Genomic DNA, 56,262 nt, shown 5'->3' with positions numbered 1-56,262 from the left:
TGTGCATCGGCGTGTTGGTGAACGGATCGCCCTCGGCATCGCCGCTGGTGATCTCGCTGTCGGCGTAGGTGTAGTTGCCGGACAGGTCGAAATCGCCGAACGGCATGTCGAAGGTCAGCTCGACGCCGCTCAGCCGCGCGTTTTCGCGGTTCACGTACTCGCTGGTGAAGACGTAGTTGTCGACGCCACCGTAAGAGCAGGTGCCCGACGTCTGGCCGCCGAGCTGGAACCGGTCCTCCTCGGGCGTGTCGCACAGGCTTTCGCGATCGATCTTGTTGCGGAAAGTCGTGTGGTAGATCGTCCCGCCGAGCTGCAGCCCCGAGGGTGCGTCCCAGACTGCGCCGATCTCGTAATTCGTGCTTTCCTCGGGCTCGAGGTCGGTGTTGCCGATGTCGAGCGCGTTGTTGCGCGGCCCGCCGGACGGTTCGGCGATGAGGTCGTCCGCCTGCTTGAGCTCGGGCACCTTGTAGCCGCCGCTGATGCCCCCCTTGATGGTGAGGTTCGGCGTCGCCTTGTAGACCCCGTAGACACGAGGCGTGATCTGGCTGCCGTAATTCTCGTTCTCGTCGTAGCGCAGCCCCAGCGTCAGCGCGAAATCGTCGGTCATCTGGAACTCGTCCTCAGCAAAGAGCGCGTAGTGCCAGCGCTCCAGCCCGGTCGCGACCGAGGGGCTGAACCGCGCCTCGTCGTGCTCGGTCGTCTCCTCGGTATAGTCCGCGCCGAAGGTCAGCGTGTGCCGGCCGAGAGTCACGTTCGTCTTGGTGTTGAACTCGGTCTTGCCATAGCTCGACTCGAGATCGCCGTTGCTGATGTCGACATTCTCGTCGATGAGGAACGTCGTGGTTTCGAACCCGGCGCCCCAGCGCAGCGTATGGGTCAGCCCGTAGCTCAGGAATTCGTTCTGCACGTCGCCGGTGCGCGTCGCGTTGTCCTCGGTGGCCTCGAAATCCTGCCGCGTGCGGCGCACCTCGAAATCGAGATCGTTGTTCTCGTTCAGCGACCAGCTGAGCTTGCCGCCGAGCGTGCGGCGCTGCCCCTCCGGCATACCGGGCACGAAGCTGTCCGCCTCGCGGTCATGTGCCTGACCGTAGAGCGTGAGGCCAAGCTTGTCCTCGACGATCGGACCGCTGAGGTAGAAGCGTCCCTCGCGCGAATGGCCCGTGTCCTCGTCCTGCGGGACCGTGGTGCCGAGCGTCAGGCTGCCTTCCCAGGTGCTCGGCACCGGTTTGGTGATGATGTTGATGACGCCCCCGGCCGCGTCCGTGCCATAAAGCGAGGACATCGGCCCCCGGATCACCTCGACCCTGTCGATCGCCGAGGCGGGCGGCAGGTAGCCGGTCTTCTGCCCCGAGCCCCAGCCGTTGTAGAACGCCTCCTCGGTGGAGCCGACGGGCTTTCCATCGACGAGGAACAGCACGTAGTCCTCGGGCAGCCCGCGGATGCTGACCGTCGCACCGCTGAGCTTGCCCCCCTGCTCGATCGTCACGCCCGCGACGTCCTTGACGATGTCCACGACCGTCTCGTTCGCGCGTCCCTCGAACTCCTCCGAACCGATCACCGTGATCGACGCGGGCGCATCCGCGATCCGTTGTTCGAAACCAGACGCCGTGATGACCAGCGTCTCAAGATCGTAGGCGGCCTCGTCCGCTGTCTGGGCTTGGGCCAGCGGCGCGGCAAGGCTCGTGGCCACCGCGCCGGGAAGTGCGAATTGACGATAGGGGACGGACATGGACATAGAACGGGAACCTCCCAGCCCGCCGCGCATGCGTGCTGCGGGCAAAAGACAGCGGATCGGGCGCCGGTAGACCGGCGCGGCGGATATCGCTGGGAGGAACCTGGCTGGATGCGGTCGGCGAAATATCGCCGTATGCGGGCCTCTTAGCCACTCGACGCGATGTTCGCAATCGAAATTCATTGTATTTTTGTCAGGTATTGACGTGGGATTCGCATGCTCCTTTCACCTCGGAATGCGCGACCGATTCTGCGTATCCGCAAGGCTCCGACCTCGAACCGTCACCTGGCGGCGGCCCTTCCCTTCGTCCGGCGGCGGGTGGCCGCCCCGAGGTGGTCGCGCGCGTCCGCCGCGACCTCGGGGCCCTGCCCCTCGAGGGCGAATCAAGATCGCCGTGCCGCTGAACCGCCACCCGGTCCGGTTTCCAAAGCCCTCCGGCCGCCACCTGTTCCGGCGTTCGGTCATTGATCGCCCACTGGCCCAGGGCTGTGATGCCTGCTAAGCGACCGCTGCGCCGGACGCCTTTACGCGTCTGTGAGACCGCCACCCGACTGACACATCAACGGCATAGGCCCGAGAGGCCGGGCTATCGGCAACGGCTTGGGGCCCAACCTGGACAGGAGAGTGCAGTGACCGACGCATCCGCGCCCGCCATGGGCCGCTTCGAACGCTGGCTGAGCGTCTGGGTGGGGCTCGCCATGATGGTGGGGATCACCGTCGGGCAGATCGCCCCCGGCCTCGTGGAGGCGATCGCCGCGGCCGAAGTCGCGCAGATCAACCTCGTGGTCGCCGTGCTCATCTGGGCGATGGTCTACCCGATGATGGTCGGCGTCGATTTCGGCGCAGTCTCGGGCGTCGCGCGACAGCCGAAAGGTCTGCTCGTGACGCTGGCGGTGAACTGGCTGATCAAGCCGTTCACCATGGCCGGGCTTGCCGTGCTGTTCTTCGAGGTCGTGTTCGCGCCGTTCATCGCGCCCGAGGATGCGGCGCAATACGTCGCGGGGCTTATCCTGCTCGGCGCCGCGCCCTGCACCGCGATGGTCTTCGTGTGGTCGCAGCTGACGCGCGGGGACGAGACCTATACGCTCGTCCAGGTCTCGGTGAACGACCTCATCATGATCGTCGCCTTCGCGCCCATCGTGGCGCTCCTCCTCGGCGTGACCGAGATCAAGGTGCCGTGGCAGACGCTGGTTCTCGCCACCGTCCTCTACGTGGTGCTGCCGCTGGCCGCCGGACTCGTCACGCGCCGCGCGCTGGGGTCGGCGGCACGGATCGACGCGTTCACCGCCCGCGTGAAGCCCGCGTCCATCATCGGCCTCGTGGTGACGGTGGCGATCCTGTTCGGGCTGCAGGGCAGCGTGATCCTGGACCGGCCGCTGACCATCGTACTCATCGCCGTGCCGATCCTGATCCAGAGCTACGGCATCTTCGCGCTCGCATACGGCGCGGCCTGGTGGCTGAAAGTGCCGCACCGGATCGCCGCGCCCTGCGCGATGATCGGCACGTCGAATTTCTTCGAGCTTGCCGTCGCCGTGGCCATCAGCCTTTTCGGGCTCAATTCCGGCGCCGCGCTCGCCACCGTGGTCGGTGTCCTTGTCGAGGTGCCGGTGATGCTGTCGCTCGTCGCCTTTGCCAACCGCACCCGACAGCGTTTCCCACAGACTTGAGCCGGGCGCTCGGGACGCCACGCCCGGCGCCGCGCAATTCACATGTCGTCGAAGAGGCGCGATGCCACGGACTTGAGGTGCGCGCGCATCGCCTGGAAGGCCGCCTCCTGGTCGTGGGCCTCGATGGCCTCGGCAATAGCATCGTGTTCGGCAAAGCTGGAATGATCGCTCGAAGGCCGGGCCGAGCTACGTGTGACCGAGCCCCAGGCGACCTCGCGCCGCACCCGGTTGAGGCTGTCGAAAAGCGCAAGCAGGAGGGCGTTGTCCGCCGCCTCGGCGATGGCGCGGTGAAGCTGGTCGTCCTGCCGTTCGTATTCGGTCCAACTCGCCGCCGCCCGCTGACGTGCCAGCGCGCCGTGGATCCGGGCCAGCGCCTCGCGCGAGCAGTTCGCGGCGGCTTCGCGGGCGATGGCCGGTTCGATGGTGATCCGCGCGCGCATCATGCGAAACGGCGTCAGCTGCGCGCCGATGCCGGAAAAGGCGTCGGGCCGCGACGTCTCGGCGGCAACGCGCGAGACGAACGTGCCCTTGCCCACATGACGCCAGATCGCCCCGTCCCGCTCCAGCTGATCGAGCGCCTTGCGCAGCGCCGACCGCCCGACCCCGAGAATCTCGATCAGGTGGCGCTCCGCCGGCAGGCGGTCGCCTGGCGCGAGATCCTGCGCGGCGATGAAGGCCAGCAGCCGTTCGGTCGGATCTTCGGTCTGCGTCTGATCTGGGCGCGTAAGCACGTTGATACCCTGTAATTCCGATTGACGGCGAGACTACCGGATTGATCCAGGCCTGTCACCATTTTTTACATTGGTTCAGATTGATCTTGTCGCCCAGCTGAAGTAGCACGTACTGGAGCGAAACGTCGAGGAGAACGCAATGCCAGATTTCGTCACGAACGCGCCGCCCGTCACCGCCCTTGAGGTCGTGGGAAGCGATGGCCGCTTTCCGGTGCGCCGGGTCTACTGCATCGGCCGCAACTACGCCGCACACGCGGTCGAGATGGGCCACGACCCGGACCGTGAGCCGCCTTTCTTCTTCCAGAAAAACCCAGACAATCTAGACCCTTCCGGCGAATTTCCCTATCCGGCGCACACCTCCGACGTGCACTACGAGGTCGAACTGGCCGTGTTCCTGAAATCGGGCGGCAGCAACATCGCCGTCGACGATGCGCTGTCCCACGTCTACGGCTACGGCCTGTCGCTCGACATGACGCGCCGCGATCTCCAGGGCGAGATGAAGAAGATGGGTCGCCCCTGGGAAATCGGCAAGGCGTTCGAACGCTCCGCGCCGGTTGGGCCGGTACACCCGGCGTCCGAGGTCGGCCACCTGTCCGAAGGCCGAATCGAGCTGAAGGTGAACGGCGAGGTAAAGCAGGAGGGCGACCTCAACCAGATGATCTGGAAGGTGCCCGAGATGATTTCCTACCTTTCCGAGATGTTCGAACTCGCCTCTGGCGACGTCATACTGTCGGGAACGCCAGCCGGCGTCGGTCCGATCACGCGCGGCGACACCATGGAGATGTCCGTGAAAGGGCTGGGCTCCATGACCGTCAAGGTCGCCTGATACCTTTAAAAAACAGGGCATTGCACCCCTCACGGCGCGGCCGCCAGAATCTTGCCGGCCGCGCCGGCACTTCGCCGTCTCGGAAAATCGCCCCCCCTCCCACAGAAGCACGCCAGGCTCGGCCGCGCCCCCTCTCTCCGGCCCTCGCGCCGCTGCAAGCCTGCGCGGCTGGCCGCGCGAGCGCGCGCCGGCCCTCCGGACTGCCAGATGCCTGAATCTTTGAACCAATCCAGATCAATTTGGATTAGCGCGTGACTCGGGCAGATTGATCGGTTATTGGTTTCGGCAGTCCCGCAATGCGGGCGCCGGAAAGGGGAGCCGGCAGCAGACGCCGCCACGGCGGTGCAAGGCGGGAAGTCACGGGATCGTGGCACGATCCGGCGGGTGCGCCGCATCCGCGTACCAGAGGGAGGAACGACAATGACCATGGAAAGACGCAGTTTCATGCGCGCCGCGGCCGGCGCGCTGACCACGACGGTCGCGCTCTCGGGCGCGCCTGCGCTCGCGCAGGACGAGCCGCTGCAGGTCGCACTGGGCGACATCGCCAGCGTCGAGAGCCTCAACCTTCTCATCGCGATGGAGCGCGCGGGCGAACGCGGCGTGCCGATGGAGATGACCTTCTTCAATTCCGAGGACGTCGCCGTGCAGGCGGTCCTGTCCGGCGAGGTGGATATCGGTGTCGGTGCCCCCTACGCGTTCATCCAGAACTCCGACGCGCCGATCCGCATGTTCTACCGCATGTCGACGCTGATGTTCTTCCCGGTGGTGAACTCCGATGTCTATTCCGGCTGGGAGGATCTCGACGGCGAAGAGGTCACCGTGCATTCGCGCGGGTCGGGCACCGAAGCGCTGATGCGGCTGATGGAGCAGAAGCACGGCATCGAGTATTCGCAGATCTCCTACGTCCCCGGCTCCGAGGTGCGCGCGGGCGCGATGCTGCAGGGCACGGTCAACGCAACGATCGTGGACGCCGCGAATTTCCGGCTGCTCCAGCAGGAAGGCGGCGACAAGTTCCAGCGCCTGCCGCTCGAAGGCGTGAACGCCACCGACGAGGCGCTCTATGCCACCACCGACGTGATGGAAGCGCGGGCCGAGGACATGCAGATCTTCGTCGAGGAACTGCTCGGCACCTGGGCCGACATCGCCGAGAACCCCGAGATCGTGGGTGAGCTGCGCGCGGAATACGGCCTGCTGCAGGACCTGCCCGACAACGTCGCCTCGGAGGCCGTGCCCTACTACGCCGAAGCGGTCGAGAACGGCGTCTACCCGACCGATGGCGGCGAGCCGTCGGACGTGGCCGACGACATCGCGTTCCTCGCGGCCGCGGGCCAGGTGAGCGGCGATCCCGAAGAGATCGACCCGGAGCGGTTCTGGAACTTCGATCTGCTCGAAGCCGCGAAAGCCGCGAACTGATCGACCCGGCACATTCTCCGCGCGGCGCTTCAGCCGCGCGGACACCAAATCAGGAGCGGAGTGCCCAATGGCATCCATGTCCCGGACCGACAACGCGGGCGGGCCCGCGCACGGCCTGACCACCCGATGGGCCTCGGCGCTGTCCGATACGCCGGCCTTCTGGAAGATCGTCTCGCTCGCCATTCTCTTCGGCGCATGGGAATTCGCGGGGCGGATCGACTTCAACTACGCCTTCCCCGGTTTCCTCGAAACCATGGCCGCACTCTTCGAGATGCTGACCGACGGGTCGATGGCCAAGGCCTATCTGCGCACCTTCGAGCCCCTCGCGATCGGCCTCGTGATCTCGCTTACCGTGGGGATCAGCGCGGGTGTCGGCATGGGGCTTCGCCGCGACGTCGAATGGCTCTCGCTGCCGATCTTCATCACCATGCAGGCCGCGCCGATGGCCGCGCTCATCCCGCTGGTGACCTTCGTCTACGGTATCGGGCTGGCGTCCAAGGTGCTCGCCGTGGTGATGCTGTCGCTGCCGGTCATCGCGATCAACAGCTACAAGGCGGTGCGCAACGTGCCGCCGTCGCTGGTGGACATGTCGCGCTCCTTCATGGGCTCGCGGCGCCAGCAGATCCTCGGGATCATCCTTCCGGCGGCAAGCCCGATGATGTTCGCGGGGATTCGCCTCGGCGTCGCCGAAGGCTTTTCCGGCGCGGTCCTCGCGGAACTGCTGATCACCCCGACGGGCATCGGCGATTTGATCACCTTCAATCGCTCCGTCGCCAAGTTCGCCCACATGTATGCGGCCATCTTCTCGATCGTCGCCCTGGCGGTCATCGCCGTGTCGCTTCTGCACCGGCTCGAGATGACCCTGTTCCGTCCCGAAAAGAGAGGCGTCTGATGAACATGACCAGCGCAACCGAACATGCCGGCGCGCCCGTGGCACCGGCCGACGCGCCGGACGCGATCATCGAGGTGGAGGGCATCCACAAGGTCTACAGCGGCAACGTCACCGCACTCGAGAACATCAATCTCGACTTCCGGCGCGGCGAGATGACGAGCCTTCTCGGCCCGTCGGGATGCGGCAAGACCACGCTCCTGAAGATCGTCGCGGGCCTCTTGAAGCCCACCGACGGTGAGGTCCGCGTGAACGGCGCCCCGGTGAAGGGTCCGGGGCCGGAACGCGCCTTCGTCTTCCAGGACTTCGCGCTGATGCCATGGGCCACCGTGCTGCGGAACGCCGGCTACGGGCTCGAGGTCCGCGGCGTGGCCAAACGGGAGCGTGAGGAGCGCGCGCGCCACTACATCAACGAGGTCGGCCTTGCCGGGTTCGAAGAAAAGTACCCGCACGAGCTGTCGGGGGGCATGCGCCAGCGCGTCGGCCTCGCCAGGGCACTGGCCGTCGACGCCGACGTCCTGCTGATGGACGAGCCGTTCTCGGCGGTCGACGAGCAGACCCGCCGCAAGTTCCAGGAAGACCTGATCCGCCTGCGCGAGATCGAGAAGAAGACCTTCATCCTCGTGACCCACTCGATCGAGGAGGCGGTCTACCTGTCGGACCGCATCGTGCTGCTGTCGCCGCGGCCCGGCCGGGTGGCGCAGATCGTCACGCCCGAGATCGACCGCTCCGGCGATCCCGAGGCGATCCGCCGCACGACCGAGTATCTCGACCTCATCGACGATATCTGGGCCGGCCTGCGCACCTACGTGGAGTAAGAGCATGGAAATCTACGGATACCGCGTTCCCGCCGCCGCGGCGCTGCTCGTCTGGGTCGTGATCTGGGAGATCGTCGGCCAGTTCGACCTTCTGCTGATGTTCCCGCCCTTCTCGGAGGTGCTGGCGTCGCTGCCGGAGGTCATCGGCACGGCAAGCTTCGCCGAGGCCGCGCGCATCACCGTGGTCAGCTACCTGTCGGGCCTCGCGCTCGCCATCGTGGTCGGGGTCGGGCTGGGCCTCCTGATGGGCATGGTCAAGCGCGCCGACCAGATCCTGAACATGTGGGTGAACATCTTCCTGTCGGCGCCGCTCTCGGCGCTGGTGCCGGTGATCATGATCCTCTTCGGCATGGGCTCGCCTACCGTGGTCGCGACGGTGTTCATGTTCGCGGTCTGGATCATCGCGCTCGACACCCGGGCCGGCGTCCTGCACGCCTCGCCCTCGCTGATCGACATGAGCCGGTCCTTCGGCGCCTCGCGCGGCCAGAGGATGAAGCTGATCCTGCTGTCGGCCCTGCCCGAGATCCTCGCCGGGATCCGGCTCGGCGTGGTGCGCGGGGTGAAGGGGGTCGTGATCGGCCAGCTCCTGGTGTCGATCATCGGTGTCGGGGCGCTTTTCTCGCTCTATTCCCAGAACTTCCTGATGGCCCATTTCTGGGCGCTGATCCTGATCCTGTTCGCCTTCGCGCTGTCGCTGGCCGAACTGATCAACCGCCTCGAAGCCAGGGTCGAATACTACGCCGGCAACCGCTCCTGACGGAACGGGCGCTGCCGGCATACGGAAAGAACGGCTTGACCGGGGATGCAGCCACGCCCGCCGACGAAACCGGCAGCGGGAATGCCGCGACCGGTCAGCCGACAAGACGCCAGGAAATGGCGCGATCTCAAATCCACGACATCTCTCGGGAGGAGACATGACCAAGCACGCCAAATCCATCACGCGCCGTTCGTTCCTGAACAGCTCGGCCGCCGTTGCGGGCGCCGGAGCACTGGGGCTTGGCACTGCCTCGCCGGCCTTCGCGCAGGAATTTCCGTCGCGCGACTTCAGCGTCGTGATCCCCACCGGCGAAGGCGGCGGCGTCGACCGGGCCGCGCGGGCCTTCACACGCGTCTGGTCCGACATCATCGGTGCCAACTTCGAGTTCGGCTACTACCCCGGCGCCTCCGGCCAGGTGGGCTACGAGCTTTACCTCAACCGGCGCGACGCGGACGTCTACAACCTGCTGTTCGGCAATATCGCGCCCGAAATGATCATGTACGCGACGCAGAACCCGGACTTCCAGTATCCTGAGGATTTCCTCTACCTCGCGGGCATCGACGTCGACGACTCCGTGATCTGGGTGGCGCAGAACAGCAAGTTCGAGACGATCCAGGACCTGATCGAGGAAGGCCAGTCGCGCACCATCACGCTATCCACCAGCCGCCTGCCCCACCCGTCGACCATCGGCGCGCTGCTGCTGGCCGAGGAAACCGGCATGGACGTGCGGATGATCCCGTATGGCGGCGGCAGCGCCGCGCGGTCGGCCGCGGTGACCGGTGAGGTCGACGGCTGCGCGACCTTCATGAGCTCCTCGCTGAGCCTGTCCGACCAGATCCGTTTCCTCGGAGTCTTTACCGGCCGCAACCGGGTGCCGGGAATGACCAACGAGGCCCCGCCGCTGAACGAGGCGCTCGGTCTCGACATGCCCGCGCTTCAGGGACAGCGCACCTGGGCGCTCCAGCGCGCGGCCTACGAGGAATATCCCGAACGGGTCGATACGCTGCTCACCACCCTGCAGGAGGTGTTCGACGCCCCTGAATACAAAGACGCGGTGAAGCAGGCCGGCACGCCGTGGGAGTTCATCGAGTACACCGACGCCGAGGCCTGTCAGGAAAGCGCCCAGACGATCATCGACCTCGCGCGCCGCTACCAGGACGTGCTGAGCGGCTGATCTGACCCGACCGGCTTCGCAGAAGTCCCCGCGCGCCCTCGCGGCGCGCGGGCATAAACCGTGCGCCGCAAAGGAAACCCCATGGCCGACCAACGACACGGAACCGAGCGTCCGGCGCCGGAACAGACCGGTCCGGATTGGATCATTCCGGCAATCGCCGCGGCGTTCGCCGTCTACTACGTGATCTCGATCAGCGCGTTGAGATGGGAGGCCATGATAAGCGGCCTCTTCGTCGCCATCGTGCTCGGTGTCTTGCTGGCGTTGTTCGGGCTGCGTACCGTCCTGCGACTGCGCGACGGTCGGGCAAGGGTGTCTTTCGAAGGCACCTTCACGGGACGCGACGGGCTCGTGCGTCAGGCGCTGTTGCTGGTCTACATCGTGGCCTTCATCAACATGGTGTCCGTGCTGGGCTTCACGCTCGGCGTGTTCAGCTTCCTCTTCGCGAGCCTGCTGACGATCGCGCGGCTGCCCTGGACGCGGGCGGCGCTGATTTCCGGGATCGCCGCGCTCACCGGGTACGTGCTGTTCATCGTGGCGCTGCGCACGCAGTTCCCCAGCGGTCCTTTCGAGACATTGTTGAAACCCGCCGTCGACGCCTTCCGCGTCGCCGTCGGCCTGGCCTGAGCGGGGACCCATGGAGATCACCCTTCCCTTCCTGGGCGACCTTGTCGCCACCGCCTTCTCGTACTGGTGGCTGATCCTCATCGCCACCACGATCGGGATCACCATCGGCGCGATTCCGGGCTTCGGCGCGCAGAACACCATTATCATGCTGCTGCCATTCACGCTGGCGGTGGAGATCGACATGGCGCTGACCTTCATGGTGGCGCTCTACGTCGCATCGCACATGGGCAGCGGCATCCCGGCGGTCCTTCTGAACATACCCGGCACCGGCGGGGCCGCGGCGACGACGATCGACGGATACCCGATGGCCAAGAAGGGCAAGGCGCAACAGGCGCTGGTGCTGACCTTCGTGGCCTCCACCGTGGGCGGCACCATCACCGCGACGCTCGCGCTGTTCCTGCTGCCGTACCTGTCGCGCGTCGCCTATTACCTGCACAGCGTCGAAATGGTCGTGATCATGCTGTTCGGCATCATCCTGATCGCGCTGATCGCGGCGAAGGACACCCTCAAGGGGCTGATCGCGGGGTTCTTCGGCCTGCTGATCGGCGCCATCGGCACCGACCACATCTATTCCACGCCGCGCGGCACCTTCGGCTTTCTGGAACTCTACGACGGGATGCCGCTGATCCCCGCGCTGATCGGGCTTTTCGCCATTTCCGAGGCGCTGGTTATGCTCGAGAAGACCTCCGTCCTCAGCGAGGGCGGGCGCGCGCGGATGCTGAATTCCGGCTGGTCCGAGAGCCTCGAGGGCATCCGCATGGCGCTGGCGCGCTGGTGGCATATCGTCTGGACCAGCATCATCGGTCTGGTGATCGGCGCCGTGCCGGGGGCCGGCGCCTCCATCGCGGCCTTCGTGGCCTACCAGCAATCGCGCCTGTTCTCGAAGACGCCGGAAGCCTACGGCACCGGCCATCCCGAAGCCGTCATGGCGCCCGAGGCAGCCAATAACGGCGTGGGGTCCGGCAGCCTGATCCCGCTTCTGGTGATCGGCGTGCCGGGCGGCAGCACCGCCGCGGTGATGCTGGTGGTGCTGACCTATCACGGCGTGCAGCTTGGCCCGCAGCTGTTCACCACCCGGCCGGAACTGGCCTACGGCGTCTTCGCGACGATGCTGGTGAGCTACCTGCTGATGCTCTTCACCATCCTGCCGCTGACCCGCTACCTGTCGCGGATCGTGCTGATCTCGACGACCGTTCTGGCGCCGGTGATCGTGGTGTTCACGCTCGTCGGGGCCTTCGCGCCGCGCGCCTACGTCTTCGACATGGGACTCGCCCTGGTGATGGGCATCATCGGCTTCGTGGCGCGAAAGACGGGCTACCACGTTGTCGCGATCCTGATCGGCATCATCCTCGGCCCGATTCTTGAGGCCAACTTCATGCGCGCCATGCGCATCAGCGGCAACGACGCGACCGTGTTCTTTTCGAGCCCCGTGGCGATCGGGCTCTGGGCGATGCTGGCCTTCTCGCTGGTGGCACCTTTCATCATGTCCCGGCTGCGGCGGGGCAACGGCCAAGACGAAGAAGGAAGACAGGCATGACATCCGCAACGATGAACCCCGATGTGCTGCGCGAGCCGAAAAGCGCCTCCCGCGCCGGGGTGCGCGGGCTGGCCCGGCTGGACATCCAGGGCGGCGGCCAGGTCGTCGTGCAGGACGGTTATGCCTATGTCGGCCACATGCGCCCGCCGGACGGCACCAGCATCATCGACGTGCGCGACCCCGCCGCGCCGCGGATCGTGGCACAGATTCCGCCGCCGAGCCCACGATCGCACACCCACAAGGTGCGGGTGGTCGGCAACCTTCTGTTCGCCAATGTGGAGCAGGACCGCCGGCACTTCCTGCGCAAGGCAGAAGGGATCGCGCCCGCCGAGACGCAGCTTCGGGACGATCTCGGGCGTGCGCCGAGCGAGGCGGAGATCGCCGGGAAGCTGGGCGTGGACACCGACCAGCTTGCGGACCTGCGCAGGGAGCTGGACGACCCCTACGACGAGGGCGGCTTCCGGATCTTCGACATCTCCGACCGCGCGCAGCCGCGCCTTCTGGTGCATCGGCGCACCGGCGGCGTCGGCGTGCACCGCTTCGATGTCGACGACCGCTATGCCTACATTTCCACGGAGATGCCCGGCTACCTTGGCAATATCCTGGTGATCTACGACATCGCCGACCCCACCGCCCCGCAGGAGGTGAGCCGCTGGCACATGCCGGGCCAGCATGTCGGTGCAGGAGAGACCCCGGACTGGGAGGGGCGCCGGACCCGTCTGCACCACGCCCTGCGGGAAGGCGACACGCTCTGGGCCGCCTACTGGCACGGCGGGGCGGTGGCGCTCGACATCTCCGACATCCGCGCGCCGAGGGAAATCGGACGCTACAACTACCACCCGCCCTTCCCCGAGCCCACGCATACCTTCCTCAAACTGCCCGAGCGCATCGGCGGTCGCGACATCGCGGTCATGTGCGACGAGGAACACGACCACATCCCCGGCCAACCGCATGCCTTCCTGTGGGTGATGGACGTCGGCGACCCCGCCGCGATCAAGCCGATTTCGACCTTTCACCTGAGTACGCACGAAAGCCCGTACGCGCGGGCCGAGGGCCGCTTCGGCCTGCACCAGGTCGAGGAGGTCGTGCGGGGCACCGAGCTCCATGCCGCGTGGTTTTCCGGCGGGCTTCGTATCATCGACCTGGCGGAGCCGGAGCGCCCGACCGAGATCGGCCATTACGTTCCGGAACCTCTCGGCGACCACCCGGCCCCGCAGAGCAACGATGTCGCCGTCGACGACAACGGCGTGATCTACCTGCTCGACCGCGATCGCGGGCTGGAGATCCTCGAACGCGAGGCGCCGTAAGATGCGCCCCGCCGGGTGAGAACCCGGCGGTGTCTCTCTGGGCTGCCGCCGCGACCGTCATCCAATCTCGCGGTGTCCCGGAGCTAGCTTCCCCAGGTCCGGACCGGTCCGGAATCGATGTGGGTGAACCGCGAGCCGTAGCGCCCGACGCCGCCGACCTCGAGCCATTCGGCCAGCTGGGCGATCTGCTGCGGGGGAATGCCCTCGAACCGGATATCCGCCGCGCGCCGTCTCATGTGGTAGCTGGTCGAGGACGCGCCCGCGCCGCGGCTCTGCAACAGGTTCGTGGTGTGCGCCGTGCGGTAGCCCGACAGCAGCGTGACCTGTCCCGAATGTCCGTTGCGCTTCGCGGCGTTCGACATGGCTGCCAGTGCCCAGTAGATCCGGCGATCGATGTCCGGCGCCTCTTCGTCGCGCCAGTCCCGGAACATCCAGTCCAACCGCCGCAAGGCCCTGCGGTTCTCGCGCCCGTCCGACATGAAGCGGACGGCGACGCGCTCGTCGGTATGGGCGTTCCTGACGTCGAGATAGCTGTCCACCTGCGGAAACACCGCGTCGAGCCGCGTTCCGGCGCGCATCGGGGGCGGAAGCGGTTCATGGCGGCGGCGCAGGCCGCATCCTGACAGCAACGGTACGCTCAGGCTCGCGCCGAGGGCGCAGAGCATGCTGCGCCGGTCGAAGCGGCCCGCGGGAACGGGTCGTGGGGTCATGTTTTGCCTCATACTGCTCGGTCCCGTTATCCGGGATCTCGATTAAGGCGTCTGCCTGAACGCCTCATTGGCCAGAGTGCAGGCGATGGCGGCAGACGGCAAGGAAATTGAGTCGGCTTCTTCAGCCACCGGCCCTTCGCGCTGCGCGAGCCACGCCCGGGCTGGCGCTCCGCCGGAGCGGCGCGAGGACGAACCCAGCGCCTCCGCCATGCGATATCGGGGCTTGCGTTGCGCAATCCGGCACCCGGCGGGGAGACTGCAACCCGCACCATCTGTCAGCCTTCGGCCCGGATGCGGGACAACTGCATCTCGGCCCCGTACCGATCGCGCGACAGGGCCTTGCGCTCCGCGCGGTCGAGCCGCGCCAGAATGACATCGGGCGGCGCTCCCTCGGCACGCCCCATGTGCCAGATCCGACGGCACGAGACGGGCGACCACGGGAGGACCGCCTGCGCCAGCCAGGCGCGCAGCGGTGCGGGCAGGGAATCGTAGTCCCGCATCGGATCCCCCCGCCGGCGGCGTCGCGGCAGGGTGGTCGAGAGATTGCGGCTCATGTTTCCTCGCAAGGTTCATCGACGGGATCGAGGACGATCAGCAAGCGGGTTTCGCCGCTGCCCTCGATCGGCGGGGACCGGTGCACGAGGCCCGGATCGGGTCGCACCGGCCAGAGCGTGCCGCGCATCACGAAGGGCGCGCCGGTCGGCACCGTGCGAATCGCTTCCGGATCGCCCGTCCCGCCAAGGCCGTATTGCGTGCCGGTGCCGCGATAGGTGCAGACGAGTCGCGCGCTCACCCGGTCGGTGTGGAAGCGGCGGCAGGCATTGCCGTCCACGACATCGAAGCGCAGGCGCAACCAACGCGCGTCCATCACGTCCGCGAAGATGTCCGCCAGCGCCGCGACGTCGTCGATGAAGCGCCGCCGCTCCGGCCCGTCGGGGGTCGCGGCGCTCTCGCAGGCTGCCGTCGCCGCGGCCCGGACGGCGTCCGGGCGCAGCACCACGCGGGCGCGCGGGAGTTGCGCCGCGTCGAGACCGTCGAGCCAGGCCTGGAACGCGGCGAGCGGCCGGCGCTGCCAGATCACGCCGCCGACCTCCGGGGAGCGGATCAGCCACAGCCCGTCCGGCTGCGGAGTGGAGACGACTCCGTCTATCCGCGCCGGGCGAAATAAGGAATGAAGCATCATGCCGCCGCCCTCCGCCAGGCCGGGAACGGGTCGGGCAGATCGGGCAGCGCATCCGGCCCCGACGCCAGATGCTCGGGCACCAGCGCCGCGTCGAGCCGCCCCTTCAGCGCCGGCCAGTCGATGCCCGAGCCGATGAACACCAGTTCCTGCCGGCGGTCGCCCCACGGCTCCGCCCAGTGCCGGGCGAGATAGGCGCGGGCGCTGTCGTGATCGGGGCGGCGCGCCTCCGGCACCGAGACCCACCACTGCCCCAGCGGCGTGATCGACGACAGCGCCCCGGCGAGCGAGAACTCGGCCACCCAATCGGGCCGCGTGGCGATCCAGAAATGCCCCTTGGCGCGGATCACGCCGGGCATGTCGCCGTTCAGCACCTTCAGTACCTTGCCCGGATCGAAGGGCTGCCGCGCGCGGTAGACGAAGGAGGCGACGCCGTATTCCTCGGTCTCCGGCACGTGGTCGGCGAAGCCGTAAAGTTCCTTGGCCCACATCGGATGCTCGTGCGCCTTCTCGAAATCGAAGAGGCCGGTATCGAGGATCTCGCCCGGGGCGACGTCCGAATGGTCGGTCTCGATGATGCGGGCATCGGCGTTGAGGCTGCGGATGATCCGCCGCGCGGCATCGGCGCGGTCCGCTCCGGCATCGGAGACCTTGTTGAGGATCACCACGTCGGCGAACTCGATCTGGTCGGTCAGCAGGTGAACCAGCGTGCGCTCGTCCGCCTCGCCCATCGTCTCGCCCCGGTCGCTGAGATAATCGTGGCTGGCGTAATCGTTCAGCAGGTTCACCGCGTCCACGACCGTGACCATCGTGTCGAGCCGGGCGACGTCAGAGAGGCTGTCGCCAACCTCGTCGCGGAACTCGAAGGTCGCGGCCACGGGCAGCGGCTCGGAGATGCCGGTCGACTCGATCAGGAGGTAATCGAAGCGCCCCTCGGCGGCGAGCTTGCGCACCTCGTCCAGAAGATCGTCGCGCAGGGTGCAGCAGATGCAGCCGTTGGTCATCTCCACCAGCGTCTCCTCGGTCTGGCTGAGATTGGCGCCGCCGTCCCGCACGAGGTCCGCGTCGATGTTCACCTCGGACATATCGTTGACGATCACCGCGACGCGGCGGCCCTCGCGGTTGTTGAGCACGCGGTTGAGGAGCGTCGTCTTGCCGGCACCGAGAAAGCCGGACAGCACGGTGACGGGAAGGCGGGCGTCGGTCTGGGTCATGGCGATACCTGCTTGATATGTTATATCATTACGTATAACGCGGGTTCTGCCGGACGCCAACCCCCTTCGCGGACGAACGGCAGACGCAGGTCGGCTTCGCCGCCGGACCCTCGCCGGCCCATCCGCTCGGACCACCCGCGCCGGTCCCGCCCTCTACCGCGGCAACGACATATCTGGCATCGCTACATCATCGAGACACGTCGGCCGGGACGGCGCGGCGCGCTTGCACCGCCGCCTCAGACCACGCCAGACTGCGCGTTCGACGCATATCTCAGGAGGGAATCGGCAATCACCGGCAGCGAGCCCAGTTTTCGCCCACCCGGCCCCGGATGGCAGGAGGTGCCGCGCGCGCGGCTCGTCTCGGAGATGCTGGCGGCGCGGGCGCCGCGCCTGACCGTCGTCACCGCGCCGGCCGGCTTCGGCAAGACGTCGTTCGCGGGCCAGTGGTTTCGGGGACTGCGCGAGCAGTGCCGCACCGCCGCATGGCTCTCGCTGGACACCGAGCACCGGGACGCGCCTCACCTGCTACAGCACGTGATCGCGGCGCTCGATCAGGCGATGGCCGCCGAACGCCGGCCCGGCGATCTCGACACACTGTCGCTGCCGGCGCTCTTGCAGGTGCTGCGCGGGGTCGCGGGCGGCCTCGCAGACGACCTGACGCTGTTCCTGGACGACTACCACCTCGCGCAGTCCGACCCGGCCGAAGCCGCAGTGTTCAAGCTGTGCTCCGAAGCCGCCTTCGCACGGCTGCGCGTCGTGCTGATTTCGCGCGGGCGGCCGAACTTCCCGCTCGCGCGGCTGCGTCTCGACCGGGAAGTGCGCCAGATCGGCGTGGAGCGGCTGCTGTTCTCGGTCGAAGAGACACAGGCCCTGTTCGGGTCGAGCACCCGCGACACCGATTGGATCGCGGCGCTGGCGCAGCGGACCGAGGGCTGGCCGATGGCCGTGCACATGGCGCGCGTGCTGTCGGACGAGGCGCAGGCCGCGCAGGACATCTGGCACGGCTTCGCCACCTCTGACGGCGACATGGGGCGCTACCTGATCGAACAGGTGATCTCCGCCCTGCCCGCCAATGTCTGCGACTTTCTCTACGCGACGGCCGCGCTGCCGGCGGTTTCGGCCGACCTGGCCGCTGCGGTGACCGAAGATCCGGCCGCGCGAGAGACCTTCCGGACGCTGGCCGATCACGGCTTGCCGATTTCCGTGACCGACAGCGGCGGGCAATGGATCCGCTACCACCCGCTGCTGAGCGGACTTCTGAAGGAGGAGGCCCAGCGCCGAGGGCGCGAACCGGCGGGCGCGCTGACCCGCGCCGCCGCGTGGTTCCGCGATCGCGGTGAGATCAAGACCGCGGTGCGCCATGCGCTGCTGGCCGGCGACGCCGCCCTCGCCGCCCGCATGACGGAGGCCGAGGGCGGCTGGCGGCTGATCTATCTGACCGCGCGGGGCGGCATGTCCGTCTTCCGGCAATTGTCCGAGCATGTCGCGGGGATCCCGCTCGACCGGTTCCCGCTGACGACGCTCGGCCTTGCGGTGCTGTTCGCGAAACTCGGCCAGCTCCAGGCGGCGCGGCACTACCTGGGGCTGGTGACACGCACCGAGGCCGGCGATGCCGGGGTGGAGCGGCAGGGCCGGCTCGTGCACGCGCTCCTGTCGCTTTACGACGACAGCCATCTGGGCCCGGAGGAGCTGACGGGGCTGGAGCATGACCTCGCCACCGATCGCGAGCTTGGCATGGTGCACCGGGGCCTGCTGCTGAACCTTCTGTCGTTCAACTACCTCAACCAGGGCCGGTTGCAGCAATCCGTCGCCTACGGCGAGCAATCCGTGCGATGCCTGAAGGATTGCGGCGCGGAATTCGGCGCGCTGCATCTGCATATCCATATCGGTCAGGCGCAGTACCTGTCGGGCGACCCGCGAAGCGCGCAGGGCTCCTATGCCCGGCTGATCGCGGACGCGCGAACGCATCTCGGGGCGGGGTCGGACCTCGAGGCGATCGGGCAGGTCCTGCAATCCGAACTCGACGTCCAGCGCGGAGAGATCGCCGGCGTGACCGACCGGCTGGGCCCCGCTCTGGCGCATGTCGCCGACCACGACGTCTGGTTCGATATCCTCGCCGCCGGGCTGACGACGCAGCTTCGCATGGCACTGATCGAAGGGCGCTTCGCGGACGGTCACGCGGCCATCGACGAAGCGCGCGGTGCGGCGCGGCGGCGCGGCCTGCACCGGCTGCGCGCCCTGTGCGACAGCGAGCGGGTCCGTCTGATGATCTCGGAGGGCGAACTGGCGGAGGCGCAGCGTCTGGCCTCGCTGTCCGGCCTCGGCGCCGACCGGGCACACAGCCGGGCCGACAACCTGCTGTCGACGCAATTGCGCGGGGCGGTGCCCGCGCTCCTCTGGGTGCGGATCTGGCTGGCCCGCGGCGCCCCCGAACGAGCCGCGGACACGTTGTCCACGCTGACGGCAATGCAGGCCGAACGGCTGAGCACAACGCGTTTCGTCGAATTGCAGGTGCTCGCCATCCGGATCGCCGTCGCGCGCGGTGAGCCGGGCGCCGCGGCCGAACGGCTGCTCGAACTGGCGTACCGCGCACCGCTGGCGGAGTATCGCGGTTCGGTGCTGGAAGAGGGGCCCGAGGTGCTGGACACGTTCCGGACCCTCGCCGCGCAGGACGGCGTTCCCGAGAGCGCCCGGACGCGGATCGCGGAGATCGCCCCGCCCACGGGGCACGCGGTTGCGGCCGACGCGCTGACCCCGCGAGAACGCGAGATCGTCGCGCTGCTGAGCGAGGGGCGCACCAACAAGCAGATCGGCCTCGACCTCGAGATGTCCGAGAACACGGTAAAGTTCCACCTGCGTAACCTGTTCGGCAAGCTCGAGGTGACCACGCGCACCGCGGCCGTCACGGCGGCCCGTGGACGCGGACTGATCGACTGACCCACCCGATCGGGCGGGTAGCCCACCCGCACGCCCCACCCGTCCGCGCGGCTATGCGCGTTGCGCGCCGCGAGCATAGCATCCCCCGTATAGGATGCGCGGAGCGGCCGCGCCAGGACACGGAACAAGAGGTGGGGAATGGTGCTCCCGGCAGGCAGCGACGCGGTCACACGCGAGATCATCGAGGGCAAACTCCTGGCAACGGTGGACGAGATGGGCGTGGTCATGGGGCGCACCAGCATGAGTCCGGTGATCTACGAGGTGCTCGACTTCGCATGCGGCATCCTCACCCCGGAGGGCGAACTGGTGGCGCAGATGAACGGCATCACGCTGTTCACCGGCACGTTCGGTACGCAGGTGCAGGCGCTGATCGCGCGGTTCGGCGAGGACGTCGCGCCCGGCGACGTGCTGCTGACCAACGATCCCTTCGCCGGCGGCACCCATGCCTGCGACCTCGCCATCGTGCGCCCGGTCTTCCTCGGCGGACGCCTCGCCGCGTGGGCCATCAACGTCGCGCATTACCTCGACGTCGGCGGCTCCGTGCCCGGCAGCGTCGCACCCGACGCCACCTCGGTCTTCGAGGAGGGGCTGCGTCTGCCGGGCGTGAAGATCGTGCGGAACGACACGCTCTCGGCCGAGCTGGTGTCGATCATACGCGAGAACGTACGCCTGCCGGACATCGCCATGGGCGATCTCAACGCGCAACTCGCCACGGTACGGATCGCGGAGCGGCGCCTGTCCGAGATCGTTGACAAGTACGGCCACGACAGCCTGAGGGATTGCTTCACCCACCTGCTCGACACCTCCGAAGCGGAGGCGCGCGCGGTGATCGCGGCGCTGCCCGACGGCACATACCGCGCACAGGACGTGATCGACGGAGACGGCGTCAGCCCGGACCAATTCGAGGTCTGCGTCGCCGTCACCATCGCCGGCGACGCCATCGAGGCCGACTTCACCGGCTGCCCGCCGGCCTGCGCCGGGCCGATCAACTGCGCGCGGGGCGCGCTCAACTCCGCGGTCAAGACCATCGTCAAGGCGCTGGTGGCCCCGCACGCCCCGTCGAACGACGGCTGGTTCCGGCCGCTGACGGTGACGGCTCCTGACGGCACGCTCTTCACCGCGATGAAACCGGCGCCGACCGGCTGGTACTACGAAGGCTCCGTCCACGCCTCCGAACTGGTGTGGAAGGCGCTCGCCGGGCTGAAACCGGGCCGGTTCTCGGCCGGGCCGTATTCGAGCCTCTGCGCCACCTACATCTCCGGCACCGACCAGGCGGGACGTCCCTTCATCCATGTCGAGCCGCAGCACGGCGGCTGGGGCGCCACCGACGAAGGCGACGGGGCCAGCGCACTGATGGCGCTGACCAACGGCGACACCTACAACTACTCGGTGGAGGTGATCGAGGCGAAGTTTCCGCTGCGGGTCACCCGCTACGGCTTCAACACCGAGGGCGGCGCCGGGGCCGGGCGGCATCGGGGCGGCTACGGGCTGGTGCGCGACTACGAGGTTCTGGCGCCGGGCACGGTGGTCCATGGCAGCTTCGGCCGGTCGCAGACCCGGCCCTGGGGGCTGGACGGCGGGGCGCCCGGCAGCGTCAACGCGCTTATCCACGTTCCCGCCGGCGGCAAGCCGGAGCATCACAGCCGCATCGGCCACCTTGCCACGCATCCGGGCGACACGGTGCGCATCGTCACCGGCGGCGGCGGCGGCTGGGGCCCGCCCGAAGACCGCGCCCCCGAGGATGTCGCACAAGATGTGCGCGCCGGTCTCCTGACCGAGGCGGAGGCGCGCGAGATCTATGGCCATGCAGGGGAGGACGCGGCATGATCCGGCTGGCTACGGATGTGGGCGGCACCTTCACCGACCTCGTCGGCTACGACGAGCGCACCGGCGAGGTCTATACCGCCAAGGGCCTGACAACCACCGACGACCAGTCCCGGGGCGTGATGGACACCATCGAGACCGCGCAGACGCGCGACGGGCTGCGCCCGGACGAAGTGACCTTCCTGGCGCATGGCGGCACCACCGTCATCAACGCCATCACCGAACGCACCGGCGTGAAGACCGCGCTCGTTACCACGCGCGGCTTCCGCGACGTGCTGGAGATCGGGCGCGGCAACCGGCCCGATCTCTACAACCTGCGCACCCGCAGCCCGGAGGTCTTCGTCCCGCGCGAGCTGCGCTTCGAGATTGACGAGCGGATGGACGCCGCCGGCACCGTACTGCGCGCGCCGGACATGGATGGAATCGCGCCCGTGGTGGAGGCCTGCCGCGCCGCCGGGGTGGAGGCGATCGGCGTCGTCTTTTTGCATTCCTACATCAACCCGGCGCACGAACGGCAGGTGGCCGACGCGCTCGCGGCGGCGATGCCCGACGTGACCGTCTGCGCCAGCCATGAGATCTCGCGCCAGTGGCGGGAATTCGAGCGCTCCAGCACGGTGGCGCTGAACGCCTACGTGCAACCGATCCTGCGGCGGTATTTCGGCCGGCTCGAAGCCGCGCTTCAGGACCGCCAGATCGCCTGCCCCTATTACGCGATGCAGTCGAACGGCGGCATCTCCACCTTCGACCAGGCGATGGACAGCCCGCTGACGCTGGTGGAATCGGGTCCCTCGGGCGGCGTCGCCGGCGCCGTGCGCATCGGCGATCACCTCGGGGAAGAGAACGTCCTTTATCTCGACGTGGGCGGCACCACGGCCAAGTGCTCGCTGATCACCGAGGGGCGCGCGGTCCTGAACACCACCTACAGGCTGGAGCACACGCGCACCTGGCCGGGCTATCCGCTGCAATTGCCGGTCGTCGACATCGTGGAGATCGGCGCCGGCGGCGGGTCGATCGCCTCGCTCGACGCGCGCGGCGGGCTGCGCGTGGGACCGCGCAGCGCCGGGTCCGATCCCGGCCCGGCCTCCTACGGGCGCGGCGGCACCGAACCGACCGTGACCGACGCGCTGCTGACCATCGGCCTCTTCGACCCGGCAGCCTTCGCCGGCGGCAGCTTCCCTCTGGATGTGGAACTGGCCCGCGCTGCCATCGGCAGGCTCGCCGGACCGCTCGGCGTCGGCGTGGAACAGGCCGCTCTCGCGATCATCGAGATCGCCCATGCCAACATGATCAACGCGCTGAAGCTGGTCACCGTGCAGCGCGGCCACGACCCGCGCGACGCGGCCTTCGTGGTCAGCGGCGGCGCCGGTCCGGCGCTGGCCACGCGGCTGGGCCGCGATCTCGGCGTGCGGGCCATCGTGATCCCGCCGCATCCCGGCATCTTCTCGGCCTGGGGAATGCTCGCGGCGGAGCCGCGGGTGGACTTCCGCAAAACCTGGTTCGCGGACCTGTCGACCGACGCCCTTTCCCGGCTGTCGGACTCGGCCGAGGAGATGCGCACGGAGGCGCTGACCCATTTCGGACGCGGCACCGAGGCGCCGGTGAGCTGCACCTTCGCGGTCGAGGCACGCTATGCCGGGCAGGAGCACGGAGTGATGGCGCCGTGGACGCCGGGCGAGGACATCGCCACCTTCACCGACGCCTTCCACACCGCACATGAACGCGCATACACCTTCCGCCTGCCAGAGACCGGAGTGGAAATTACCGGCCTGCACCTCGAGGCGCGGCTGGCCGGCACGACCATCACCATGGCCGACATGGACCCGGCCGGGCGCGGACTGGACGACAGCCGCACCGGGCAGCGCGACGTCTGGCTCGGCGATGCCGACGGCTGGGTGCCGTGCCCCGTCCATGCCCGCGCGCGCCTGCCGCTGAACACGGCCCTGCCCGGCCCGATGATCGTCGAGGAAGACACCACGACGACCCTCGTACTGCCCGGCCAGACGGCCGAGGTCGAACGCGCCGGCAGCCTTGTCATCCGCGAGGCCGGCTGATGGCGATCGCGATCGGCATCGACGGCGTCTCGAAACGCTATGGCGACGTTCAGGCCCTGGGCCAGGTGTCGCTGGACATCCGGGCGGGCGAGTTCTTCACGCTGCTGGGATCCTCGGGCTGCGGCAAGAGCACGCTTCTGAAGCTGATCGGCGGGTTCGAGGCGCCGGATACCGGGCGGCTGACCTTCGACGGGACCGACATGGCGCGTGTGCCGGCCAGCCGGCGGCCGGTGAACACCGTCTTCCAGGACCTCGCGCTGTTTCCGCACATGAGTGTCGGCGAAAATGTCGGCTACGGTCTCAAGCTGCGTGGCACCGCCGCGACGGAGCGGCGCCGGCGCGTCGCCGACGCGCTGGAGCTGGTGGCCCTGGGCGGTTTCGAGGATCGCGACGTGTCGCTGATGTCGGGCGGCCAGCGGCAGCGCGTGGCACTGGCGCGCGCGCTCATCATGGAGCCGGGCATCCTCTTGCTGGACGAGCCGCTGACCGGTCTGGACGAACGCCTGCGCCAGCAGTTGCGAGACGAGTTCGGCCGGCTGCACAAGCGCACCGGAGCGACCTTCGTGCTCGTCACCCACAACCAGGACGAGGCGCTGACACTGTCGGACCGCATGGCGATCATGCACCAGGGACGGATCGTGCAAACCGACACGGCGGAGGGCTTCTTTTCCGCCCCCGCGAACGGGTTCGTGGCGCAGTTCCTGGGCCTCGAACCGCTGCTGGTGCCCGAGAGGGTCGAGGACGGCCGCGCCATCGTGGCGGGCCAGCCGATCCCGGTCGGCGAGGCCCGCCCCGGAGCCGCCCGCCCGGTCGTCGCGCTGCGCCCTGACCGGCTGAGGCTCGATGCCTCCGGCACGCTGGAGCTGAAGGTCGAGACCGTGCGCTTCCGCGGCCTGTCCTGCGATCTGAGGCTTTCCTTTTCCGACGGGCAGACACTGACGCTGTCGGCCCCGCCCGAGGCCCGGCACGACCACGCCGTCGGCCAGATCGTACGGATCGCGCTCGCACCCGATGCCGCCCTTCTGATTCCCCCAGACGACACCGCAACGGCGGGCGCACAGCCCGCCCCCTGAAACATCCCAAGAGCAGAACGGAGCCGAGAATGACACGACATCGCATCGCATCCCCCTCCCCCTTCGCGTCCAACATGGGGCGGCGGCGGCTTCTGCAGTTGGCCGGGGCCGGGTCGGCCGCGGCGCTGACCGGCGGGCTCGCCCTGCCCCGCGCGGCCTTTGCCCAGTCGGGCGAGGTCGCGTTCTGGGGGACCGGCACGCTCGATATCGGCGACGCCTGGTCGCGGCTCACCGAGGAAACCGGGCTGGAACTGTCCTTCACCGACAACGGCAACGACATGGGCCCGGTTGTCGCGCGGCTGGCCGCCGGCAACGCCAACGCGCTCTACGACATCGGTGGCTTCCAGGGCGGCGCGGAGAAGGAACTGTTCCGGCAGGGCAACATCGTGCCCTGGGACACCTCCAAGCTGTCGAATTTCGGCAGCCTGTGGCAATGGGCCAAGGACATCCCCTACCTGCGCGAAGGCGACGACCAGATCGGCCTGCCGACGGTCGTGAACGCCGACTCGATCATCTACCGCCGCGACAAGCTGGGCGTCGTGGACAGCTACGGCGTGATCTTCGACCCGGCGATGAAGGGCCGCGTGGCGATGGAGGATGCCTGGATCAACTCTGCCATCTTCACCGCGATGTACCTCAAGGAATCCGAAAACGCCCCTATCGAGGAGCCGGGCAACCTGACCGAGGACGAGCTGGGCCTCGTCATGGAATTCCTCATCAAGCACAAGACGGACGGCCAGTTCCGCACCTTCTGGAGCGGCTGGGAACAGGGCGTGCAGCTTGTCGCGGACGAGGAAGTGGACGCGATGACAGGCTGGGAGCCCATCGTCTACGAAGGCCGCAAGCGCGGGCTCGACGTCGCCTATGCCGAGCCGGTCGAGGGCTACGAAGGCTGGGGCAACAACACAGTGCTCCTGCGCGGTGCCGCCGACCGCGGGCTGGAGGACCAGGCCCACGCCTTCGCGGACTGGCTGATGTCGGGCTTCTACGGCGCCACCCTCGCCGCAACGCGCGGCTACGTGGTGCCGTCCGACACGACTGCCGCTTATCTCGACGCCAATCCCGATGCCTTCGACGCCGAGGAGATCATGGGCATCGTCGACCACGTGCAGAACAAGTTCAGCGGCAAGGTCTACTGGCAGAACGTGCGCCCCGACAACTTCCAGCTCTACGAGGAATGGTGGCAGCGCCTGCGCAACGCGTAAGCCGACAGTGCGGGGCCGGCACCGAAGGCCGGCTCCGCACGCAAATGCGCCGATGAGCCGCCGTGCGCCCCCGCCAAGAACCTCCAGGACCGCACCATGAAGACCATCCTCAGCCTGATGTCCCTGCCCGTCATCGCGGTCCTTGTCCTCGGGGCCGCGCCGCTCTGCGTCGTGGTTGTGTGGAGCTTCTGGACCTGGGACCCTTCGACCTACTGGATCCGCCCCGAACTCTCGCTCGCCGGTTATGCCGCGATCGGCGAGGCCGGGCGCTGGACGGTGCTTCTGGGCACGCTCTTCAAGGCGGTGCTGGCGGCGTCGTTCTGCGTGGTGCTGGCCTTTCCGCTGGCCTACGCGATCCGCTTTCTTGCCGGGCGGCGGCTGGCGCTCGTGCTCATGGCCCTGATCACCATCCCGTTCTTCACCTCCTACCTGATCCGGGCGTTTTCCTGGCGGTTGGTGCTGGGGCGCACCGGGCCGGTGAACGAGGCGCTGCAATCGCTCGGGCTGATCGCGGAGCCGCTCGACTGGCTGCTGTTCTCGGATTTCGCGATCATGGTGGGCTTCATCGCCTCCTACCTGCCATTCGCCGCCTTTCCCCTGATCCTCGCCATGCAGCGGGTGGAGCCGTCGCTTCTGAAGGCCGCGCAGGACCTCGGCGCCGGCTTCTGGCGCATCGTCGGCAGCATCGTTATCCCGCTGACCCTGTCGGGCAGTTTCGCGGGGTTCCTGTTCGTCTTCGTCATGGTCATCGGTTCGCAGACCGAGGTGCAGATGCTCGGCGGCGCGGGCGCACCCATCGTGTCGATCATGATCAACGACGTGATGCGGGTGGCGAATTTCCCGCTGGCCTTCGCGATCTCCTCGGTCGTGCTGATCTGCGTATTCGGGGTGCTGCTGGCCGGCAACCGCATCTTCGGCCTGGCCCGCCTGTTCGAGGGGATGTCGAAATGACCGCACGCTCAAACGCCGCGACCGTCTGGATTCTCGTCGCGCTGGCGGTCGCACTGATCTACGCGCCGCCGGTCTACCTGATCGCGATCTCGCTGAACCCCGCGCTGCAGCCGGGCCTGCCATCCCTCGGCGATCTGAGCCTCAAGTGGTACGTGGCGCTGGCCGGCGAAGGCGGCCTGACGCGCGCGCTGCGGGAATCGCTCCTGGTCGCGACGATCACCGCGCTGGCGGCGGTCGCGCTCGCACTTCTGGCCGCACTCGCCTACCTGGAGCTGAGACGCGGGCGCACGATCTGGTTTCTCGCCATGCTGCTGCCGCTCTTCGTGCCGGGCGTGATCCAGGGGCTCGCCCTGTCGGTGATCTTCACGCGGGCCGGCATCACGCCGTCGGCGCTGACGGTGGCGGCGGCGCACCTGCTCTGGGCGATGCCCTTCGCCTTCATCGTGATCCTGACGTCGATGACAGGACTGCGCCCATCGTGGCTGATGGCGGCGGCGGATCTCGGCGCGAACTGGTGGCAGCGCACGCGCGACATCACGCTGCCGGTGCTGACGCCCGGGCTGCTCAGCGCGCTGATCTTCGCCTTCCTGCTGTCGCTGAACGAATTCGGCCGCGCATTCTACCTCGTTGGGCGCCAGAACACCTTGCCGATCGAATTGTTCGGCCGGATGAATTCCGGCGCGGACCCCACCATCTACGCGATCTCGGGCGCGATCTTCTTCGTCAGCCTCCTCTGTGTCGGCGCCATCTTCCTGTCGGCCCGCAAGCGGACATGACCACGGCGACGCAGGCCCGGTCGACCGGGGAGGCCAATTGGCGCGGGACCTCGCCCTCGACGCAGGCTCAGGTTCCGTATTCCTCGTCCGACACCTTCTCCATCCACGTCACGGGGGAGCCGTCGATGCTTTCCTGGATTGCGATGTGGCTCATCGCGGTGTCGGGCGCGGCGCCGTGCCAATGCTTCTCGCCGGCGGGGAACCAGACGATGTCGCCCTCGCTGATCTCCTCGATCTCGCCGCCCTCGCGGGCGACACGGCCGCGGCCGAAGGTCACGATCAGGGTCTGGCCGGCGGGATGGGTGTGCCAGGCGGTGCGGGCACAGGGCTCGAACGTGACATGCGCGCCCGCGGTGCGGCCCGGCGCCTCGGCCTGAAACAGCGGGTCGATACGGACCGATCCGGTGAAATAGGCCTCGGGTCCGGGGCCCGACGGGTTCTGTCCGGCGCGTGTGATCTTCATGTCGGTCTCCTTTCCTGCGCTCGGCGCAGCTTGTCGAAACGGTAGGTCAGCGCCAACCTGCCCGGCTGCCCGTTGGTGAGGACGGCGGCGACCATGGCAAAATGGCCGGAGTGGCGCCAGTGCCGAAGCCCCAGCCTCGCGCGGTTCGAGGCCGATGTCTGCGACCAACGCGCGGGCAACCTCCTTGGCTCCGTCCTCGTGGCTACGGACCGGACACCATGCGCTGCACCGCCATCGCCCGGCGCAGCGCCGAAGCAGCCGATCTCGCGGAGGTGCGCGCCCATCTGCGGCATATCGCGGGCGAGATCGGCTTCACGCAGGAGTGCCCGCGCGTGGGGCCGCTTCCTGCCCTCCTCAGGCCGGCGGAAGAACGGGGCCGAGCGCCCCATGGTGCGGGCGCCCCTTCGCCACACCGCCGGCCCGGGACGGCCAGGGCTTGCAGTGCGCGGCATAGTCTGGGACAGACTTCCTGACTGAACTGATCGGGATTAAGCTGTCATGGCCGAAGCCGCCCAAGTCACCCCGGGCCGGATCGCCGTTCGCGGGCTGAGCGTCCGCCGCGGCGAGGTCCGGGCCCTGCGCGAGGTCGATCTGGACGTCGCGCCCGGCGCGATGACGGCTCTCGTGGGGCGCAACGGCTGTGGCAAGTCCACCCTCCTGAAGACCATCGCGCGCATCCTGCGCCCGGATGCCGGGCGGGTGGAGATCGGCGGCGCGTCGCTCGACGATCTGTCGCCCCGTGCGGCCGCGCAGCGCATGGCGCTTCTGCCGCAATCGCCGATCCTGCCCGAGGGCATGCGCGTGCGCGATCTCGTGGCGCAGGGCCGGCACCCGCATCGCGGGCTGGTCCGGCACTGGTCGCCCGAGGACGACGCGATCATCGCCCGCGCCATGGAGGCGACCGATGTCGCGCAATTCGCCGGCCGGCCGCTGGAGTCGCTCTCGGGCGGGCAGCGCCAGCGCTGCTGGATCGCGATGACGCTGGCGCAGGAAACGCCGATCCTGCTTCTGGACGAGCCGACCACCTATCTCGACCTCTCGGTGCAGCTGGAGATCATGGGGCTCCTGGCCCGCCTCGCGCGCGAAGGCCGCACGATCCTCGTGGTGCTGCACGAGCTGAACCTCGCCGCGGCATTCGCCGACCGCATCGTGATGATGCGGGAGGGTCGCATCGACGCGGCGGGCACGCCCGAGGAGGTGATGACGGCGCCGGTGCTCGCGCGGGTCTTCGGCCTCGATGCGCGGGTGATCGCGGACCCCGAGACCGGCCGCCCGGTCTGCCTGCCGCGGACCGCGGCATGAGCGTGCGCGCGCTGATCCCGCCTGCGGCGCTCGGCCTTCTGCTGCTGTCCGCGCTCGTCTGGCATCTCGGCACGGGCGCGCACTCGGTGCCGCCCGGCGCCGTCGTCACGGCGCTCCTGGGCGGCGGCGACAGCTACGACGCCGCCGTGATCGCCGAGATCCGGCTGCCGCGGGCGCTGGGCGCCATGCTGGCCGGTGCCGCGTTGTCGGCGGCGGGCGCCCTGATGCAGGGCGCGACGCGCAATCCGCTGGCCGAGCCGGGACTCTTCGGCCTCTTGGCCGGCGCGGCGCTGGCGGTCGTGGCGGGACAGAGCGTCTTCGGCCTGACCGCGCCGCCGCTCCTGCCGGTCCTGGCAGCGGTCGGCGCGCTGGCCGGCGCGCTGATGGTCTGGGGCGTGACCGCCGCTGCCGGCGGCGGCACGGGGATGCTGACGCCCGTCCTCGCCGGCGCGGCGGTCACGGCCTTCCTCGCCGCGCTGACCACGCTTCTGAACCTGATTGACGAGCGCAGTTTCGAGGATCTGCGCGTCTGGCTCTCGGGCTCGCTGGCCGGGCTGCGCCTGCCGGTGGTGACGCTGGTGGCCCCCTGGGCGCTGGCCGGCCTCGCCGCGGCGCTCGTGCTCGCGCCGAAGCTGACGGTGCTGTCGCTCGGCGACGAGGCGGCGCATGCGCTGGGGGTGGCGGTCGGGCGCATCCGGGCGCTCACGCTGATCGCCGTCGTGGTGCTGACGGCGAGTGCAGTCGCCCTTGCCGGGCCGCTGGCCTTCGTCGGCCTGACCGTGCCACATGCGGCGCGGCTGATCTTCGGCACCGGCTACGCGCGGCTCGTGCCGGCGAGCATCGCGCTCGGCGCGGTGTACCTTCTGGCGGCCGACACGGCGGGCCGCACAGTGATCGCCCCCGCCGAGGTCTCCACGGGGATCCTGACGGCGCTCGTCGGCGCCCCGGTCTTCGTCCTGCTGCTGCGGGTGCGGGCATGACGGTGCTGCGGTTCTCCTGCCTCGACCGGCGCGTGGCGCTCGAGATCCCGGCGCGCGGCGCGGCCGCCCTCGCCGCGCTCGGCGCCGCGATCCTCGCGCTGCTGCTCGCCAGCCTCTCCTTCGGCAGCGCCGCCGTGGGGCTGACCGAGGCGCTCTCCGCCCTCTTCGGGGCGGCATCCGAGCGGGCGGACCTCGTCGCGACGGAGTTCCGCCTGCCCCGCGTGCTCACCGCCCTGATGGCCGGCGGGCTCCTTGCGCTGTCGGGCGCGCTTCTGCAGGGCTCGACGCTGAACCCGCTGGCAGATCCGGCGCTGGTGGGTGTCAGCCAGGGCGCCGGCCTCGCCGTCATCTCGCTCACCGTGCTGCTGCCGGCGGCGCCCGATGCCTGGCGCGCACCGGCCGCGTTCGGCGGCGGGCTGGCCGTGGCTGCCGCGATCCTGCTGATCACCGGCGCCCGCGCCGGCGGGGCGCAGACGCGGTTCCTGCTGACCGGGGTCGGGCTTGCCGCGTTCCTGACCGCGATGACCACGGCGCTGCTGACCTACGGACAGATCTCGGAGGCGCACGAGGCGCTCGGCTGGCTCGCCGGGTCGGTGCGGTCCGCCGGGTGGGACGAGGTGCGCCTGTGCGCGCTGGCCACCGGCGCGGCGGTCCTCGTCGCGATCCCGGCGGCGCGGCCGCTGGCGGCGCTGCGGCTGGGGGACGATCTCGCCGCGAGCCTGGGGCACCGGGTGGCGCACGCGCGAACCGCGCTGCTGATCGCCTCGGTCGGGCTTGCCGCCGCCTCGGTGTCGGTGGTCGGGCCGGTCACCTTCGTCGGACTGCTCGGGCCCCATGCCGCGCGCCGGCTGGCCCGCTCGGGGCCGGGCCTGCACCTCGCGCTGTCCTGGTCCGTGGGCGCCTGCCTTACCGCGGCGGCGGACCTGGCCGGGCGCACCGCGTTCGGCCCGGTCCAGATCCCCGCGGGCCTTGTCACCGCGCTCGTCGGAGCGCCCTGCTTCGCACTTCTTATGATCGGATCCCACCGCACGGAGGCCGCATGATCCGCCCTGCCCTTGCCGCAACCCTGACGCTCGCCGCCATTCCGGCCTGGGCGCAGGACTTCCCCCTGACGATCCCGCACAAGTTCGGCGAGGCCGTCATCGAGGCCGAACCCGAGCGGGTCGCGACCCTCGATTTCTCGGGGGCCGACGACCTGCTCGCGCTCGGTATCCAGCCGGTCGCGTTACGCTACTGGTACGGCGACTTCGATGGGCCGCTCTGGCCCTGGGCCGCGCCCGAGCTGACCGCCGAGCCGGCCGTGCTGCGCGGAGAGATCGACTACGAGAAGGTCGCCGCCTCGAACCCCGACGTGATCCTCGCGCTCTGGTCGGGGATCACCGAGGCGGATTACGAACACCTGAGCCGAATCGCGCCGGTCGTCGCGGTCCCGGAGGGTATCGGCGATTACGAACTGCCATGGGACGACCGGGCGCGCATCGCCGGCCGCGCGGTCGGGCGCGAGGACGCCGCCGAGGACAGGATCGCGGCGATCGACACGCGCCTCGACGATATCGCCGAAGCCCATCCGGACTGGGACGGCAAGACCGCCAGCGTCGCCTACGCCATGTCCGGCACGCCCGGCGCCTACACCTCCGCCGACATCCGGCCGAAACTGCTGTCGCGCCTGGGGTTCGAGACGCCGGACGCGATCGACGCGGCCTCCGGCCCGGGCAACCCCTTTGCCGTGACACTGAGCGAGGAGGCCCTTGCGACCATCGACGCCGACGTGATCCTGTGGATTTCGACCGACGGCGACCATGCGCCGATCGAGGCGCTCGTCACGCGCCGGTTCCTGTCGGCCACAAAGGGCGGCCACGAGGTGTTCGCAGGCGAGCTTCTGGGCAGCGCGCTTTCGCATGCCTCGCTGCTCAGCCTGCCATACGCGCTCGACACGCTGGTGCCGGCGCTGGAAGAGGCGCTGGCCGGCAACGGCCCGGTCGAGACCGAGTGAGCGTCGCCTTCACCCTCGCCACCGTCGCGCCGGTCGTGGAGGACCTTCTGGCGCTGAACGCGCGCGTCCTGCCGGGCATGTCGAACCGCGACCATGCCGCCTGGGTGATGAACGTGCTGGCCCATATCGCCGGGCCGGTACTCGCTCGCCACGATCGCGAAGGGCGTTCGCTGGCCGGGGTCGACGGCGGGGACATCGCCCTGACCGCACGCATCGCGCCCGAGGGCTACATCACCTTCGACGTCGCCGCGACCGCACCGCCGGTCACGTCACCGGCCAGCGCCCCGGCGGCCAGCATCGCGGTGGCGCGGCTCTTTGCCCCGTCGGTCAACGCGCTGGCCTATGCCGGGCCGCTGGCGCCCCGCGCGCTCTGGCGCATCGCGGGCGACGGCCTGGCCTACGGCTGGGTGCAGGCGGGCGACCCGGCCCGCGCCGAAGAGATCCTCTGCCGCTACGGCGCCCCCTTCGCCAACCGTCAGCTTGCGCTGGCAGAGGATCGCGTCGCGCGGCGCGGCGGCTGCTGCCGTTACCTGTCGGTCTCCGGCACGGCCTGCCCGACCTGCCCGCTCAACAAGGCGGCGGCCTGAAACGACATCCTGAAAACAGCGGGGCGCCCCCGAAGGCGCGCCCCTTCACACTTCCTGCCCGGCCGTGCTTCAGAACGACCGGGTGACGCCGAGGCTGACGACGCGGCCCTCGCCCTGCCAGCAGGACGACGTGCCGAAGGAGGTCTGGCAACTCGCGGTGTAGCGTTCGTCCGACAGGTTCGTGACGTTGAGGTCGGCCGTCCAGTTCTCCGCGAAGTCCCAGGTCGCGCCGGCGTCGAACAGCCACGCGCCGTCGACGTCCAGCGTGTTGGCGTTGTCGGCATGGCTGTCGCCCCGGTAGCGGGCGCCGAGCCGCAGCTCGAGCTCGGGCGCCGCCAGCGGCGTGTAGGCCATCTGCAGCGATCCGAATTGTTCGACCACCGATTGCGGGGTGTTGCCCTCGAAGGAGCGGTCGTCCTCGAACTCCGTGATCTCGACGTCGAGGTTTGTGTAGGCCGCGCTCAGCCGCAGCGCCTCTGTGGCCTGCCAGTCGGCCTCGAGCTCCACCCCGCGCGAGCGCACCTCGCCCAGCGTGCGGCTGTCGAACGTGCCGCCGTTGACGAAGGCCTGCGAGACGTTCTCGCGCCGGAGGTCGAAGGCCGAGAGCGTCACCAGCGAGGATGCGTTCGGCTGCCACTTCACGCCGACCTCGACCTGGCGCCCTTCCTCGGGCTCGGCATCGCTGGAGGCGGCATCGAGCGCCTGCGGATTGAAATAGGTGCCAACGGTCGCATAGGGCGTCACGCTGCCGAACTGACGCGCCAGGGCCAGCCGCCAAGTGAAGGCGTCATCCTCGCGGTCGAGATCCTCACCGATGTCGTTGTCGAAGGACGACCACACCTTGTCGTAGCGCGCGTTCACGGTGGCGATCCAGCCGCCGCCCCAGCGGATCTGGTCTTGCGCGTAGAGGCCGATCTGGTCCTGCACGCGGACGCCGTCGATATAGGGCGCGCCCACCTGCGGCTGGTCGGCACCGTAATCGGGATCGTCCGGGTCGAGCGGCGTGCCCATGGCGAAGGACTGCGCCTCGTCCAGCCGGTAACGGCGCATGTCGAGCCCGACGAGCAGATCGTGCGTGGCGCCGCCCGCCGCCACCTCGCGGGTGAAGCGCAGGTCGTTCTGCGCGATGGTGGCATAGCTGTCATGGGCGAAGACGAAGCGGTTCACGCCCGCGCCCGCCTCGGGGTCCTGTCCGCTGGTGAAGCCGTTGGGGTAGACGTAAAGCTCCTCGAGGTCGGCATAGCCGAGCCGGAACGTGTCGGTCATCTCCCACCCCGCGATATCGCGGCGATAGATGCCCGTGGCGATCAGCTGTTCGCGGTCGTACTCGTCCGAATCGGGGTCGCCGCCGTTGTAGTACTCGTCGAAATAGCCGAAGGGACCTTTCTTCTCGGTCCCGTAATAGGGCAGGAACTGGCCGCCGACATGGTCCTCGTCCATGTCGGTGTAGCTCAGGTGCAGCGTCAGCTTGCTGCCGTCGGAAAAGGCTTTCGTGGCGCCGCCGTAGATCACGCCCTCCCGCCCCGGATCGAACATGCCGTGCCCGTCCTGACGCTGCAGCTTGGCGCCGAAACGGTAGGACAGGTCATCGCCGACGCGGCCCGCCGCCTCGCCCTGCAGCCAGGCGCGCCCCTCGCTGTCCGCGCCGAAGGTGAGCGAGCGCCCGGTCGTGCCGTCCGGCAGCTTGGAGACGTAGTTGACCACGCCGCCGGGGCTGGATGCACCATAAAGCATTGACGACGGCCCCTTCAGCACCTCGACCCGGTCGAGCAGGAACGGATCGACGTAGAAGGTGCCGAAGCCGTAGGAAAACAGCGACAGCCCGTCCATGAACGCGCCGGTATCCGACGAATTGAAGCCGCGGATGTAGAACCAGTTGGTGTCGCTGTCATAGCCGTAGAGCTGCGATTGCACGCCCGACACGTCGCGCAGGACCTGGTCGACCTTGCTCGGCGTCTCGCGGTCGAAAGCCTCGCGCCCTACGACGCTGACCGATTGCGGCACCTCTGTGACCTCGGTTGCGGTCTTCATGCCCGACAGCGTGTCGGGGTTGACCGCGTCGCCCACCGGGTTTGCGCCCTGGACCTCGAACGTGATCTGGCCGAGATCGACCGCCCCGTCCTGCGCCGCGGCCGGCAGGGCAAGGCCCCCCGCCAGGATCGTGGTTGTGGCGAGCGCGGCGCGTGCGACTGTCCTGCGGTGTGTCATCGCTGTCCCTTTTCGACATGGGTATCGGCCGCTCTGGCGCTACTGCGCGGCGGCTTTGACCGCGACAGCTACCGCGCGGCATCGCCCCTGTCTTGATCGAAACTGTCGGGAATTGTGCGATCCTGCTGTGCACCCTGCCGGTGCTGCGCGCGGCGCCAGGCGCCGGGGGTCTGGCCGATGACGGCGCCGAAGGCGCGCGTCAGGTGCGCCTGGTCGGCAAAGCCGACCTCCGCGGCGATGTCCGCGATGCTGCGCGCGGGATCCCGCAGGAGGCGCTGCGCCGAGGCGACCCGCAGCGTCTGCAACGCGCGGTGCGGGCTCTGGCCGCGGCTTTCGCGAAAGGCATGGGCAAAGCGGCTCTCGGACAACCCGACGCTTGCTGCCATCTCGGAGACCGGCAGGCGGCGGCGCATCTGGGACAGCATCAGCGCATCGACCCTGGCCAGCTGGCGCGGCGTCAGCCCGCCGCGGGCGGGAAGCGGTACGGCCCGCCCGGCCCCGGCTAGGACCTTGCCGGCCAGCGCCGTGCCGAGAGAATCCTGCACGAGCGCCGATCCGGCGCCGCCGTCCAGTTCCCCCGCCAGCAGCCGCGCGATCGCCGCCACGTCCGGCGCCTCTGGCAGCGCGATGGGCCGCGCCATCAGCGCCGCCGCGTCGAGCCCGGCCGCATCGAGCCGGTGGTGCAGGCTGGCCGCGTCGAAATGCAGGTCGAGATGGGTCAGGTGCCCGCCGCGCGAGAACCGCGAGCGCACGGCGAGGCCCGCCGGGACATAGGCCACGCGCACCGGCGCCGCGATGTCGAACCCCGGTCCGCTCAGCCGCAGCGGACTCTCGCCCTCGTCCAGCACCACGACGAATCGCGGATCGCGGGCGGTATAGGCGCCATGCCCGTCGCGGCCGACCTCCACCCGCCACAGATCGGCGACCGCACCATGCCAGAACCCGCAGACAAGCGGCGCGGCCGGCCGGATGCCAGACAGGAAAGAGGTCACATCGGGGCGGAAACTCATCGAGCGGACATTCCCGAATGTTTAAGTCAGGATTACCTATCACAGAGCAACGCCGCAGACTCAACCGCGAATGCGAGAGCGAGCTCCTCGCGCGGGCCCATCCTGACGAAATTGATCGGCTATTGCCCTCCGGCGGAAAACATGCTCCCTCTGAGCGCAAAGTCGCATGCGCCAGCCAATGTCCGACAGCCACGCATCCTCGACTTCGAGAACAGCACCGAAGATGGACCGGACATGATCAGTTTCAAACCCTGCGCCCTCATCACGGCGCTCTGCGCCGCCGCGACCGCCACGCCCATCCTTGCCCAGGAAGAGCTCGGCCCGCGCCTGTCGATCGAGCTAAACGCGGCGGAAACCGACGGCGCTGCCTGCAAGATGTCATTCGTGGTCGTCAACGGCCATGACAGCGACATCTCCAAGGCGGTCTTCGAGACTGTGTTGTTCGATGCCGAGGGCCAGGTCGACCGGCTGACGCTGTTCGACTTCGGCGCGCTGCCCACCGGCCGCCCGCGCGTGCGCCAGTTCGTGATCTCGGGCACGCCCTGCGACGGGCTCGGCCGGGTGCTGTTCAACGGTGCCGACACCTGCGAGGCCGAGGCGCTCGATCCCGCCGCCTGCGCGACCGACCTGCGGCTCGAGAGCCGCACCGGCATCGAGGTGATCGGATGACGCAGCTCACCGAGGCAATCCAGCGGATCGCCGATCTCGGCGGTCCGGTCGTCCTTCTTCTGATCGCGGTGTCGGTGCTGACACTGGCGGTCGTGCTCTACAAGCTGTGGCAGTTCAGCCGCGCCGGCGTCGGCCGGCACAAGGCGCTGTCGGATGCCGTCGCCGCCTGGGACCGCGGCGACCGGGCCGGGGCCCGCGCCGCGCTGGATCGCTCCAAGAGTTACCTTGCCCCCGTCGTCGACATGGCACTGAGCGCCGGGCCCGAGGCCGCGACGCGCCTCGAGAACGAGGCCGAGACCCGCTTTGCCCGGCTCGAACGCGGGCTGCGCTTTCTCGACTCGGTGGCGCAGCTGGCGCCGCTCCTCGGCCTCTTCGGCACCGTCCTGGGCATGATCGAGGCGTTCCAGGCGCTGCAGGAGGCCGGCTCGCAGGTCGATCCGTCGATCCTTGCCGGCGGCATCTGGGTCGCGCTCATGACCACCGCAGTCGGTCTCGTCGTCGCCATGCCGACGGCGCTCGCGCTCAGCTGGTTCGAGGCGCGCATGGATGCCGAACGCGTCACCGCGGGCCGCGCCATACACACCATCCTCGCACCGCGGGGCAGTGCTGCGGATCGCGCCTCCGATCACGGGCTCGCGCCGGCCCATGCGTAAGACACGGACCCGGCGGCGTCTGTCGATGACGTCGCTGATCGACGTCATCTTCCTGCTGCTGCTGTTCTTCATGCTGACCTCAACCTTCTCCAAGTTCTCCGAGGTCGAGCTGACCGCGGCGGCGCGCGGGTCGGCCGCGGACAACGACAGCCCGCCGCTGTTCCTCCAGCTCGGGGCGGACGATGTGCGCCTGAACGGCGAGGCCGTGGCACTGGACGCCCTGCCCGGCACCCTCGGCGCGGAGACTGCCGAGACCCCGCGGGTACTGCTCGTCGCCTTGCGCGACGGCGTGACGGCGCAGCGGCTGACCGACCTTCTGGTGGCGCTCCGCGGGATCGAGGGTCTGTCACCGACCGTGATGGGGGCGTCATGAGAGCCAGACCGAAGCGCGCGGCGCGCGAGCCCACGATCGCGCTCATCAACATCGTGTTCCTGATGCTCGTGTTCTTCATGGTCGCCGGCACGCTGGCCGCGCCGCTAGACGGGGAGCTGAACCTCGTGGAGACGCGTGAGCTCGAAGGACGCGCACCGCCCGACGCGCTGGTGGTCCATCCCGACGGCCGGCTCAGCTATCGCGGTGACGACGTGGCCTCCGCCGCCGCCTACCTCGACATGACCGACGCCGAGACGATGCCGGGCGACGACGGGCCGAGCCTGCGCATCGTGCCCGACCGCGATCTGGACGCCTCCGACCTCGTCCGCATCGCCGGAGAGCTGCGCGCGGCGGGCGCGGCCCGCGTGCTCGTGGTGACCGAACGGGGGCTGGAATGAAACGCAGCGTGATCTCTTCGAAGGCGGCCAAGGTGACGGCACTGGTGGCCGCGGGCGCCGTGCATGCCGGCCTCGCCTGGGCGCTCTACGCCGAGGAACGGGCCGAGATCGACAGCGCACAAGGCGGCCAGTCGGCCCGCACCGGCAGCTTCGCCGATCTCGTCGAAGGCACGATGGAGGCCGAGGAAACGGAAGAGACGGCCGATCCCGCGCCGCCGGAGCCGGTGGAGCAGGACACCCCGCCCGACGAGACCGCGCAGAGCGAACCGGAGCCGGCCGAACCGGCGGAAGCGGAGCCGACCGAAACCGCAGAGGCAGAGCAGGCCCCCGAGGCAGAACGATCGGTCACCGATCGCAGCACGCCCGACGACGTGGCCCCGGCCGAGCCGGACACCGCGCCCGCGCCCGAGGCCATGGCCGCCCTGCTGCCTCAGCGGGCCGACGGCACGATTACGGTGACGCCGGAGGAAGCCACCCCGGTGGAACCCGAACCGCTGGAAGCGCCGGTGCCCGAGGCGGAGGCCCCCGACACCGACACCCCGGAGACCGCGCAGCCGGTGGAACCGGAGCCGCTCACGCCCGTCACGCCGGAGGCCCCCGCCCCCGCCGAGGCGGCAGAGGCTGCGCCGGAGACCGTCGAGTCGGGCGATCCCGACAGTGCGGCCCCGACCCGGTCCCTGCGCCCGTCCCGCCGCAGCGCGGAGTTCGAGGAACGCCACCGTCCGCCGCCGCCGCCAGAGCCCGAACCGCAGCGGGCAGAGCGGCAGCCGCAGCGCCAGCAACAGCAGCAGGCGGCGCCGGAACGTCAGACGCAGCGCGGCAATGCCTCGCAGAATTCCCGGTCCGGGTCCGCCACCGGCCAGAGCCAGGCGCAGTCGCGCCAGCAGGGCACGCGGCAGGGCACCGCGCAGCAATCGGGCAATGCGGCGGCCAGTAACTATCCCGGGAAAGTCATGGCAAAGATCAACCGGGTCGGACGCCCGCGCATGAACCGGCGCGGCCGCACGCGGGTCAGCTTCACCATCGCCGGCTCGGGTGGTCTCGCGGCGCTCGGTGTCGCGGCGAGTTCCGGTGCCGGCGCGCTCGATCGGACGGCGGTGCAGATCATCCGCCGCGCCGCACCGTTCCCCCCGCCGCCGCCGGGCGCGAACCGCAGCTATTCGATCTGGATCGAGTTTCGTTGATCGACCACGGGGGCGGCCCGGCGCCATGGCGCCGGGCCGCACCGCTTGCGCTCCCGTGAATATCGGGCTGACAGCCCCCGCGCCCGGAAGCGTGCAGGACGAACATCCGTCCCAAAGCGCTCGCGGCGAGCCGCAGCCGCTGGCGGATTGGTCGCGGGTATCGGGGCTCCAAAACGATGGAGGCAGACCGGCCCCGGCCAGGCTGCGAAGGCCTGTCGGAGCGGTGACGAAGCGGCCTGCCCCTGCCCGGCGGCCCGGACCGGCTCAGCCGGCCACCGGCGCCGGGCTCTCGACGAGCTCGGCAAGCGTCCGAAAGGCCGCCTCGGCGGCACCAGGATCGTTGCCTTCGCACAGCAGCCAAAGGTGTTTGCCAAGCGCGACCTGGTCGCCGCGCATGGCCGCCCTCAGCGCGTTCATGTAGCTGCGTTCGTTGCCCGAGAGGTAAAGCGAGCATTCCCGGCAGGTCGGGCAGTTGAACCGGAACGGCGAAGGCCGGATGCGCCGGATCGACTGGATCGCGTTCAGCGTGGCCAGAGCGAGGTGCGGACCGTCCTCGGGACCGCGCACGCGCAGCGCATGACCGAAGGCGGAAATCCACCCCTGTTTGCCCGGCTCGCAGAAGGCGTGGAAAAAGTGGCGTGCGACCCGCAGCGCATCCTGTTCCGGCCGCGAATAACCAAGCGACGAAAGCGGCGTGCCGCGCTCGCTGTAATGCAGATGTGACATGCCGGTCTCCCCTTCAGGCGGTCAGTGTTCCGGGGCTCGGGGGTCCTGGCGGGGAACATTTCCGAGTATTTTTATAAACTTTTGTGCGTGACACAAGGGGCGTTCTCGGATCTGTCAGGGAAAGACCTCTGGACCCTCTGCGCCACGTACCTTATCGGAAAAGTCGGGAATTGTCCGAACCGTCAAGGAGCCCCATATGCGCCTAATCGCCCTTGCCCTGAGCGCCGCGATCGCCGCCGCGCCCGCCTGGTCCGAGACTACCCGGATCGAGACCGCGACCGGTACGGCCGAAGTGCCGGCCAATCCGGCCAGCACGGTCGTCTTCGACATGGCCGCGCTCGACACGCTGGACGCGCTCGAGGTGCCGGGGCTGGCCTCCATCGGGAACACGTATCTCGACTATCTGTCGGACTATGAGGGCGAGGCCGGGACGCTCTTCGAGCCCGATTTCGAGGCGCTGAACGCCATGCAGCCCGATCTCGTCATCCTCGGCGGACGCTCTGCGGAACAGGTGGAGCCTGTGTCCCGGCTCGCGCCCGCGATCGACATGACGATCTGGGGCGAGGATATCCTCGGCCAGGCGCGTGACCGCATCACCTCATACGGTGCGCTCTATGACCGCGCGGACGCCGCCGAGGCGCTCCTTGCCCAGATCGACGACGCGATAGCCAACGTCCAGGCCGCGGCCGAAGGCCAGGGCGACGCGCTGATCGTGCTGACGAACGGGCCGAAGGTCTCGGCCTACGGCGCAGGCTCGCGGTTCGGCTGGCTCCATGCGGCCAGCGGCCTGCCCGAGGCGGCGGAGGGGCTCGATGCCTCGACCCACGGCGAAGCGGTGTCCTTCGAGTTCATCCGCGAGGTGAACCCCGACTGGCTGATCGTCATCGACCGCGGCGCCGCCATCGGCGCCGAGAGCCAGAGCGCCAGGTCCACGCTCGACAACCCGCTCGTGCGCGAGACCGCCGCCTGGCAGAACGACCGGATCGTCTATCTCGACGCCGCGCGCGTCTACATTGCAGGCGGCGGCGCGCAGGCGACGCTCGACACGCTCGGCATACTGGAGGATGCGCTGGCGGGCGGCAAATCTTGACGTCCACGCCCGCGGCACTTTGCGGGCTTCTGGCCCTGTCGCTCGTCAGCCTCGCTGTCGGGGTCGGCACGCTGTCGGCGGATGCCGAGGGGCTGTGGCTGGTCGCGATCAGCCGGGCGCCGCGCACCGCCGCGGCGCTGCTGACCGGCGCGGGGCTCGCGGTGGCGGGTGTCATCATGCAGATGCTCGCCCGCAACCGCTTCGTCGAGCCGGCGACCGCCGGCACCGGTCAGGCGGCGGGGCTCGGCCTCGTCGCGATCACCTTGCTCGCCCCGGCGGCGGCGCTCTGGCTGAAGATGGCCGGGGCGACGGCTGCGGCGCTGATCGGGACCGCGGGATTCCTGGCGCTCGTCCGCCGCCTGCCGCCCGAGGCGCCGCTCCTGGTGCCGCTGACCGGCATCGTCTACGGCGGCATCCTCGGCGCGGCGACCACATTTCTCGCCTTCGAGCGCGACCTGATGCAGTACATCGACATCTGGATGAACGGCGAATTTTCCGGTGTCATGCTCGGCCGTTACGAATTTCTCTGGATCTCCGGCGCGCTCACCGCCCTTGCCTTCGCCTATGCGCGGCGCTTCACCATCGCCGGGATGGGCGAAGAGGCGAGCACCGGGCTCGGCCTCGATTACCGGCGCATCATGGCGCTCGGCCTTGCCATCGTGTCTATCGTGACGGCTGTGACGGTGGTGACGGTGGGGCTCGTGCCCTTCGTCGGGCTCGTCGTGCCCAACATCGTCAGCCGGATGCGCGGCGACAACCTCGCCGCGACGCTGCCGCTCGTGGCGCTGTCGGGCGCCGGGCTGGTGCTGGCCTGCGACATCCTCGGCCGCGTGCTGCGCTACCCGTTCGAGGTGCCGGTGGGCACGATCCTCGGCGTTCTGGGCGCGGCGGTCTTCCTGTGGCTTCTGCATGCGCGGCCCGCCCGTGGCTAAGCCGCTCGTCCTTGCCGGCCTAGCCTGCGCGCTCGCCTGCGGCCTGTTCCTGACGCTGGGCGCGCGGGGCGACTGGGGGTTCGTCCTCGCCTTCCGGGGGCAGAAACTGGCCGCGCTGCTGGTGGTCGCGACCTCCGTCGCGTGGTCGACGATCGTGTTCCAGACGGTGACCGGTAACCGCATCCTCACCCCGTCGATCATGGGGTTCGACGCACTCTACCTTCTGATCCAGACGGCTCTCGTCTTCACCCTGGGCGGCGTCGGCTTCGCTGCGCTCGGCCAGCGCCTGCAATTCGGGATCGAGACGGCGCTGATGCTCGGCGCCGCGCTGGCGCTGTTCGCCGCGCTCCTGCGGCGCAGCGACGACCTGGGGCGGCTGGTGCTGACCGGGATCGTCTTCGGCATCCTCTTCCGCAGCCTGTCGAGCCTGCTCAACCGGCTCATCGACCCGTCGGAATTCGCCGTGGTCCAGGCGGCGAGCTTCGCCCGGTTCAATGCCGTGAACACGGACCTTCTGTGGATCGCCGCGGCGACGACGACAGTCTGCGTCGCGCTCCTTGCGCGGCGCAGCGCCCGGCTCGACGTGATCGCGCTGGGGCGCGAGACGGCCATCGGCCTCGGCGTCGACCATGATCGCGAGGCGCGGCGCGCGATGGCGCTCGTCGCCGTGCTTGTGTCGGTCTCGACGGCGCTCGTGGGACCCGTGGTGTTCTTCGGCCTGCTCGTCTCCGCCCTCGCCCACGCGGCGGCCGGAACGTGGCGCCACGCGGTGCTCTTGCCGCTGGCGGCGCTGATCTCGGCCACGGTCCTCGTCGGCAGCCAGACGATCTTCGAGCGCGTGCTGGCGCTGGAGACCTCTGTCGCCGTTGTGATCGAGGGTCTGGGCGGCCTCGTCTTCCTCGCCCTCGTCCTGAAGGGAGCCGCCAGATGATCGAGACCCAATCCCTCTGCGTCAGCCTTGGCGGCGCGCAAGTCGTCCACGACATCGACCTGACCGTGGAGCGCGGCCGGCTCACTGCCCTTGTCGGTCCGAACGGCGCCGGCAAGTCGACGCTCCTCGCCGCGCTCGGCCGACTCGTGCCGCCCGCGGCGGGGGCGATCCGGGTCGACGGCACGGAGATCGGGCGCATCCCCTCGCCCGACCTTGCGCGGCGGCTCGCTATCCTGCGGCAGAACGCCGTGATCGCCCCGCGACTGAGCGTCGCCGACCTCGTCGGGTTCGGCCGCTACCCGCATTCCGGCGGCCGGCTGACCGCGCAGGACCACGATATCGTGCGCGACTGCCTTGCGGACCTCGACCTGACCGACCTTGCTGGGCGCTACCTCGACACCGTCTCCGGCGGGCAGCGACAGCGGGCGCTGATCGCGATGACGCTTGCGCAGACACCGGATGCACTGTTGCTGGACGAGCCGCTCAACAACCTCGACCTGTCGCACGTCCGGCGGGTGATGGCCGTGGCGCGGGCACGGGCCGAAACCGGCGCGGCTGTGGCCGTGGTGTTGCACGACCTGACCGTCGCCGCGCGTCACGCGGACCACATCGTCGCGCTCAAATCGGGTCGCGTCTTCGCCAGCGGCCCGCCCGAAGAAGTCGTCACCCCGGAGATCCTCAGCGCGCTCTACGACACGCCGCTCGAGGTGCACGACATCGCGGGCAAGCGCGTCGTCCTGACGGTCTGACCCGCGCCGAACCGGCCCCGTCATGGCCCGGCAACAGTGTAACTTTGATGGACAGGCTCGCTGGAGTTCTGCTCCCCTCTTCTCTCAGATCCCACGAGAGGAAGAGTGGTAGCGGAGGAGGGACTTGAACCCCCGACACAAGGATTATGATTCCTCTGCTCTAACCAACTGAGCTACTCCGCCAAGAGCGTGGCGCTGAGTATGGCAGGCTCTCGAAGGGGTCAAGCCGAAATTTCATCGCCCAGAACCGGCCGGGCCGATCACCTTCGGATGCCCTTCCGACGCACGCAACCCGCACCGTTTCGGCTGTCCGACGACGACTTTTCGTCGCCCTTTGCGTCCCCGGCCTGCGCTGTGTCAGTCTGGCCGTGGGAGGTAGCCATGCATATTCGACCCGCCATTATCGCGTTCATTGTCGGCGCACTATGCGGGCCGGCAATCGCCCAATCCGCCAAGACCTACGCCGACGGCAGCGACGGCACCGTCACCTTGCCGATGGGCGATCTGTCGTTCGCCGATTCCGCACTGCGCTACGAGATGGGCAATCCCGCCCCGATCGAGCCGTCGCGCGACCCCCGCGCGGCGATCGGGCCGCCGGACTGGGAAAGCCTCGACACGCCGGAGCGCGAGCTCACGCTCGGCTGCGGCGGCTCCGTGGTGCTCCGGTTCGAGGACAACGCGCTCATCGATATCGAGGGCACGGACCTTTACGTCTTCGAGGTCGGGCCGGATGTCGAACCGACGTTCCTGGCGATCTCCGCCGATGGGGAGACCTGGACCGACATCGGCGACATCTCGGGCGGGCGGGCCGATGTCGACATCGCGCCGTACGTCGCGCAGGGCGCCAGTTTCAGCCATGTCCGGCTGACCGACGACGGAGAAGAGTGCAGCGGCCGGTGGCCGGGCGCCGATATCGACGCCGTCGCGGCCATCGGCACCGCCGAACGATTCGTACTGTCGGGCGAGGTGTTGTTCGAGTTCGACAGCGCGTCCCTGCGGGACAGCGCCCGCGAAGCACTCAATGCCACGGCGGAGGCCATCGGCATCCGCGCGCTGTCCGAGGTCCGGGTGGTCGGGCACACGGATTCGCGCGGTGCGGACGACTACAATCGCCAGCTGTCGCTCGACCGCGCGCAGGCGGTGCGCGACTGGCTGTCCACGCGGCCCGAACTACAGGACGTGACGCTCACCACCTCGGGCGCCGGAGAATCGCAGCCGACGGCCGGCAACGACACAGAGGCGGGGCGCCGCCAGAACCGCCGGGTCGAGCTGATCGCCGTGCCGACCCGCTGAAGTCGGCAACGGGCGGCATGGCGGCATGGCGGCACGCCGGCCCCGCCTCCACGCGTCTCGGCATTACCTCACGATCACCTCGTCCCTGACGAACATGTTCGACCAGGCACGGTCGATGAGTTCGGGCGTCATCTTGTAGGGCAAGCCCTCGAAGTCGCACACCGCGAGCATCTGGTCGATCAGGAACACCGGCTGGTAGTTCGCATAGACGTTGTCGATCTGCGGGTATTTCGACTTCAGCAGATGCACGAGGCTCTTCTCGCAGAGCTGCATCTTCTTCTTGCGCGCCACCAGCGCGAAGATCTTCAGGAAGTTCTCCTGATCCGGGCCGTCGATCTTGATCTTGAAGAAGATCCGCCGCAGCGCCGCCTGGTCGAAGATCTCGTTGGGGTGGAAATTGGTGGAGAAGATCACCAGCGTGTCGAAGGGCACCTCGAACTTCTCGCCCGATTGGAGGGCGAGGATGTCCTTGGACTCCTCCAGCGGCACGATCCAGCGGTTCACCAGCTTCTGCGGCGGCTCGGCCTGGCGGCCGAGGTCGTCGACGATGAAGATGCCGCCCGTGGACTTCAGTTGCAGCGGCGCCTGGTAGGTCCGCGCGGTCGGGTTGTAGACAAGATCGAGCATGTCGAGCGACAATTCGCCCCCGGTGATCACCGTCGGGCGCTGGCACAGCACGTAGCGCGTGTCGAAGCGGATGCGGCGGCGCAGCTGCGTGGAATCCTCCTGCTGCTCCTCTGCGGCGGTATGCACGATCGGGTCGTAGACGGTGATGACCTGGCCGGCATATTCCAGCGCGCGCGGCACGTAGATCTTGTCGCCCATCGCGTCGCGGATACCGCCGGAGATCGACGACTTGCCGTTGCCGGGGGGCCCGTACATCAGGATCGACCGGCCGGCGCTGACCGCCGGGCCGAGATCGCCTAGGAGCGTGGGCGGCAGGATCAGGTGGCCCATCGCCTCGGTCAGCTGGTCGCGGGTGATCTGGAGATTTCGGATCGACTGCCGCTCCACCTGTTCGCGGTAGACTGCCAGCGGTACCGGCATCGCGCCGTAATATTCCGACTGCGACAGCGCGTCGCCGGCGCGGGCCCGGCCGCTCTCGGTCAGCTGGTAGCCCATCTCGCCGCCGGCGCCGGCGCTCATCGTACCCATCGCCTCCAGCAGGAGCTGCGATCGGGCGAGGTCGACAAGCTCCTGCGCGATCGGCACGGGCAGGCAGATCGCGGTGGCCAGTTCGCTCACCGTGCCGGTGTTCTTGCGGAACATCGTCTTGAGCACGATGTCCCGCATCATCACCAGCGGCAGTTGCATCTCGTCCAGCCGTTTCGGCGGCGGCGGGGCGAGGACGTTGGTCTGCATGTTCATGGGCGGGCAGGGTCCTTCGTGGTCTGGCGCGGGGCGTTCGGCGCAGACAACCGCGGCTTTGTGGCACGAGCGCGGCCCGGCCTTGAAAAAATGCGGTCAGGCCGAAGGCGCACGGGCGGTTGATTCCGGGCCGGCAAGAGCCATGATGCCCGCCTGAGATACACAAATCGGGAGACGACGATGAAGACGCAACTGACGGCGGGCCTGGCGCTCGCGCTCGTGGCGGGCGGTGCCGCGGCGCAGGAGACCTGCGAGGAAGTGACCTTCGCCGATGTCGGCTGGACCGACATCACCGCGACCACGGCCGCGACGAGCCTCGTGCTCGAGGCGCTCGGCTACGACACCGAGACGCGCGTGCTGTCCGTGCCGGTGACCTATACCGCGATGGCCGACGGAGACGTGGACGTGTTCCTCGGCAACTGGATGCCGACGATGGAGAACGACATCGCGCCCTACCGCGAGGACGGCAGCGTGGTGACGGTGCGCACCAACCTCGAAGGCGCGAAGTACACGCTCGCAACCAACGCGGCCGGTGCCGAGCTCGGCATCGACAGCTTCGAGGCGATCGCGGAACATGGAGACGCGCTCGACCAGACAATCTACGGCATCGAGCCGGGCAACGACGGCAACCGCCTGATCCTGTCGATGATCGAGGAGGACGCCTTCGGTCTCGGCGACTTCGACATCCGCGAAAGCTCCGAACAGGGGATGCTGGCACAGGTGGGCCGCGCCTCCGACCGCGACGAGCCCATCGTGTTCCTCGGCTGGGAGCCGCACCCGATGAACGCCAATTTCGACCTCACCTACCTCGAGGGCGGCGACGACTATTTCGGCCCGAATCTCGGCGGCGCGACGGTGCACACCAACACCCGCGCCGGGTTCGCCGAGGACTGCCCGAACGTGCAGGCGCTGCTGGAGAACCTGGCCTTCACGCTCGAGATGGAAAACGAGATAATGGGTGCGATCCTGGACGACGGCGCCGATCCGGAGGACGCCGCGCGCGAGTGGCTGTCGGCGAACGTCGGCATCGTCGAGGACTGGCTCGACGGCGTAACGACGGCCGACGGTGGCGACGCCGCCGAGGCGGTGATGGGCGCGCTGGAATAACGCGTGGTCGCGGTCCGGTGCCGCATGGCACCGGGCCGCACCCAAAAGGCGCTGGCAGGCGGTTGCGCGTTTTGCGCTTCGCCCAAACGCCAGGTCGGGCTAGACTGCGCGCACGTTTTTCAGAAGCCTAGGAATTTCCGATGCATCCAATTCTTGCCTTTCCGAGAGCGGGCGCCGTAACGGCGCTTTCTGTCGCCCTTTTCGCGGCACCGGCCGTGGCCCAGCCCCTCGACGTGCCCTTCTCGACCTATTGCCCGCCGGACAGTCAGGCCGCCTGTTTCGGTGCCGCCACCGTGATGGGGCTCGACCCGAACGGCGACGGCTTCCTTGCGGTGCGGACGGGGCCCGGATCGAATTACCCGATGATCGGCAGGATCCACAACGGCGACCGGGTGGGGACCTATGCTTCGAGCGGTCCGTGGTTCGGGATCAGCTTCGGGCCGGACAACCGGCTCGGCTGGGCCCACGGCAACTGGCTCGGCAACCGCATCCCCTGACTCGCCGGTTCACGCCTGCGCGACCGCCCGATAGATGTGAACCCGTGCTGGCATCCGCAGACCCTCAGGTCCGAGATACCTCGCCCACGTCTCGCGCAGACTGCCGAGTATGGCGCGAAGGTCATCCTGCGTGCCGTCATACTCGCGCATCACGCCGGGTATCGGGCCGATTTCCGGCAGCATCCGTTCCATCGCCGGCCACCCGTCGGGCTGGTGTAGCATGAGGTCGATCGTCTCGACCTCCCGCTCGGAAAAGCCCGCCGCCGAGAGGATGCCGAACACCCGGTCCGCATCGCGGAAGGCGAGCGGGCCCGGCGCGTCGGGATCGGCGGGGGGCGTCCGGCCGAGACGCGCCTCCGCCGCCGCCTTGGGATCGCGGAACCAGGGATTGGCCTCGGCCGACGCCCAGCAGGCCATCGCGAGCCGCCCGCCGGGCGCCAGCGCGCCGCCGATGTTGGCGAAGGCCGCGACCGGATCGTCGAAGAACATCACCCCGAATCGCGAGATCGCGGCATCGTAGCGGGCGCCGCCGAAGTCGAAGACCTGCCCGTCGCCGTGCAGTACCTCCATGTTGGCCGGTGCCCGCTCGCGGGCCAGCGCCAGCAGAAGGTCCGAGAGGTCGAGTCCCGTGACCCGGCCCCCGGAGCCGACCGCCTCGGCCGCACGGCGGGACAGCGCGCCCGAGCCGCAACCGATGTCTAGCACGCGCTCGCCCGGCTGTAGCCCGGCGCGGGACAGAACCGCGTCCGACACCTCTTCCATCTGCCGGTCGAGGTCGGCGTCGCGGCGCACCCAGCGCTTTCCCATGTCGCCGCCCCATGCGTCTGCCTGCGCGGCGTTGGGCGCGGTCATTGACCGACCTTGTCCTGGGTCTTGGTCTCGAAATCCCCGGCATCATGGCGTTCGTGCAGCTGCGTTTCGGGCTCGCCGAAGGTGCGGTTGACCATGCGGCCGCGCTGCACCGCCGGGCGCTCTGCGATCTCTTTCGCCCAACGTTGGACGTGCTCGTAGCTCTCCACTTGCAGGAACGTGCCGGCGTCGTAGAGCCGCCCGAGCGCGAGCTGCCCGTACCACGCCCAGTTCGCCATGTCGGCGATGGTGTAGTCGTCGCCGGTGAGGTAGCGCCGTTCCGCCAGGTTGCGGTTCAGCACGTCGAGCTGGCGCTTCACCTCCATCGCGAAGCGGTTGATCGGGTATTCCATCGGCTCTGGCGCATAGGCGTAGAAATGCCCGAAGCCACCGCCGAGATAGGGCGCGGAGCCCATCTGCCAGAACAGCCAGGACAGCATCTCGGGCCGCTTCTCGGGCACGCCGAGGAAAGCGCGGAAGGTCTCCGCCAGGTGCAGCAGGATCGCGCCGGATTCAAAGACGCGCACCGGCACGCCTCCCGTCCGGTCGACCAGCGCGGGGATCTTGGAATTGGGGTTCACCTTGACGAAGCCCGAGCCGAACTGGTCGCCGTCTTGGATGCGGATCAGCCAGGCGTCGTATTCGGCGCCCGTGTGCCCGGCGGCGAGCAGCTCCTCGAAGAGCACCGTCACCTTCACGCCGTTGGGCGTGGCGAGGGAATAGAGCTGGTAGGGATGCTGGCCGGTCGGCAGGTCCTTGTCGTGCGTCGGCCCGGCGATGGGCCGGTTGAGGCTGGCCCACTTGCCGCCGCTCTCGGCGTCCCAGGTCCAGACTTCGGGGGGCGTATAGCTCATGACGAGGGCTCCGGTTCGGTTGCGTTCGGGCCGAACCTAGCGGCTGGCGCAGCGAGTGCCAGTGGCGAGCGCGCAGGAGGGCCGTGCGGCCACGCGCAGCGCCTGATCAGATCACCCCGATCTCGGCCAGCGCGCCGGCAAGCTCCGGCGGGAGCGTATCGTCGGTTTCGCGTCCAGGGCGAAGATCGCCCGGCGCATCGTCTTCGGCAAGGTATCGCCAGCCCTGGAACGGGCGGCGCGGGGCGGGCGCGACGCGCACGATCTCGGGCTCGAGCACGATGGCGCAGCGGCGGATGCCGTCGCCGCCCGTCACCTCGTCGAGGCGCAGGATCCGCTGACGGCACTGGATCAGGCCCTTGATCACCCAGTAGATCGACCCGCCTGCCAGCACTTCGGCCTCGCGCTTGGGCCACATCCGGGTGACGTGCCGCGGATAGCCGTCCGGCCCCTGCGCGCGCGCCGAGGCCTGCCAGCGCTGAAGCTGCTCCACCGCCTCGGTGCCCGCGCTCAGCTTTATCAGGTGCACGACCTTTGACATGGAATCTCCACTCACCACGCTTTATATTGTATCCTTTCATACCGGCACTTCAAACCCTAGTGGACGCCGCGCCGCACAAGGAACCGCCCGCCATGACCCGTTTCGCCGCCCCCATCGCCGAACAGATCTGGGACATGAAGTACCGCCTTAAAGAGGCGGACGGCACACCCGTCGACGGCTCCGCGGAGGACACCTGGCGCCGCATCGCCCGCGCCCTGGCGAAGCGGGAGGCCGACCCGGCCGCCTGGGAGGATCGCTTCTACCGCGCGCTGGAGGACTTCAAGTTCCTGCCCGCGGGCCGCATCGTCGCCGGCGCGGGCACCGACCGGTCGGTGACGCTCTTCAACTGCTTCGTGATGGGCACGATCCCCGACACGATGGCCGGCATCTTCGACATGCTGAAAGAGGCCGCGCTGACAATGCAGCAGGGTGGCGGGATCGGCTACGACTTCTCAACCATCCGGCCCAGGGGCGCGGCGGTCGCAGGCGTTGCGGCCGACGCCTCCGGCCCGCTGTCCTTCATGGACGTCTGGGATTCGATGTGCCGCACGATCATGTCCGCCGGATCGCGCCGCGGGGCGATGATGGCGACGATGCGCTGCGATCATCCCGACATCGAGGATTTCATCGGCGCCAAGGCCGACAGCGCGCGCCTGCGCATGTTCAACCTCTCGGTGCTCGTCACCGACGCCTTCATGGAAGCCGTGAAGTCGGACGCGCCCTGGGATCTGACCTTTGGCGGCAAGGTCTACCGCACCCTGCCCGCGCGCGAGTTGTGGAACCGCATCATGCGCGCCACCTACGACTACGCCGAGCCGGGCGTGATCTTCATCGACCGCATCAACCAGGCCAACAACCTGCATTATTGCGAGACGATCAGCGCCACCAATCCCTGCGGAGAGCAGCCCCTGCCCCCTTACGGCGCCTGCCTTCTGGGCTCTGTCAACCTCGCCCGGCTGGTGACGGAGCCGTTCACCGAGGGCGCCGCCCTCGACGACACGGCGCTCGACGAGCTGGTGCGCACCGCGATCCGCATGATGGACAACGTCGTCGACGCCTCGCGCTTCCCGCTCGAGGCGCAGGCCCGCGAGGCCGAAGCCAAGCGCCGCATCGGCCTCGGCGTCACCGGCCTGGCCGACGCGCTTCTGATGGTCGGCCTGCGCTACGGCAGCCCCGAGGCCGCCGCGCAGACCGAGGAGTGGCTGAAACGCATCGCCCGCGCCGCCTATCTCGCCAGCGCCGAGCTGGCACGGGAAAAGGGCCCCTTCCCTCTTTTCGACGCCGAGGGCTACCTCGCCTCGGAGACCGTGCGGGCAATGGACGAGGATGTGCAGGCGGCGATCCGCAGCCACGGCATCCGCAACGCTCTGCTGACCTCGATCGCGCCGACCGGGACGATTTCCCTCTACGCCGGCAACGTGTCGTCGGGGATCGAACCCGTGTTCGCCTATGCCTACACGCGCAAGGTGCTGCAGAACGACGGCACCCGCACCGAGGAAGAGGTCGTCGACTACGCCGTCCAGCTCTGGCGCGAGACGCATGGCGACGCGGATCTGCCCGACCATTTCGTGAACGCGCAGACGCTGGCGCCCGAGGACCATGTGCGCATGCAGGCGGCGGCGCAGAAATGGATCGACTCGTCGATCTCCAAGACCATCAACGTGCCCGAGGACATCTCGTTCGAGGCGTTCAAGGACGTCTACCTGCAAGCCTACGAGTCGGGCTGCAAGGGCTGCACGACCTACCGGCCCAACGAGGTGACGGGATCTGTACTGACCGCGTCGGAGGATCGGGCAGAGACTCCGGTGCTGGTAAAGGAGGCCGAGGGCGGCGCGGAGATCGTCTACATGTCCGAACCGCTCGACCGGCCGCAGACGCTCGAAGGCAACACCTACAAGCTCAAGTGGCCCGACAGCGAGCATGCGATCTACCTCACGATCAACGACATCGTCGTCGGGGGCCGGCGCCGGCCCTTCGAGGTCTTCATCAATTCCAAGAACATGGAGCATTTCGCATGGACGGTGGCGCTGACGCGGATGATCTCCGCGGTGTTCCGGCGCGGCGGCGACGTGAGCTTCGTGGTCGAGGAGCTGAAAGCCGTCTTCGACCCGCGCGGCGGCGCGTGGGTGAAGGGCAAGTACATTCCCTCGATCCTTGCCGCGATTGGCGGCGTGATCGAGCAGCATCTCGTCGCTACCGGCTTCCTTGAGGCCGAGGGCATGGGTCTCAAGACCGACCCCCAGGCGGAGACCGCCCGCACTGCCGCTCCGCGCCGGAAAGCCTGCCCGGCCTGCGGCCAGTACGAGCTGCGCATGGTCGAGGGCTGCCTGACCTGCGCCGCCTGCGGCCATTCGAAGTGCTCAGGGTGATTGGGGGCGCTGCACACTCAGCAAACCAAAAGAGTGCGAGTTCTGACCAAAAGCGTGCGAATTGGCTGTCAATACTGTAGGTGTGCGAACCTTCAGTGGTCGTGGGGCTGTCCGCTGTGCATTGATGCGCGGATTTCGCGGACACGTTGCTCCGACGGCCACCTGCAGATCAGCTTCTCCTCTAGGTCTTCCCACAGGAAGACTGGCCCATAATCCCTCCCATCCCCCGTGAAGCGGCGGACCTCGGCGGCGCCGAGCCGTGAGAGTGTTGATTGCCAGGTGTCGCCGAGGACCAGGGCCAGCCCCCGCAACGTGATGAAGCGGTAGTCGAACGCGGCATGATCCTGTGCGGATATGTAACGTTGTCTCGCCTTGCGCTTTGGATTTTGCGCGATGGTAGACGGCATCTGCTCGTCCAGGATGAGCCGTCGTGCTTCCGGCGGCTTCAGCCCGACCGCCTTGGCGAACGCTTCGATCGTCATTCCAGGAGCCTCGTCCCGGGAGATGTGTCGCTCTACTTCGTCCCGGTCCACGAGGATGGACCCGTAGCCGTTTGCCTGCGAATAACTACCGATCCGCTTGAGCTCTCCGGCTTGAATTAGGCGGACCACCTCCCCTGGCCGGATCCAAAGCGACTTGCAGACCTGAGGAATTGATGACCATCCGTGCATCGCAACATGGATCGGTCGGGCGCCTTTGAGCAAATCATCAATAAATCTCGTCCCCTCCTTTAGGCTCCAGAGGGGCTTGGCATCGTCGGGATCGAGCTTGGGCTGCAGGAAACCATCCTCGCGCAGGAGGTCCAACTGCGGACGTGGGATATGCAGTGCATCGCGAAGTTCTTTAGCCGAGACCAGATCGTCTAGATCTGAGAGAAACGACTGAGCGTCGTACGCATCGAACAGCTCCCATGCGTCTGTCAGCCCTTCACCTGAAGGCCGGACAAATCCGCGCTCCGCGAGGAGCTTCCGTAGTCTCCGGCGGTCAAGTGCTGTCTCACGGGACGCGGTGAGTACGGAGTGAAGCCGACGCTCCAGTACAGGCTCGCCCATGAGCTCGTCGCCGGGGCCCAGAGGCCATGCTTTTCGAAGTCGCCTTGCGAGGATCTCTCTGAACTGATCATAGCTGGGCGAGGTCAGGTCATGGGCCAGGCGGTCATATATATCGCCGTACACGCCCTTGGGACGCGCCTGAGGGGCCTCGGCGCGTTTCTCGAGCTCGAACAAGAGCTGCTCGATCGCCTCTTCACCATGCAGTGCGACCTCGTAGCCCTGTGCGGGAACAATCCATTTCGTGGTCTCTTCGAGCCGGATTGTGGTCTGTCCGTTCAGTTTCATCACCGCGCGGCCGAGCAGGTCGCAGAAGACGCATGCGGCGTGCAGATCGAAATTGTCGAGCCAATTTTCACCACGGCCGTTGCGAAGGCGGTTGTACAAGTACGTGTCGAAGTAACTGGGTTCGCGGGGCGAACGATCGAATTCGCCAGCGAAGATTCGATCGCGCAGCTCGGGCAGGTGAAGGGATGTGTCGTAGCGTCTGGAGGGCGTACGTTCGGACCAAATAGCTACCAGCGGCAAGCCGTGGTCATGGCAAATGTACGAATATCTCGGCATCCATTGGGCCCTCAAGGCGCCCATATGGCGACCGCTCTCAATGTCTTGGCGAAGGCATGCCGGACAGGCCTTGATGGAAGTCGCCTTGATCGACTTGGCGTGGAAAATCTCGCCGCGAAACTCATGCTCGCGATCACCGAGATGCTTCGGGGTCCATCCGAGGATCTCCTCGGGTTCGACCCCTGCACGTGCGGCCAATCGAATGATCGCGTCTGCGTGTCCGGCGACGACCTCACTGAACTTGATGCCGAGGTCTTCCGCGAAGATAGCGGCCGGAAGGCCGTTATGGTGGGCAAGCCGCGACAAGAACGAGAATGCGGGCTCTTGGTCCACGCGCTGGACGGAGAGCGGCAAGGTGTTCAAGGTCGCAGGTGTTCCTCCATTTAGCGAACAGCTATACGTCTCGCTGGGTCGGAGCAAGCAAAGGATACTTGAGACCAGTTGCTGGCGCGCGTCCACCATGAACCGCGCCCACGTGCCCGCCAGCCAACCGATGTTGTCTGATGCTCATAATAATGATGTTGGGAACACTGTCTGGCCCGGTCAACTCGAAGAAGCAGCCAGGTAAAGCGACCTGGGCTCCGCGATGCCAGGCTGAAGTGGCAACTCAGCGCGAATGCGCCCATTGCAAAGCCAGAGCGCCACCTGCACGTCCCACGATTTCGCACTCGCTCGCGTCCACTCCCAGCCCTTCTGCGACATCGGTTGCTGCCGCGGCGTGACCTCGACTCTCGGCGCGAAGGCGGAGAGCTGACATTTGCCGCGCACGGCGCCGACGAGCGTTTCGCGGGAAAAAAACTGCCTCCGATATCCCAGAGGTGAGTGACTGAAAGCGGCTCATAGCTTACACAGACTCTCGTTACACCGGGTAGAACTTGGACATTTGCTTCGGTCGCGGAAAATGGCTAATTCGAAACTCAATAGAGAGTTGCCGGTAATAAAGGTATTCGGCGCCACAGCGGACCTTCAGTACCTAACGCGCGTAGCCGCCTAATCTCTGCCCGCGCTCAGGACAAAATTTTGCACATGGTAGACAGCCCGTTATGAATAACAGCCTTTCAAAAATCGGCCATTGGACCACCGATAAGCTCATCAAGATCGCGGAAGCGCTGCGCCTAAAATCTGCTTCGCCTGTCGGTCCAGAGAAATTCGTTGATCTCGCCCCAACCGACGAGGCCGACCAAGGCGGGGTGTATTCGGCTGCATTGAAGTTCGCGACCGACAGTCCGGACGTATCGAACATCGCACTCACCGGGCCTTATGGCTCTGGCAAGAGCAGCATCATCCGCTCATTTCTCAGGTCCTATCCTCGCCAAGCCCTGCACATATCTCTCGCCGCCTTCTTGCCAGAAGCAGAAGATGAGCGGCGCACGGTGACCAAACAGGAGGTTGAACGGAGCATCCTCCAGCAACTGCTCTATGGCGCAGACGCAAACAAGCTGCCGCTCTCGCGTTTCAAGCGTATCCAATCGCCTAGTTTTTGGTCGATTTTTCGCTCATTCTACATTCTAATCGGACTGCTCGCTCTCTGGTATATGTTCAATAATCGCGCAGCGATTTTTGACGGGTCATATTTTAAGCCCTTCGATATCACGAGCTGGATCGATATCTCCGTAGCCGTTTTCGTGCTGATCTTTCTCTGGTCCGTAATCCATCACTTCTACGTGGCCAGTTTCGGTGTGTCGCTCAAAAGCATTTCGTTGAAGGACATCGAGATACGACCCTCTTCGGACGACCAGGACTCGATCCTTAACCGTCACCTGGACGAGATAGTCTACTTTTTCCAGTCGACGCGTTACGATCTCGTTGGCGGTGTCCGCATAGCGTGTTGGTGCGCCTTCATTTTGCCGGAAACGGCCAATATTGCACCTCCAAGCCTACTGGAGGACCCCCATGCACAAGACCGCCTTCGCAGACCTCGTCTCAAGGCTTCGGCTCCTGACGCCGCAGCAGCTGGCGCAGCTGGGCACAGCCGTGACAGACTCCCAGCGAAGGGTCGAGGCCGTGCTCGCTCTCGATGCCCGTTGCGGGGAGGAAGCTGGCCGGGGCTGTCCGCGCTGCGCCTCGTCGAAGCGGTGCCGGTGGGGGCATACCCGAACCGGCGCGCAGCGCTGGCGGTGCGATGATTGC

At 68.2% G+C, this 56,262-nt stretch carries 51 protein-coding genes, 1 tRNA gene and 1 pseudogene (1 of these 53 only partly in view); 37 read left to right on the top strand and 16 right to left on the bottom strand.

Going from position 1 to position 56,262, the window contains the following annotated elements:
* A protein-coding gene (locus F3H57_RS05895; protein ID WP_188129612.1) for a TonB-dependent receptor domain-containing protein crosses the window boundary here: on the bottom strand, positions 1-1,735 show its 5' portion. Its footprint begins 272 nt before the window's first position; only the first 1,735 of its 2,007 coding nucleotides appear in the window; its start codon is at positions 1,733-1,735; its stop codon lies beyond the left edge, outside the window.
* Positions 1,736-2,385: 650 nt separating this feature from the next.
* Here F3H57_RS05895 and arsB point away from each other — a divergent pair.
* Entirely contained in the window at positions 2,386-3,399 is a 1,014-nt protein-coding gene (arsB, locus tag F3H57_RS05890; protein WP_149755230.1) for an ACR3 family arsenite efflux transporter, read from the top strand.
* A 38-nt stretch (positions 3,400-3,437) separates the two neighbouring features.
* Here the strand turns inward: arsB and F3H57_RS05885 are convergent, their stop codons facing one another.
* Positions 3,438-4,130, bottom strand: a complete 693-nt coding sequence (locus tag F3H57_RS05885) for a FadR/GntR family transcriptional regulator (RefSeq protein WP_149754975.1) — start codon at positions 4,128-4,130, stop codon at positions 3,438-3,440.
* 139 nt (positions 4,131-4,269) lie between these two features.
* Here F3H57_RS05885 and F3H57_RS05880 point away from each other — a divergent pair, with 139 nt between their 5' ends.
* The 9 genes from F3H57_RS05880 (at position 4,270) to F3H57_RS05840 (ending at position 13,475) form a co-directional block, all read left to right on the top strand.
* A complete protein-coding gene (locus F3H57_RS05880) occupies positions 4,270-4,956 on the top strand; it encodes a fumarylacetoacetate hydrolase family protein (RefSeq protein ID WP_149754974.1) in 687 nt (228 codons plus the stop codon).
* Between the two features lie 420 nt (positions 4,957-5,376).
* Positions 5,377-6,369 carry an ABC transporter substrate-binding protein gene (locus tag F3H57_RS05875; RefSeq protein ID WP_149754973.1) on the top strand — a complete coding sequence of 331 codons (993 nt, stop codon included), beginning with the start codon at positions 5,377-5,379 and terminating at the stop codon, positions 6,367-6,369.
* A gap of 67 nt (positions 6,370-6,436) precedes the next feature.
* Positions 6,437-7,261 (top strand): ABC transporter permease, encoded by an 825-nt coding sequence (locus tag F3H57_RS05870; RefSeq protein ID WP_149754972.1) that lies wholly within the window; start codon positions 6,437-6,439, stop codon positions 7,259-7,261.
* Positions 7,261-8,076: an ABC transporter ATP-binding protein gene (locus F3H57_RS05865; protein WP_149754971.1), complete on the top strand. Its 816-nt coding sequence runs from the start codon at positions 7,261-7,263 to the stop codon at positions 8,074-8,076. Before F3H57_RS05870 ends, F3H57_RS05865 begins: the two co-directional genes overlap by 1 nt.
* 4 nt (positions 8,077-8,080) lie before the next feature.
* Positions 8,081-8,833 carry an ABC transporter permease gene (locus F3H57_RS05860; RefSeq protein WP_149754970.1) on the top strand — a complete coding sequence of 251 codons (753 nt, stop codon included), beginning with the start codon at positions 8,081-8,083 and terminating at the stop codon, positions 8,831-8,833.
* A 157-nt stretch (positions 8,834-8,990) separates the two neighbouring features.
* Positions 8,991-10,007, top strand: a complete 1,017-nt coding sequence (locus F3H57_RS05855) for a Bug family tripartite tricarboxylate transporter substrate binding protein (RefSeq protein ID WP_149754969.1) — start codon at positions 8,991-8,993, stop codon at positions 10,005-10,007.
* 81 nt (positions 10,008-10,088) lie between these two features.
* Positions 10,089-10,631, top strand: a complete 543-nt coding sequence (locus F3H57_RS05850) for a tripartite tricarboxylate transporter TctB family protein (protein ID WP_149754968.1) — start codon at positions 10,089-10,091, stop codon at positions 10,629-10,631.
* 10 nt (positions 10,632-10,641) lie between these two features.
* Entirely contained in the window at positions 10,642-12,168 is a 1,527-nt protein-coding gene (locus F3H57_RS05845; protein ID WP_149754967.1) for a tripartite tricarboxylate transporter permease, read from the top strand.
* On the top strand, positions 12,165-13,475 hold the full coding sequence (locus F3H57_RS05840) for an LVIVD repeat-containing protein (RefSeq protein WP_223162979.1): 1,311 nt from the start codon (positions 12,165-12,167) through the stop codon (positions 13,473-13,475). The genes F3H57_RS05845 and F3H57_RS05840 overlap by 4 nt, the downstream gene beginning before the upstream one ends.
* An 83-nt stretch (positions 13,476-13,558) precedes the next feature.
* On the opposite strand, the gene F3H57_RS05835 is transcribed toward F3H57_RS05840, so the two are convergent.
* From F3H57_RS05835 to F3H57_RS05820, 4 genes are all read right to left on the bottom strand, one after another.
* Positions 13,559-14,185 (bottom strand): YcbK family protein, encoded by a 627-nt coding sequence (locus F3H57_RS05835; RefSeq protein ID WP_188129611.1) that lies wholly within the window; start codon positions 14,183-14,185, stop codon positions 13,559-13,561.
* A 275-nt stretch (positions 14,186-14,460) separates the two neighbouring features.
* A complete protein-coding gene (locus tag F3H57_RS05830) occupies positions 14,461-14,739 on the bottom strand; it encodes a DUF6525 family protein (RefSeq protein ID WP_149754965.1) in 279 nt (92 codons plus the stop codon).
* Entirely contained in the window at positions 14,736-15,368 is a 633-nt protein-coding gene (locus tag F3H57_RS05825) for a DUF1826 domain-containing protein (RefSeq protein WP_149754964.1), read from the bottom strand. Before F3H57_RS05825 ends, F3H57_RS05830 begins: the two co-directional genes overlap by 4 nt.
* Positions 15,365-16,579, bottom strand: coding sequence for a GTP-binding protein (locus tag F3H57_RS05820; RefSeq protein WP_149754963.1), 1,215 nt, complete (start codon positions 16,577-16,579; stop codon positions 15,365-15,367). The genes F3H57_RS05825 and F3H57_RS05820 overlap by 4 nt, the downstream gene beginning before the upstream one ends.
* Before the next feature lie 339 nt (positions 16,580-16,918).
* Between F3H57_RS05820 and F3H57_RS05815 the strand changes: the two genes are divergently transcribed.
* From F3H57_RS05815 to F3H57_RS05785, 7 genes are all read left to right on the top strand, one after another.
* On the top strand, positions 16,919-19,516 hold the full coding sequence (locus tag F3H57_RS05815; protein WP_149754962.1) for a helix-turn-helix transcriptional regulator: 2,598 nt from the start codon (positions 16,919-16,921) through the stop codon (positions 19,514-19,516).
* 138 nt (positions 19,517-19,654) lie between these two features.
* Positions 19,655-21,343: a hydantoinase B/oxoprolinase family protein gene (locus F3H57_RS05810; protein WP_149754961.1), complete on the top strand. Its 1,689-nt coding sequence runs from the start codon at positions 19,655-19,657 to the stop codon at positions 21,341-21,343.
* Positions 21,340-23,391: a hydantoinase/oxoprolinase family protein gene (locus F3H57_RS05805; RefSeq protein ID WP_149754960.1), complete on the top strand. Its 2,052-nt coding sequence runs from the start codon at positions 21,340-21,342 to the stop codon at positions 23,389-23,391. The genes F3H57_RS05810 and F3H57_RS05805 overlap by 4 nt, the downstream gene beginning before the upstream one ends.
* The gene (locus tag F3H57_RS05800; RefSeq protein ID WP_149754959.1) at positions 23,391-24,464 is read left to right on the top strand and encodes an ABC transporter ATP-binding protein; all 1,074 of its coding nucleotides are present in this window, start codon (positions 23,391-23,393) and stop codon (positions 24,462-24,464) included. Before F3H57_RS05805 ends, F3H57_RS05800 begins: the two co-directional genes overlap by 1 nt.
* Positions 24,465-24,493: 29 nt before the next feature.
* Positions 24,494-25,669 carry an ABC transporter substrate-binding protein gene (locus tag F3H57_RS05795; RefSeq protein WP_149754958.1) on the top strand — a complete coding sequence of 392 codons (1,176 nt, stop codon included), beginning with the start codon at positions 24,494-24,496 and terminating at the stop codon, positions 25,667-25,669.
* Between the two features lie 96 nt (positions 25,670-25,765).
* A complete protein-coding gene (locus F3H57_RS05790; protein ID WP_149754957.1) occupies positions 25,766-26,620 on the top strand; it encodes an ABC transporter permease in 855 nt (284 codons plus the stop codon).
* Complete coding sequence (locus tag F3H57_RS05785) at positions 26,617-27,396, top strand: ABC transporter permease (RefSeq protein ID WP_149754956.1); 780 nt, start codon at positions 26,617-26,619, stop codon at positions 27,394-27,396. The genes F3H57_RS05790 and F3H57_RS05785 overlap by 4 nt, the downstream gene beginning before the upstream one ends.
* Positions 27,397-27,463: 67 nt before the next feature.
* On the opposite strand, the gene F3H57_RS05780 is transcribed toward F3H57_RS05785, so the two are convergent.
* The gene (locus F3H57_RS05780; RefSeq protein WP_149754955.1) at positions 27,464-27,859 is read right to left on the bottom strand and encodes a (R)-mandelonitrile lyase; all 396 of its coding nucleotides are present in this window, start codon (positions 27,857-27,859) and stop codon (positions 27,464-27,466) included.
* 498 nt (positions 27,860-28,357) lie between these two features.
* On the opposite strand from F3H57_RS05780, the gene F3H57_RS05775 reads away from it, so the two are divergent.
* Genes F3H57_RS05775 through F3H57_RS05755 form a run of 5 tightly spaced genes read left to right on the top strand, consistent with a single transcriptional unit; the run spans position 28,358 to position 32,721 of the window.
* Entirely contained in the window at positions 28,358-29,161 is an 804-nt protein-coding gene (locus F3H57_RS05775; RefSeq protein ID WP_149754954.1) for an ABC transporter ATP-binding protein, read from the top strand.
* Complete coding sequence (locus F3H57_RS05770) at positions 29,158-30,141, top strand: FecCD family ABC transporter permease (RefSeq protein ID WP_149754953.1); 984 nt, start codon at positions 29,158-29,160, stop codon at positions 30,139-30,141. Before F3H57_RS05775 ends, F3H57_RS05770 begins: the two co-directional genes overlap by 4 nt.
* Positions 30,138-31,184 (top strand): FecCD family ABC transporter permease, encoded by a 1,047-nt coding sequence (locus F3H57_RS05765; RefSeq protein ID WP_149754952.1) that lies wholly within the window; start codon positions 30,138-30,140, stop codon positions 31,182-31,184. The genes F3H57_RS05770 and F3H57_RS05765 overlap by 4 nt, the downstream gene beginning before the upstream one ends.
* A complete protein-coding gene (locus tag F3H57_RS05760) occupies positions 31,181-32,134 on the top strand; it encodes an ABC transporter substrate-binding protein (RefSeq protein WP_149754951.1) in 954 nt (317 codons plus the stop codon). The genes F3H57_RS05765 and F3H57_RS05760 overlap by 4 nt, the downstream gene beginning before the upstream one ends.
* The gene (locus tag F3H57_RS05755) at positions 32,131-32,721 is read left to right on the top strand and encodes a hypothetical protein (RefSeq protein ID WP_149754950.1); all 591 of its coding nucleotides are present in this window, start codon (positions 32,131-32,133) and stop codon (positions 32,719-32,721) included. The genes F3H57_RS05760 and F3H57_RS05755 overlap by 4 nt, the downstream gene beginning before the upstream one ends.
* A 69-nt stretch (positions 32,722-32,790) precedes the next feature.
* On the opposite strand, the gene F3H57_RS05750 is transcribed toward F3H57_RS05755, so the two are convergent.
* Together F3H57_RS05750 and F3H57_RS05745 are read right to left on the bottom strand one after the other, a co-directional pair.
* Positions 32,791-34,929, bottom strand: coding sequence for a TonB-dependent siderophore receptor (locus F3H57_RS05750; protein WP_149754949.1), 2,139 nt, complete (start codon positions 34,927-34,929; stop codon positions 32,791-32,793).
* 68 nt (positions 34,930-34,997) lie between these two features.
* A complete protein-coding gene (locus F3H57_RS05745; protein WP_149754948.1) occupies positions 34,998-35,939 on the bottom strand; it encodes a helix-turn-helix domain-containing protein in 942 nt (313 codons plus the stop codon).
* 234 nt (positions 35,940-36,173) lie between these two features.
* Between F3H57_RS05745 and F3H57_RS05740 the strand changes: the two genes are divergently transcribed.
* Genes F3H57_RS05740 through F3H57_RS05720 form a run of 5 tightly spaced genes read left to right on the top strand, consistent with a single transcriptional unit; the run spans position 36,174 to position 39,216 of the window.
* Entirely contained in the window at positions 36,174-36,608 is a 435-nt protein-coding gene (locus F3H57_RS05740) for a hypothetical protein (RefSeq protein WP_149754947.1), read from the top strand.
* Positions 36,605-37,261 (top strand): MotA/TolQ/ExbB proton channel family protein, encoded by a 657-nt coding sequence (locus F3H57_RS05735; RefSeq protein WP_149754946.1) that lies wholly within the window; start codon positions 36,605-36,607, stop codon positions 37,259-37,261. Before F3H57_RS05740 ends, F3H57_RS05735 begins: the two co-directional genes overlap by 4 nt.
* The gene (locus F3H57_RS05730) at positions 37,254-37,634 is read left to right on the top strand and encodes an ExbD/TolR family protein (RefSeq protein ID WP_149754945.1); all 381 of its coding nucleotides are present in this window, start codon (positions 37,254-37,256) and stop codon (positions 37,632-37,634) included. Before F3H57_RS05735 ends, F3H57_RS05730 begins: the two co-directional genes overlap by 8 nt.
* Positions 37,631-38,032, top strand: coding sequence for an ExbD/TolR family protein (locus F3H57_RS05725; RefSeq protein WP_149754944.1), 402 nt, complete (start codon positions 37,631-37,633; stop codon positions 38,030-38,032). Before F3H57_RS05730 ends, F3H57_RS05725 begins: the two co-directional genes overlap by 4 nt.
* On the top strand, positions 38,029-39,216 hold the full coding sequence (locus F3H57_RS05720) for a TonB family protein (protein ID WP_149754943.1): 1,188 nt from the start codon (positions 38,029-38,031) through the stop codon (positions 39,214-39,216). The genes F3H57_RS05725 and F3H57_RS05720 overlap by 4 nt, the downstream gene beginning before the upstream one ends.
* Positions 39,217-39,480: 264 nt before the next feature.
* On the opposite strand, the gene F3H57_RS05715 is transcribed toward F3H57_RS05720, so the two are convergent.
* Positions 39,481-39,942, bottom strand: coding sequence for a hypothetical protein (locus tag F3H57_RS05715; protein WP_149754942.1), 462 nt, complete (start codon positions 39,940-39,942; stop codon positions 39,481-39,483).
* A 196-nt stretch (positions 39,943-40,138) separates the two neighbouring features.
* Here F3H57_RS05715 and F3H57_RS05710 point away from each other — a divergent pair, with 196 nt between their 5' ends.
* From F3H57_RS05710 to F3H57_RS05695, 4 genes are read left to right on the top strand one after another with little or no spacing between them, the layout of a single operon-like run.
* Positions 40,139-41,032 carry a siderophore ABC transporter substrate-binding protein gene (locus F3H57_RS05710; RefSeq protein WP_149754941.1) on the top strand — a complete coding sequence of 298 codons (894 nt, stop codon included), beginning with the start codon at positions 40,139-40,141 and terminating at the stop codon, positions 41,030-41,032.
* On the top strand, positions 41,029-41,964 hold the full coding sequence (locus F3H57_RS05705) for an ABC transporter permease (protein WP_149754940.1): 936 nt from the start codon (positions 41,029-41,031) through the stop codon (positions 41,962-41,964). Before F3H57_RS05710 ends, F3H57_RS05705 begins: the two co-directional genes overlap by 4 nt.
* A complete protein-coding gene (locus F3H57_RS05700; RefSeq protein ID WP_223162978.1) occupies positions 41,957-42,895 on the top strand; it encodes an iron chelate uptake ABC transporter family permease subunit in 939 nt (312 codons plus the stop codon). The genes F3H57_RS05705 and F3H57_RS05700 overlap by 8 nt, the downstream gene beginning before the upstream one ends.
* Positions 42,892-43,644, top strand: a complete 753-nt coding sequence (locus F3H57_RS05695) for an iron ABC transporter ATP-binding protein (RefSeq protein ID WP_149754938.1) — start codon at positions 42,892-42,894, stop codon at positions 43,642-43,644. The genes F3H57_RS05700 and F3H57_RS05695 overlap by 4 nt, the downstream gene beginning before the upstream one ends.
* A 106-nt stretch (positions 43,645-43,750) precedes the next feature.
* Here F3H57_RS05695 and F3H57_RS05690 read toward each other — a convergent pair.
* Positions 43,751-43,827, bottom strand: a tRNA-Met gene (locus F3H57_RS05690).
* A gap of 198 nt (positions 43,828-44,025) precedes the next feature.
* Between F3H57_RS05690 and F3H57_RS05685 the strand changes: the two genes are divergently transcribed.
* The gene (locus F3H57_RS05685) at positions 44,026-44,937 is read left to right on the top strand and encodes an OmpA family protein (RefSeq protein ID WP_149754937.1); all 912 of its coding nucleotides are present in this window, start codon (positions 44,026-44,028) and stop codon (positions 44,935-44,937) included.
* Between the two features lie 63 nt (positions 44,938-45,000).
* Here F3H57_RS05685 and F3H57_RS05680 read toward each other — a convergent pair whose 3' ends face one another.
* Entirely contained in the window at positions 45,001-46,305 is a 1,305-nt protein-coding gene (locus F3H57_RS05680) for a P-loop NTPase family protein (RefSeq protein WP_149754936.1), read from the bottom strand.
* A gap of 180 nt (positions 46,306-46,485) precedes the next feature.
* Between F3H57_RS05680 and choX the strand changes: the two genes are divergently transcribed.
* Positions 46,486-47,412, top strand: coding sequence for a choline ABC transporter substrate-binding protein (gene choX / locus F3H57_RS05675; protein ID WP_149754935.1), 927 nt, complete (start codon positions 46,486-46,488; stop codon positions 47,410-47,412).
* Between the two features lie 215 nt (positions 47,413-47,627).
* Positions 47,628-47,909, top strand: a complete 282-nt coding sequence (locus F3H57_RS05670) for an SH3 domain-containing protein (protein ID WP_188129610.1) — start codon at positions 47,628-47,630, stop codon at positions 47,907-47,909.
* Positions 47,910-47,918: 9 nt separating this feature from the next.
* Here the strand turns inward: F3H57_RS05670 and F3H57_RS05665 are convergent, their stop codons facing one another.
* The 3 genes from F3H57_RS05665 to F3H57_RS05655 all read right to left on the bottom strand — a co-directional run bounded on the left by F3H57_RS05665 (position 47,919) and on the right by F3H57_RS05655 (position 50,150).
* Positions 47,919-48,761, bottom strand: coding sequence for a class I SAM-dependent methyltransferase (locus tag F3H57_RS05665; protein ID WP_149754933.1), 843 nt, complete (start codon positions 48,759-48,761; stop codon positions 47,919-47,921).
* Complete coding sequence (gene yghU, locus F3H57_RS05660) at positions 48,758-49,612, bottom strand: glutathione-dependent disulfide-bond oxidoreductase (protein ID WP_149754932.1); 855 nt, start codon at positions 49,610-49,612, stop codon at positions 48,758-48,760. The genes F3H57_RS05665 and yghU overlap by 4 nt, the downstream gene beginning before the upstream one ends.
* A 106-nt stretch (positions 49,613-49,718) precedes the next feature.
* Positions 49,719-50,150, bottom strand: a complete 432-nt coding sequence (locus F3H57_RS05655) for a DUF1489 family protein (protein WP_149754931.1) — start codon at positions 50,148-50,150, stop codon at positions 49,719-49,721.
* 92 nt (positions 50,151-50,242) lie between these two features.
* Between F3H57_RS05655 and F3H57_RS05650 the strand changes: the two genes are divergently transcribed.
* Positions 50,243-52,519 carry an adenosylcobalamin-dependent ribonucleoside-diphosphate reductase gene (locus F3H57_RS05650; RefSeq protein WP_149754930.1) on the top strand — a complete coding sequence of 759 codons (2,277 nt, stop codon included), beginning with the start codon at positions 50,243-50,245 and terminating at the stop codon, positions 52,517-52,519.
* Between the two features lie 92 nt (positions 52,520-52,611).
* On the opposite strand, the gene F3H57_RS05645 is transcribed toward F3H57_RS05650, so the two are convergent.
* Positions 52,612-54,495, bottom strand: a complete 1,884-nt coding sequence (locus tag F3H57_RS05645) for a TniQ family protein (RefSeq protein ID WP_188129609.1) — start codon at positions 54,493-54,495, stop codon at positions 52,612-52,614.
* 680 nt (positions 54,496-55,175) lie between these two features.
* Between F3H57_RS05645 and F3H57_RS22095 the strand changes: the two are divergent.
* Positions 55,176-55,940, top strand: a pseudogene (locus tag F3H57_RS22095) (YobI family P-loop NTPase); the annotation flags it as partial.
* Between the two features lie 85 nt (positions 55,941-56,025).
* Positions 56,026-56,262: IS1/IS1595 family N-terminal zinc-binding domain-containing protein (locus tag F3H57_RS23040; RefSeq protein WP_449421241.1), on the top strand; the 237-nt coding region annotated here is incomplete at its 3' end.

Origin of the sequence: Roseivivax sediminis, from assembly GCF_900112685.1 — a bacterium.
GTDB classification, from domain to species: Bacteria; Pseudomonadota; Alphaproteobacteria; order Rhodobacterales; family Rhodobacteraceae; genus Roseivivax; species Roseivivax sediminis.
This window is presented reverse-complemented; position numbering and strand designations above follow the sequence as displayed.

Bases quoted from the DNA above. Each gene is read 5' to 3' on its own strand.
- arsB (WP_149755230.1), top strand. From the start codon at position 2,386: ATGGGCCGCTTCGAACGCTGGCTGAGCGTCTGGGTGGGGCTCGCCATG.
- F3H57_RS05880 (WP_149754974.1), top strand. From the start codon at position 4,270: ATGCCAGATTTCGTCACGAACGCGCCGCCCGTCACCGCCCTTGAGGTC.
- F3H57_RS05875 (WP_149754973.1), top strand. From the start codon at position 5,377: ATGACCATGGAAAGACGCAGTTTCATGCGCGCCGCGGCCGGCGCGCTG.
- F3H57_RS05870 (WP_149754972.1), top strand. From the start codon at position 6,437: ATGGCATCCATGTCCCGGACCGACAACGCGGGCGGGCCCGCGCACGGC.
- F3H57_RS05865 (WP_149754971.1), top strand. From the start codon at position 7,261: ATGAACATGACCAGCGCAACCGAACATGCCGGCGCGCCCGTGGCACCG.
- F3H57_RS05860 (WP_149754970.1), top strand. From the start codon at position 8,081: ATGGAAATCTACGGATACCGCGTTCCCGCCGCCGCGGCGCTGCTCGTC.
- F3H57_RS05855 (WP_149754969.1), top strand. From the start codon at position 8,991: ATGACCAAGCACGCCAAATCCATCACGCGCCGTTCGTTCCTGAACAGC.
- F3H57_RS05850 (WP_149754968.1), top strand. From the start codon at position 10,089: ATGGCCGACCAACGACACGGAACCGAGCGTCCGGCGCCGGAACAGACC.
- F3H57_RS05845 (WP_149754967.1), top strand. From the start codon at position 10,642: ATGGAGATCACCCTTCCCTTCCTGGGCGACCTTGTCGCCACCGCCTTC.
- F3H57_RS05840 (WP_223162979.1), top strand. From the start codon at position 12,165: ATGACATCCGCAACGATGAACCCCGATGTGCTGCGCGAGCCGAAAAGC.
- F3H57_RS05835 (WP_188129611.1), bottom strand. From the start codon at position 14,185: ATGACCCCACGACCCGTTCCCGCGGGCCGCTTCGACCGGCGCAGCATG.
- F3H57_RS05830 (WP_149754965.1), bottom strand. From the start codon at position 14,739: ATGAGCCGCAATCTCTCGACCACCCTGCCGCGACGCCGCCGGCGGGGG.
- F3H57_RS05825 (WP_149754964.1), bottom strand. From the start codon at position 15,368: ATGATGCTTCATTCCTTATTTCGCCCGGCGCGGATAGACGGAGTCGTC.
- F3H57_RS05820 (WP_149754963.1), bottom strand. From the start codon at position 16,579: ATGACCCAGACCGACGCCCGCCTTCCCGTCACCGTGCTGTCCGGCTTT.
- F3H57_RS05810 (WP_149754961.1), top strand. From the start codon at position 19,655: ATGGTGCTCCCGGCAGGCAGCGACGCGGTCACACGCGAGATCATCGAG.
- F3H57_RS05805 (WP_149754960.1), top strand. From the start codon at position 21,340: ATGATCCGGCTGGCTACGGATGTGGGCGGCACCTTCACCGACCTCGTC.
- F3H57_RS05800 (WP_149754959.1), top strand. From the start codon at position 23,391: ATGGCGATCGCGATCGGCATCGACGGCGTCTCGAAACGCTATGGCGAC.
- F3H57_RS05795 (WP_149754958.1), top strand. From the start codon at position 24,494: ATGACACGACATCGCATCGCATCCCCCTCCCCCTTCGCGTCCAACATG.
- F3H57_RS05790 (WP_149754957.1), top strand. From the start codon at position 25,766: ATGAAGACCATCCTCAGCCTGATGTCCCTGCCCGTCATCGCGGTCCTT.
- F3H57_RS05785 (WP_149754956.1), top strand. From the start codon at position 26,617: ATGACCGCACGCTCAAACGCCGCGACCGTCTGGATTCTCGTCGCGCTG.
- F3H57_RS05780 (WP_149754955.1), bottom strand. From the start codon at position 27,859: ATGAAGATCACACGCGCCGGACAGAACCCGTCGGGCCCCGGACCCGAG.
- F3H57_RS05775 (WP_149754954.1), top strand. From the start codon at position 28,358: ATGGCCGAAGCCGCCCAAGTCACCCCGGGCCGGATCGCCGTTCGCGGG.
- F3H57_RS05770 (WP_149754953.1), top strand. From the start codon at position 29,158: ATGAGCGTGCGCGCGCTGATCCCGCCTGCGGCGCTCGGCCTTCTGCTG.
- F3H57_RS05765 (WP_149754952.1), top strand. From the start codon at position 30,138: ATGACGGTGCTGCGGTTCTCCTGCCTCGACCGGCGCGTGGCGCTCGAG.
- F3H57_RS05760 (WP_149754951.1), top strand. From the start codon at position 31,181: ATGATCCGCCCTGCCCTTGCCGCAACCCTGACGCTCGCCGCCATTCCG.
- F3H57_RS05750 (WP_149754949.1), bottom strand. From the start codon at position 34,929: ATGACACACCGCAGGACAGTCGCACGCGCCGCGCTCGCCACAACCACG.
- F3H57_RS05745 (WP_149754948.1), bottom strand. From the start codon at position 35,939: ATGAGTTTCCGCCCCGATGTGACCTCTTTCCTGTCTGGCATCCGGCCG.
- F3H57_RS05740 (WP_149754947.1), top strand. From the start codon at position 36,174: ATGATCAGTTTCAAACCCTGCGCCCTCATCACGGCGCTCTGCGCCGCC.
- F3H57_RS05735 (WP_149754946.1), top strand. From the start codon at position 36,605: ATGACGCAGCTCACCGAGGCAATCCAGCGGATCGCCGATCTCGGCGGT.
- F3H57_RS05730 (WP_149754945.1), top strand. From the start codon at position 37,254: ATGCGTAAGACACGGACCCGGCGGCGTCTGTCGATGACGTCGCTGATC.
- F3H57_RS05725 (WP_149754944.1), top strand. From the start codon at position 37,631: ATGAGAGCCAGACCGAAGCGCGCGGCGCGCGAGCCCACGATCGCGCTC.
- F3H57_RS05720 (WP_149754943.1), top strand. From the start codon at position 38,029: ATGAAACGCAGCGTGATCTCTTCGAAGGCGGCCAAGGTGACGGCACTG.
- F3H57_RS05715 (WP_149754942.1), bottom strand. From the start codon at position 39,942: ATGTCACATCTGCATTACAGCGAGCGCGGCACGCCGCTTTCGTCGCTT.
- F3H57_RS05710 (WP_149754941.1), top strand. From the start codon at position 40,139: ATGCGCCTAATCGCCCTTGCCCTGAGCGCCGCGATCGCCGCCGCGCCC.
- F3H57_RS05695 (WP_149754938.1), top strand. From the start codon at position 42,892: ATGATCGAGACCCAATCCCTCTGCGTCAGCCTTGGCGGCGCGCAAGTC.
- F3H57_RS05685 (WP_149754937.1), top strand. From the start codon at position 44,026: ATGCATATTCGACCCGCCATTATCGCGTTCATTGTCGGCGCACTATGC.
- F3H57_RS05680 (WP_149754936.1), bottom strand. From the start codon at position 46,305: ATGAACATGCAGACCAACGTCCTCGCCCCGCCGCCGCCGAAACGGCTG.
- choX (WP_149754935.1), top strand. From the start codon at position 46,486: ATGAAGACGCAACTGACGGCGGGCCTGGCGCTCGCGCTCGTGGCGGGC.
- F3H57_RS05665 (WP_149754933.1), bottom strand. From the start codon at position 48,761: ATGACCGCGCCCAACGCCGCGCAGGCAGACGCATGGGGCGGCGACATG.
- yghU (WP_149754932.1), bottom strand. From the start codon at position 49,612: ATGAGCTATACGCCCCCCGAAGTCTGGACCTGGGACGCCGAGAGCGGC.
- F3H57_RS05655 (WP_149754931.1), bottom strand. From the start codon at position 50,150: ATGTCAAAGGTCGTGCACCTGATAAAGCTGAGCGCGGGCACCGAGGCG.
- F3H57_RS05650 (WP_149754930.1), top strand. From the start codon at position 50,243: ATGACCCGTTTCGCCGCCCCCATCGCCGAACAGATCTGGGACATGAAG.